Consider the following 54,412-nt stretch of genomic DNA (forward strand, 5'->3'; position numbering starts at 1 on the left):
TCAGCCCCCAGCCCAGGCCCTGCCGGATGGCATCCGCGAATTCCTGCGCAGCGGGGATGTAGTGCCGCGGCGGCCGGGATCCGGAGGACTGCATCGAGGCCAGCCACCGGTCCTGCAGGTCGTCCTTGCGGTCGAAGGCCAGCATCGGTGCCTGGTCCAGGGCGTCAGCGGAGACTCCGTCCGGGAACCAGCGGCGGGCAAAGTCCGGGGTGCAGGCCGCCAGGTACCGCATGGTCCCGAGTCGCCGGGAGGTGCAGCCGGGCACCGGCTCAGCGGTGGCGGTCACGGCCGCGGCGGCCGCCCCGGACCGGAGCAGGTCCAGTGAATGTTCCTGGTCCTCGCGCAGGATCTCCAGCCGGGCGGCGGCACCGGCCGCCACCACTCCGGGCAGTGCCCACGTATGCAGGGAATCGCTGTTGATCACCAGTGTCAGCCGCGGGGCGGTATGGGGCCCGGCCGGCTGGAGTTCCTCGGCCAGGTCCGCGGTGAGCAGTTCCAGCCGCCGGGCGTAGCGCACCACCACGTGGCCGGCGTCGGTCAGCGCCGGCGGACGGCCCCGGGTCAGCACGGGCCGTCCGACGGCGGTCTCCAGGGCGCGGATCCGCTGGCTTACGGCGGAGGCTGTGACGGATAACTCGTCGGCGGCCGCCTCGAAGCTCCCCTCGGCCACGATGGCCGCCAGCGTGCGGGCCTGCTCCGGCGTGATATCAATCATTAGCCCAGCTTATGTTGCCGCAGAATCATTAACTGGTTTCAATCTTCCGCGCGGCCTACGGTGGCAGGGTGATCCTCCCTCTGCTTACCGGCCTATCCGCCGGGCTCTCCCTCATTGTCGCCATCGGCGCGCAGAACGTCTTCGTGCTCCGGCAGGGCATCCAGCGCTCGCATGTGGTCCTGGTGGTGGCCGTGTGCGCCCTCTCGGACCTGGTGCTGATCCTGGCCGGAGTCGCCGGGATCGGGGTCCTGCTGGACCGGGCGCCCGCCGCCATCACCGTGATCCGGTGGGCCGGGGCCGCGTTCCTTCTGGCCTACGGGCTGATGGCGGCACGGCGCGCATTCCGGGGCCAGCGGATGGAGATTTCCGGCGGCGGCCAGCCCCGGCCGCGGCTGGCGATCCTGGGCGCCTGCCTCGCCTTCACCTGGCTCAACCCGCACGTCTACTTGGATACCGTGCTGCTGCTTGGCTCGCTCGCCGCGGCCCAGGGCGATCCCGGCCGGTGGTGGTTCGGCGCCGGCGCCGGCCTGGGAAGCATCCTCTGGTTCACTGCCCTGGGCGTCGGCGCGCGGTACCTCGCGCCGCTCTTCCGGCGCCGCGGGGCCTGGCGGGTGCTGGACGCGGGCGTCGCCGTCGTCATGGTGGCCCTGGCGGTGGCCCTCCTGGCCTGAGGTGCGGGGCGGCGGTGCGCTACCGCCCCCGCCCGGCCCACTCCAGGAGTCGCTCCACCGGCCAGGTGGTGATGATCCGGTCCGCGGGGACCCCGTTGCTCACCGCCCGTTCCGCGCCGTACTGGAGGAAGTCCAGTTGGCCCGGGGCGTGCGCATCGCTGTCGATGCTGAACAGGCAGCCGGCCTCGAGGGCCAGCTGGACCAGCTCATCCGGCGGGTCCTGGCGTTCGGGGCGGGAGTTGATCTCCACGGCCACGCCGTGTTCGGCGCAGGCGGCGAAGACTGCCTTTGCGTCGAAGTCCGACGGCGGCCGCGTCCCCCGTGATCCGGAGAGCAGCCGGCCGGTGCAGTGGCCCAGGATCCGGGTGTGCGGGTCTTGGATACCCCCGAGCATCCGGGCGGTCATGGTCCGGGAGTCCGCGCGGAGCTTCGAGTGGACGCTGGCCACCACCATGTCCAGCCGGCCCAGCAGTTCCGGGCTCTGGTCAAGGGTCCCGTCCTCCAGGATGTCCACCTCGATGCCGGCCAGCAGGCGGGTCCGCACCCGGCCGTCGTCGTCCTGGTCCGCCTCGATCCCCGGCAACAGGTCCAGCTGCTCGCCGAGCCGCTCCGGGCTCAGGCCGTTGGCCACCTTGAGGTTCGGCGAATGATCCGTCAGGGCGAGGTACTCCCGGCCCAGGGTGCGGGCCGCGTCCAGCATCGCCTCGATCGGGGATCCGCCGTCGGACCAGTTGCTGTGGCTGTGCAGGTCCCCGCGCAGCCGGGCCGCCAACTCGTGGCCGCCCTCCGCCAGCGGAGCCGCGCCGCGTTCCCTCAAGCCGGCGAGGTAGTCGGGCACCCGGCCGTCCACCGCCTGGGCGATCACCTCGAACGTCCGGTCGCCGATGCCCTTCATCCGCTTCAGCCGGCCGTCCGCCCGCCGGGCCGCGAGCTCCTCAGGGGAGAGGCCTGCGACGGCGCCGGCCGCCTTCCGGAAAGCCTGCACCTTGTACGTCCCGGCGAGCTCGCGCTCCAGCCAGAAAGCGATCTCGTTGAGGGCTGCGATGGCGTCCATCCGACCATCATCCACACACCCCGGCGGGCCCTGTCCAGAGCTTATTCCCGGATTGGGCAACCGATTTTGGAGTTTCCGGAACTTGGCCCTATAGTTTTAGAGGTCCAGTTCGGAGGAACCCGGCGGGCGCAGGAATCACGGCTTCGGCGTGTGGCTTTTGTCCCGGCATCAATGGTTTGCCGGACGGCGTCCTGGCCCCCATCGTCTAGCGGCCTAGGACACCGCCCTTTCACGGCGGCGGCACGGGTTCGAATCCCGTTGGGGGTACGCAGGGGGCTGGTCAAACCGGGTGAAAAAGTCTGGTAAGCTAGAGTCCTTGAAAAAGTGCGGTAGCGATACGGCACGGGCAAGAAAACGTAGTAACAAGCAGTACACGCAAGGCCCTGTAGCGCAGTTGGTTAGCGCGCCGCCCTGTCACGGCGGAGGTCGCGGGTTCAAGTCCCGTCAGGGTCGCTTTGGTTGCCAGAAGAAATTCCGGCGGTCATGGTGACATGTCACCTAGGCTCTGTAGCTCAGTTGGTAGAGCGTTCGACTGAAAATCGAAAGGTCACCGGATCGACGCCGGTCGGAGCCACCACTGGGAAGCATCAGTCCGTTTCGGACTGGTGCTTTTCTTCTTTTAAGCCCATTTCAGGGCCGGGTCGCCCGTTTTGGGGACACGCCGGGACCCCGGGCTAGACTCGCACGCTGGGGAAGAACGCCAAGGCCACGGCCGGTCCTGCGGACCCCGTGGCGCAATCTCGACCAGAAGAGTAACCGTGAAGAACATCCTGCCCGCCGTTGCCCGCCCGCTGACCCTCGCCGCTGCCGTCTCAGCCTTGGCGTTGACCGGTTGCTCGGCGCCCGAAACCGCCGCCCCGGCGTCGTCCGGTCCCGCGCCGGCTTCTGCCACCGCAACGCCCAGCGCCTCCGCCTCCTCCGGCCCGTGGGGCGACTTCCCGTCGGCCGCCGAGGCCTGCAAGACCATCTCCGAGCAGGCCACCGGCGCCTGGCTGCTGCCGATGTCCGCCGCGCAGGGCAAGACGGCCGAGCTGGAGCAGTACAAGGCGGAGCTGAGCCGGACCGCGGAGCGCGTGCCGGACAGCCTCAAGGCCGCCTTCGGCAAGCTGAACCAGGTGGCCGTGGCCGGCCTGAGCGACCAGACCGTGTACAGCAGCGGCAAATTCCAGGCCGCCATGGCCCCCGTCACCGGCTGGATCGCCGCCAACTGCAAGTAGCCCGGCGGCCGGTTCCTCCCGCCTCATCCCCATCGTCGGCCCCACGGGCTAGGGTGGTGGAAAAGAGAAGGGAGTGCCCCATGGACTACCAGGATTCCCACCCGGCCGCTGCCGACGGCGCGCTGGTTCCGGCCGCGGCGTCCGCCGCCTCCGGCCGCACCGTTATTTCCGAGACCGCCGTCGCCAAGGTCGCCGGGATCGCCGCCCGCTCCGTGCCCGGCGTCTACTCGTTGGGCAGCGGCCCGTCCCGTGCCCTGGGTGCCATCCGCGACGCGGTAGGCAGCGTGGACCACGCCGCGGGCGTCCGCGCCGAGGTGGGCGAGACCCAGGTGGCCGTGGACATCGACCTGGTGGCCCTCTACGGCACGCCCCTGCACCCGCTGGCAGACCAAATCCGCGCCGCGGTGTACGCCGCCGTGGAAGAGCTCGTCGGCCTGCAGGTCATCGAGGTCAATGTCGAAATCCACGACGTGTTCGTTCCCGGCCCGCCCAAGCCGGCGGCCGCCGACGCCCGTCCCACCCGGGAGGTCCTGCAATGAGCCCCACCATCGCCGGCATTGCCGCCGGAGCGTTCCTGGCCTTCATGTCCTTCGCCTTCGGCGCCTGGGGCTTCCTCGGCTCCCTGCTCTTCATGGCCATCGGCGGGCTGCTTGGCCGCGCGGCGGAAGGGAAACTGGACCTTCGCGGAGTCCTCGACGCCATCACCGGCCGGCGCTCCTCCTCATGAGCGTGGCCACCGGGCGGCAGCTGGCCGGACACAACCGGATCAACACCCAGGCGCTGACGTCGGTGGCGCGCGCCGCGGCGGCCGAGGCGCTGGGCGTACCGGCGCAGGACGTGCGCGCTGACTGGACCGACGACGACGGCCTGCTGGCCCTCTCGCTCGTCACCCCCATCGCCGTCCCGTCGCTGACCAGCGTGCTACGCGACCCGTCCCGGGTGGCGTCCTTCGGCGGACCCATCCAGGACCGTGCCGTCGCGGCCAAGGCGCAGATCCTGCGCCGGGTCACGGAGCTCAGCGGCGCGCAGCTGAGCCGCGTTGACATCCGCATCAGCGGCGCCACCATCACCGACGGAGGGCGGGTTAGGTGACACACGCAGCGCAGCGGAACGACGTCCCGCCCGGTCCCCTGCCCGAGCGGCCCGGAAACCCCGCAACCTTTACCAATCCCGATTCCCCCGGCGAGGCCGGCAGGCAGCGGATCCTGGCTCGCGAGACCACCTCCTCCCGCGCCGGTGCCGCCGTGGTGGCGGCCATCCTGGTGATCGCCGTCTGCGGATACGCGCTGCTGGAAACGGCGGTGCGCGCCGTGGGCCAGCCGCCCTGGCTGATCGACCCGCAGACCGCGGCGGACCAGGTCACCGCCCTGCCCGCCGGGGTCCCGCCGGTCCTGCTGGGCACCGTGGGGGCCATCCTGCTGGCCTCGGGCGCGTGCTTCGTCATGGCCGCCGTCCTCCCCGGCCGCCGCGCCCGGCACGTCCTCGCCGACCCGCGCGCCGCCGTCGTCGTGGACGACGAGGTGATCGCCTCCGCCCTTGCCCGGCGCGCCCGTCTGGCTGCCAACGTGACCCAGGAACAGGTGATGGTGGTGGTCTCCCGCCGCGAGGTCCAGGTCAACGTCCGGCCCACCTCCGGTGTCCCGCTGAGTGCCGGGGACGTCCAAGCCGCGGTCGAGGCCGAACTGCGGGACATGGCGCCCGAACCGATGCCCGCCGTCCGGGTCAACGTCGCATCCTCGGGGGTGATCGGCGCATGAACGGCACCCCCCGCGTCCTGAACCGGATCCTGGCAGGCATCTTCGGCCTGGTGCTGCTGGCCGTCGGGCTGCTGCTGGTCCTGCTGGCCGCTGTGCCCGCCGTCGCCGCCTGGTGGCAGGGCTGGTCATCCGGCGCCTGGGCGAACATCCGGACCCTGTCCGAGAGCACGCGGATCCCGGGCCAGTCCGAGAGCTGGCTCTGGATCGTGATGGTCCTCCTGCTGATCGCCGTGATCGTGGCGATGGTGGCCTGGCTGGCGCAGCAGGGCAAGGGCCGCTCCAACATCCTCGTGACCGAGGACGACGCCGGCGAGGTCCCCGGCTACGTCCGGATCGGCGGCGGCGTGGCCGAGCAGGCGCTCCGAGCCGCCCTCGCCGGCCGCCCCGACCTGGCCGGCGCCACCGTGGCGACCTACGACTTCCGGGGCCGGCCCGGCCTTCGGATCCGGGTCCAGCCCCGCCAGGGGGTCGCCCCCCACCTCCTCGCGGCCGAGGTTTCGGCGCTGGTGGAAGCGCTGGACGCGGTGATCGGGCGGCGGACTCCGGTGCTCGTCCACATCGGTTCCGGGGCCCGCTCCAGGTTCGCCCGCGCCGAACGGGTGCGCTGACCCCTGCTTCGTGTCGCGTTTGTGAAACTCTTCCGCAACTCGCGATGTAAACGCTTGCATTTTATTGGTAAGGCTGATTAGTGTGATCGTTACCACATGAATGCATCACCGGTTCCACCGGTACTCAGCGAGGAGCACCTGTATGAAAACCCGAAAGTATCTACTTCCCGTGGCCGCGGCCGGTGTGCTGGCCCTCTCCCTGTCCGCCTGCGGTGGCGGCGGCAGCTCCAGCGGCGGCGGAGGCGGCAACTCGGGTGGCGGTGACGCGGCCGCAAACATGGACGGCCGGGGTCCCATCACGTACGTCCAGGGCAAGGACAACAGCAACGTCGTCCGCCCGCTGATCGAAAAGTGGAACGCGGCGCACCCGAACGAGAAGGTCACGTTCAAGGAGCAGACCGACCAGGCAGACCAGCAGCATGATGACCTGGTCCAGAACTTCCAGGCCAAGAACGCCAACTACGACGTGGTCAGCGTCGACGTCGTCTGGACCGCGGAATTCGCCGCCAAGGGCTGGCTGCAGCCGCTCAAGGACAAGATGGCGCTGGACACCTCAGGCATGCTGAAGCCGACCCTCGACGCCGCCTCCTATAAGGGCACCCTCTACGCGGCCCCCGAATCCTCCGACGGCGGCATCCTGTACTACCGCAAAGACCTGGTGCCCACCCCGCCGAAGACCTGGGACGAGATGATGAGCATGTGCTCGATCGCCAAGTCCAACAACATGGGCTGCTACGCCGGCCAGTTCTCCAAGTACGAGGGCCTGACGGTGAACGCCTCCGAGGCGATCAACTCCGCCGGCGGCTCCGTCCTGGACAAGGACGGCAAGCCGAGCCTGACCACGGATGATGCCAAGGCCGGCCTCAGCAACCTGGCCAAGGCCTACGCAGACGGCAACATCCCGAAGGAAGCCATCACGTACAAGGAAGAGGAATCCCGCCAGGCATTCCAGGACGGCAAGCTGCTCTTCCTGCGCAACTGGCCCTACGTTTACAACCTGGCCACCACCGAAGGTTCCTCCAAGGTCAAGGACGTCCTGGGCATGACCGCCCTTCCGGGTAAGTCCGGCCCCGGCGCCTCCTCCCTCGGCGGCCACAGCGCCGGCATGAGCGTCTACTCCAAGAACAAGGCCACTGCGCTGGACTTCATGAAGTTCCTCACCACCGAAGAAACCCAGAAGTTCTTCGCCACCCAGGGTTCGCTGGCCCCGGTCCTGACCAAGCTGTACGACGACAAGGACCTAGTCGCCAAGCTGCCGTACCTGCCGGTGCTGAAGACCTCCATCGAGAACGCCGTCCCGCGCCCCGTGACCCCGTTCTACCCGGCCGTCAGCAAGGCCATCCAGGACAACGCATACTCGGCCATCAAGGGCGAGAAGGCTGTTGACGCAGCACTGTCCGACATGCAGAAGTCCATCGAAACCCAGTCAAAGTAGTCCATCATGGCAACCGAACTAGGCCCGACGCCGGTTAAGAAACCGGCGTCGGGCGGGGCCGCCCCGCAGCGGGCCCCGAAGAAGGGCGTGGGGGAGGACAACGTCATCGCGAGCCAGGGCAAGTGGGCTTCGTGGTTGCTCGCCCCCACCATCCTGGCGCTCTCCGTCGTGATCGTTTATCCGATCATCAGCGCCATCGTGATGTCCTTCCAGGCCGACGCCGGCCTGGACCCGGCCACCGGCCTCTTCACCGAGGGCGGCCCGGCCGGTTTCAGCAACTACGTCAACTGGATCGCTCAGCAGTGCTCCGCGCCCAACGGCGGAACCGTGGCCTGCCCGCCCGGTACCCTGGGCTCGCAATTCTGGTCCGCGACCGCCACCACCTTCTTCTTCACGGTGGTGACGGTGGCCCTGGAAACCGTCCTCGGTTTCTGGATGGCCATGATCATGGCCCGCACCTTCAAGGGCCGCAGCCTGGTCCGCGCCGCCGTCCTGGTCCCGTGGGCCATCCCGACGGCCGTGACCGCCAAGCTCTGGCTGTTCATCTTCGCGTTCGAGGGCATTGCCAACAAGCTGTTCAACACCACCATCCTCTGGACCGGCAGCGAGTGGCCGGCCAAGTGGGCGGTTATCATCGCCGACGTCTGGAAGACGACGCCGTTCATGGCACTGCTGATCCTGGCGGGCCTGCAGATGATCCCCGCCGAGGTGTACGAGGCGGCGAAGGTGGACGGTGCCACTGCCTGGCAGCGGTTTAGGATGATCACCCTGCCGCTGGTCCGCCCGGCGCTGATGGTGGCGATCCTGTTCCGCACGCTCGACGCGCTGCGCATGTTCGACCTGCCCTACATCCTCACCGGCGGCGCGAACAACACCACCACGCTGTCCATCCTGGTGATCAACCAGATCAGGCAGGGCTTCAACGTGGCGGCCGCGCTCTCCACCATCACCTTCATCATCATTTTCCTGGTCGCGTTCATCTTCGTCCGGTTCCTCGGAGCCAACGTGGTTGAGCAGCAGACCGGTGCCACGAGGGGGAAGAAATGACCGCCGCCGCCACCGAGCTGCGCGCGCAGCAGGACCGTGGGCGGCAGGCCGCCCAGAACCGGGAGAAGTGGGCACAGGGCCGCACCTACATCAGCGCGCTGGTGATCCTCATCTGGTGCCTGGCTCCGGCCTACTGGATGGTGGTGACGGCCTTCCGCGAGGTCGGGTTCACCTACGACACCTCGATCCTGCCCTCGCACGTGACGCTGGATAACTTCAATACCGCGTTCGACACCTCGTTCGGCAACCACTTCGGCCAGGCCCTGCTGAACAGCGTGTTCATCGGCGTCGTCGTCACCGTGGTGTCCCTGTTGATCGGCGTGTTCGCGGCCTACGCCCTGGCCCGGCTGAATTTCCGGTTCAAATTCCTGGTCCTAGGCTTCATCCTGGGCGCCTCGATGTTCCCCGGCGTGGCCCTCATTACCCCGCTGTTCCAGCTGTTCACCAACATCGGCTGGATGGGTACCTACCAGGCGCTGATCATCCCGAACATCTCGTTCGTGCTGCCGCTGACCGTCTACACCATGACCTCGTTCTTCCGCGAAATGCCGTGGGAGCTCGAGGAATCGGCCCGGGTGGACGGCTGCACGCAGGGACAGGCGTTCCGGAAGGTGATCATGCCGCTCGCGGCACCGGCCATCTTCACCACGGCGATCCTGGCGTTCATCTCCTCCTGGAATGAATTCCTGATCGCCAGCCAGCTCTCGTCCGACGCGACCCAGCCGGTCACCGTCGCGATCGCGAGCTTCGCCGGGGCCCAGCCGAACCAGATCCCGTACACGGCCATCATGGCCGCCGGCACCATCGTCACGATTCCGCTCGTGATCCTGGTGCTGGTGTTCCAGCGCAAGATCGTCGCCGGCCTCACCGCCGGCGCGGTCAAGTGATCCCGGGAACGGGGTCCTGATGGCAGCGCCCGGAAACCAGGGTCAGGTTCGCGGCGCCAACCGCCGCGTCCGCTCCGGCGAGGACTTCGACATCATCATCGGGTTCCTTGGTTTCTGGGCCGTGGTCCTGCTGGCGGTCACCGTCTGGATGGAGGTGACCGCCCAGCCGGCCCTCGGCTGGGCGCTGGGCCTGCTGGTGACGCTGCTGGCGCTGTACGGAATGGTACGGCTGCGCCGGCGGCTGCCGGAGCGCACCGGCTCCCGCCGGCGTTGACCCCGGCGCTGACACGCAGCCGGACCCGGACCCGGTCCGGGAGCCGCTTCAGGAGCCTGCCCGGCAGCGCGCAGGATCAAGAATTGAAACGGGCAGCCGCGAGGCTGCCCCGCCGGACGCCCGCGCGGCCGGACGACAAGGGGAAATGGTGGGACGGACAACAGACAGGGCGCAGCGCGGCGGCCATACCGGCGTCAGCATTGAGGACGTCGCGGCCGCAGCCGGCGTCTCCACCGCCACCGTCTCCCGCGCCGTCCGCGGCCTGCCCCGCGTCTCGCCCGCCACCCGGGAGAAGATCCTGGATATCGCCGAGACCCTCGGCTACGTGGCGTCGTCCTCGGCGTCGGGCCTGGCCACGGGCCGTACCCGCACCATCGGTGTCCTCGCCCCCTTCGTCAGCCGTTGGTTCTTCTCCAAGGCCATCGAGGGCGCGGACCGCGAACTCCACGGCCGACAGTACAACCTCTCGCTGTTCAACCTTGGCGGCCACGGCAGCCGGCGCGAGCGGCTCTTCAGCAAAACCATGGTCTACAAGCAGATCGACGCGCTGCTGGTGCTCTGTATGGCGCTCAGCGAGGACGAACTGGACCATCTCCAGAAGATCGACATCCCGCTGGTGGTGGTGGGCGGCCACGTGGAGGGCTGCCCTTACATCGGGATCGACGACTACGCCGCAGCCTCCACCGCGGTGCGGCACCTGATCGACATCGGCCACCGGGACATCGCCCTGCTGCACGGCGACGACGAGACCGACCTCAACTTCGATGTCCCCCGGGTCCGTATCCGGGCCTTCCACGACGTCATGGCCGAGGCCGGCCTGCCGGTCCGGTCCGAATGGGACGAATGGGGTGACTTCACCGTCCGCAGCGGCCAGGAAGCCTTCCAGCGGCTGTGGCACCGCCCCGGCCCCAAGCCCACCGCCGTCTTCTGCGCCAGCGACGAGATGGCCATGGGCCTGATGTTTGCCGCGAACCAGGCCGGCGTCCGGATCCCCGAGGACCTCTCCGTGGTGGGCATCGATGATCACGAATTCTCCGCCAGCGTCGGGCTCACCACCGTCGCCCAGCACCCGGACGACCAGGCCGAGCTCGCCACCCGCATGCTGCTGGACGAGCTCGACGGCGTCGCCGGCGCGGTGCGCTCCACCGTGGCGCCGCACACGCTGATCGTCCGGAGTTCGACGGCGCCGCCCCGCGCGAAGGCGTAGGGCACGGGAACAGGGTCCGGACGTGTTGCCCTGCCGCTAGGAGGCGCGGGCCAGCTGCCGGATCGGGATCCAGCGGGAGGCCAGCCGCCGGTAGGCCGCGGCGGCGCCGGTCATGTCCCCCTCGGCCAGGCACTCGATGCCCAGCCGCACATCCAAGGGCGATTCGTCCGGGTAGACCTTGTCCGCCACGGCGCCGTAGTCCAGCTCCACAACCGAGTCCGGGTGGAACAGCTCCAGCCATTCGGTCAGCTGGGTCAGGTCCTCGAGCATGTCCAGTTCCGGGGCGGCCAGCGCCAGGTGCGCGACGGCAGTCCGTGCCCGGTCCGTGGCCGCGGCCAGGGACGCCCGGATCCGCACGGTGACGATCCGCCCGTCGGCTTCGACGACGTCGGTGGGATCGGATTCCTGAAACAGACAGAACCAGCTGAACGGGATACCCCAGGTGGAGGCCCGGGTGTGCACTCGGGCCGAGCCCTCGCGGGCCTTGACCTGGTCGATCCTTTCCTGGTGCCGGTCGCGGACGTCCTCCGGGATCAGCAGCTGGGCCAGCGGGCCGTGGATGCCTTCCATCAGGGCGTTCGCGGCGAGGCCGGCCCGCAGCACCAGCTGGCTGGGGCAGTACAGCAGCCGCGCCGGCGCCGTCGCGGAGTGTGGAGCCGAGGCGGCGGAGGCGGCCGCGGCGCCGCCGTCGAGGCTCCCGGCGCCGCGGGGCGCGGCACCGGAGGCGGTGACCGCCAGCACGCGTACCAGGTCCGTCTGCCCGGTGGGGAAGGGATCCCCGTCGGCCCGGGTGATCCGCCCCAGGGAGGCCTGCAGTTCGGCGTTTTCCACCGCCGCACGGGTCTCGCCCCGCTCGCCGGCCTGCTGCAGGGCTTCGCGCTGCGCGGCGGGGAAGGCCTCCAAGGGCTCGTAGACGCGTAGCGCCGAGGAGAACGGCAACCCGGCCTGGCCGCGGTAGAGGTTGCCCGTCATCGCTGTCCCGCGGTTCCCCGGCGCCCGGTCATCAGTCGGCCAGGTCCACGAGCACGGGCGCATGGTCGGAGGCGCCCTTGCCCTTGCGTTCCTCGCGGTCGATCGCCGCGCCGGTGACGCGGGCGGCCAGCGCGGGGGAGGCCAGGACGAAGTCGATCCGCATGCCTTCCTTCTTCGGGAAGCGCAGCTGCGTGTAGTCCCAGTAGGTGTAGACGCCCGGGCCGGGGGTGTGCGGGCGGACGACGTCGGTGTACCCGGCGTCCTCGAAAGCGCGGAACGCGGCGCGCTCGGGCTCGCTGACGTGCGTGAGACCCGCGGAGTGGAAGTAGTCGATGTCCCAGACGTCCTCATCGCGCGGGGCGATGTTCCAGTCACCCATCAGGGCGATCTGTGCGGCCGGGTCCGCCTTGACCCAGCCCTCGGCGTGGGACCGGAGCGTGTCCAGCCAGCTGAGCTTGTAGGGCATGTGTTCATCGTCGAGGGCGCGGCCGTTGGGGACGTAGAGGCTCCAGACCCGCACGCCGCCGCAGGTGGCGCCGATCGCGCGGGCCTCCTGCGTCTCATCCTTGCCGCCCTTGCCGAAGGCGGGCTGGTCCATGAAGGTGCGTTCGACGTCGTCCAGGCCCACCCGGGAGGCGATGGCCACGCCGTTCCACTGGCTAAGGCCGAAGTGGGCCACCTCGTAGCCCATGCGCTCAAAGAGCTCCCAGGGGAAATTCTCGTCCTTGCACTTGGTTTCCTGGATGGCCAGCACGTCGCAGTCGCTGCGCTGCAGCCAGGCCTCCACACGGTCGGCGCGGGCACGGAGGGAGTTCACATTCCAGGTAGCAATCTTCACAGACCCTAACTTACCCAATGCGGCCGACGGCGGGGGCGGGGCGGGCCGCCCGAGGACGCCGCAGCGCGGCCCGCGGAGGCTCTGGAGATTACTAGGAAGTCCGAGTATATTCGGGTTCGAGATGATCTAGGTCACATGCAAAGGAGCATTCCCTCATGGTTCGTGAGCTTTCCCATTACGTCGGCGGCCAGCACGTCGACGGCACGTCCGGCCGTTTCAGCGACGTCTACGATCCCTGCACCGGCGAGGTGCAGGCCCGGCTGCCGCTGGCCAGCGCGGAGGAGGTCCGCAACGTCGTGGCCAACGCCGAGAAGGGCCAACTGGAGTGGGCGGCCATGAACCCGCAGCGCCGGGCCCGGATCCTGTTGAAGTTCGTGGACCTGGTCAACGAGAACATGGACGAACTGGCCACCCTGCTCTCCTCCGAACACGGCAAGACTTTCCTGGACGCCAAGGGTGACATCCAGCGCGGCATCGAGGTGGTGGAGTTCTCCGCCGGCGCCCCGCACCTGCTCAAGGGCGAGTTCTCCGACAGCGCCGGCACCGGCATCGACGTCCACTCGCTCCGCCAGCCGCTCGGCGTCGTCGCCGGGATCACCCCGTTCAACTTCCCGGCCATGATCCCGCTCTGGAAGTCCGGGCCAGCCCTGGCCGCCGGCAACTCCTTCGTGCTCAAGCCCTCCGAACGGGACCCCTCGGTCCCGCTGCGGCTGGCCGAACTCTTCACCGAGGCCGGGCTGCCCGACGGCGTGTTCAACGTGGTCAACGGGGACAAGGAAGCGGTGGACGCGCTGCTGGAGGACCCGCGCGTGCAGGCCATCGGCTTCGTCGGCTCCACCCCGATCGCGCAGTACATCTACGCCACCGCCGCGGCGCACGGCAAGCGCGCCCAGTGCTTCGGCGGCGCGAAGAACCACATGGTGATCATGCCGGACGCGGACCTGGACATGGCGGCGGACGCCCTGATCGGCGCCGGGTTCGGTTCCGCGGGCGAGCGCTGCATGGCCATCTCCGTCGCCGTGCCCGTCGGCAAGGAAACCGGCGATGCGCTGGTAGCCAAGCTGCAGGAGCGGATCGCCGACCTGAAGGTGGGCCACAGCCTGGCCAAGGACTCCGACTTCGGGCCGGTCGTTGCCGCCTCCGCCAAGGAGCGGATCGAGGGCTACATCGCCGCCGGCGTCGAATCCGGCGCCACCCTGCTGGCCGACGGCCGCGGCCTCACGGTTGAGGGCTACGAGGGAGGCTTCTGGGTGGGCCCCACCCTGTTCGACAACGTCACGAAGGACATGTCGATCTACAAGGAAGAAATCTTCGGACCGGTCCTCAGCGTGCTCCGCGCGGAAAGCTACGACGAGGCGCTGCGCCTGTGCAGCGAGCACGAGTTTGGCAACGGGGTGGCCATCTTCACCCGCGACGGCGACGCCGCCCGCGACTTCGCCAGCCGCGTCCAGGTGGGCATGGTGGGCGTCAATGTCCCCATCCCGGTCCCGATCGCGTACTACACCTTCGGCGGCTGGAAGGCCTCCGGTTTCGGCGACCTCAACCAGCACGGTGCCGACGCCTTCCGCTTCTACACCAAGACCAAGACCGTCACCACGCGCTGGCCCTCCGGCATCCGCCAGGGCGCCAGCTTCGTGATGCCGGAAGGCAGCTGATGGCTGAGCAGGCGGCCGGTTCCGTGGCAACCACGGAACCGGCCGCAGAGGTCCTGTTCGAGCGCCGCGGCCGGCTCGGCGTCGTCACCCTGAACCGGCCTAAGGCCGTCAACGCGCTCACCGCCGGCATGGCCGCCGCCATGCTGGAGGCGCTCACGGACTGGGCGACGGACGACGACGTCGCCGCCGTCCTGGTGCGGGGCGCCGGTGACCGCGGACTCTGCGCCGGCGGGGACATCGTGGCCATCTACCGGGACATGGCCGAGGCCGGCCGCGCCACCGCGGATTTCTGGGCCGTCGAGTACCGGCTCAACCTGCTGATCGCGGAGTACCCCAAGCCCTACATCGCCTTCATGGACGGACTGGTCCTGGGCGGGGGCGTCGGCATCTCCGCCCACGGCTCGGTCCGGATCGTCACCGAACGGACCCGCACCGGCATGCCGGAGACCACCATCGGGTTCGTGCCCGACGTCGGCGGGACGTTCCTGCTCTCCCGCTCGCCGGGGGAGACCGGTACTCACGCGGCCCTGACCGGGGCCCACCTGAACGGGGCTGACGCGATCTTCCTGGGCCTTGCGGACACCTTCGTCCCGTCGGACCGGCTGGAGGAACTCGCCGCCGCGCTGGAAACCGAGCCCGTGGCCGACGCGGTCGCCCGCGTCGCCGAACCCGCACCGGCCTCGGTGCTGGCCGCGCAGCGCGAGTGGATCGATGCGTGTTACGCCGGGAACGACGCCGGGGAGATCGTGCGCCGGCTGCGCACCGTCGGCGGGGAGGCCGTCGACGCCGCGGACACCATCGAGACGAAATCCCCGATGGCCGTCAAGGTCACGCTCGCGTCGCTGCGCCGCGCCGCCGGACTGGACCTGGCGGGCGCGCTGGAACAGGAATACCGGGTGGGCCTCCGTTTCCTGGACGGACCTGACTTCCGCGAGGGCATCCGGGCCCAGGTCATCGACAAGGACCGGACCCCGCACTGGCAGCCGGCCAGCTTGGACGAGGTGAGCGACGCCGACGTCGACGCCTGCTTCGCCCCGCTGGGCGACCGCGAACTGGAACTGACGAAGGAGCGCGACAATGTCTGAAACACCGACCGGCGGGGTGCAGCCCGGCGCGCCCATCGGCCCCATTGCCTTCCTGGGCCTGGGGCACATGGGCGGCCCGATGGCGGTGAACCTGGTTAAGGCCGGGTACACGGTGACAGGCTACGACGTCGTCCCGGCCGCCCTGGAAACGGCGCGGGCGCACGGCATCGCCACGGCGGACACCGCGGCGGACGCCGTCGCCGGGGCCGCCGTCGTGCTGACCATGCTGCCCAGCGGCAAGCACCTCCTGGACGCCTACCGGGGCACCCCTGACGGACCGGGACAGCCGGGGAAGGACGGTCTCCTGGCCGCGGCGGCGCCGGGGACCATGTTCCTGGACTGCTCCACCATCAACGTGGACGAGGCGCGCGAGGCCTCCGCCCTGGCTGTCGAGGCCGGTCACCGGGCCGTCGACGCCCCCGTCTCCGGCGGCGTCGTGGGCGCCGAAGCCGGGACGCTGACCTTCATGGTCGGCGCCGATCCGGCTGACTTTGAGGCCGTGCGGCCGATGCTCGAGGTGATGGGCAAGCGGGTGGTGCACTGCGGTGCCCACGGCGCCGGCCAGGCCGCCAAGATCTGCAACAACATGATCCTGGGCATCTCCATGATCGCCGTCAGCGAGGCCTTCGTCCTCGGCGAGAAGCTCGGGCTGACACACCAGGCCCTCTTCGACGTGGCGTCAGCGGCCTCCGGGCAGTGCTGGGCGCTCACCACCAACTGCCCGGTGCCAGGCCCGGTACCCACGAGCCCCGCCAACCGGGACTACCAGCCCGGATTCGCCGGAGCGCTGATGGCCAAGGACCTGAAACTGGCACTGAACGCCCTCGAGAGCACCGGCGTGGCCGCCCGGCTGGGACCGATGGCCTCCGAAATCTACGATACTTTTGCCGCGGAGGGCGGTGCCGGGCGGGACTTCTCCGGCATCATCACCGACATCCGGGACAAATCAGTACAGCCGAGGGGACAGGCATGACCGACTACGAAAACATTCTGGTGGAGCGCCGCGGCCGCGTGGGCCTCGTGACGCTCAACCGGCCACAGGCGCTCAATGCCCTGAACAAGGCCACCCTGGACGAGGTCGTCGCGGCGGTTTCCGCGATGGATACCGACCCGGAGGTCGGGGCCGTCGTGCTCACCGGTTCCGCCAAGGCCTTCGCCGCCGGCGCCGACATCAAGGAGATGCAGTCCAAGGACTACATGGACATGTACGCCTCCGACTGGTTCCGCGGCTGGGAGGACCTGACCCGGCTGCGGATCCCGCTGATCGCCGCCGTCTCCGGCTTCGCGCTTGGCGGCGGCTGCGAATTGGCCATGATGTGCGACATCATCATCGCCGGGGACAACGCCAAGTTCGGCCAGCCGGAGATCAACCTGGGTGTGATCCCGGGGATGGGCGGCTCGCAGCGGCTCACCCGTGCGGTCGGCAAGGCCAAGGCGATGGATATGGTCCTCACCGGCCGCATGATGGATGCCGCCGAGGCCGAACGCTCCGGGCTGGTCTCCAGGGTGGTACCCGCCGACGACGTCGTTGCGGAGGCCCTGAAGGCCGCCGAGGTCATCGCGGCGAAATCCAAGCCGGTGGCGATGGTGGCCAAGGAGGCGGTCAATGCGGCTTTCGAGACCGGCCTGGCCCAGGGCGTCCTGTTCGAACGCCGCATCTTCCATTCCCTCTTCGCCACGGCAGACCAGAAGGAGGGCATGGCGGCGTTCAGCGAGAAGCGCCAGCCGGACTTTACCCACCGCTGATGCGCTGGGCCGCTGGCCCTCCACACCTGACTCTCCACACCGCGGTCGAAGCCGCCCCGCAGGCCACGCGGGGCGGCTTTCGCGTTCCCGGACACGCGAGGGGGCCGGCACGGTCTGGAACCCGGGGCCGATCTCGGCTACCATCTATTCCTTAGACTGTCGTACATCTAGGCGATCAAGGAATTTCGCGATGAAACCTCTAGGTACCGGAGAAGGTTACTGGTACCCGCCCGACGAGAGCCGACGAGCCACCGCCGTGCGGGTCTTGAATGCGCTCAGGGAATACCGGGCCTCCGAGACGGCCATGCGCCGCCGGACCCGCTCCTCCATGGCCATGGGGGAGACGGACCTGCTGGCGCTGCGCTACCTGCTCGACGCCGAAAAGGCCGGGCACGGCATCCGCCCCAAGGAACTTGCCGCACGCCTGGGCATGACGTCGGCCTCCATGACGGCCCTGGTGGACCGGATGGTCAGCGGCGGGTTCGTCACCCGTGAGCCGCATCCGGTGGACCGCCGGGCCATCATTCTGCGGCCCACTCCCGGGGCCGACGAAGAGGTGCGGCACACGCTCAGCCAAATGCACCAGCGCATGATCGAGGTGGCCGAATCGCTGACGCCGGAACAGGCCGAGGCGGTCACCTTCTTCCTGCAGCGGATGCGCGAGGCAGTTGATACGGTGGATGCCGAACACCCCGATCTCGTCTCCGCTGGACAAAGCTAGGAAACTAGATAGTCTAGCTAGGTAATTAGCTAGCTATCTAGAGGCGATGGATCGAATGACTGCTGTAATCGAACGCAAGACCTCCGAAGAACCGGACTCCGGCCGCGGCGCAGCGGCAGACGGAACGACGTCGGCCCCGAAGGCCGCCCAGGCTCCGGTGGCTGACTTTAGCGTGAACATGGATGAGCCTTTCGCCGGGCAGGGCACCCCGAAGGCCAAGGAGCGCACCGCCTCGTCCGAGGCGCCGTCGCACTGCGGCGCTGAGATGTCCATGTCGCCGGACCCCGATGCGTCCCTGCCATGGGCGCAGTTCCACACCGGCCTGGGCGAGTGGGTCTGCACGTGCGGCTTCCGCCAGGACGTTGCACCCGTCGTCGACCCGTTGGCCGCCGTCCGCGCCGCCTCCGGCCGGCTGGAGAGCCTGCAGTGGGAGATGGACGCCGCGCAGGCGGCGCTCGCCACCGCGGTCCGCGCAGCGGACCAGGCCGGCGCCGACCGCTCCGGGCTGGGCCTCGCCGCCGGAATCAGCTCCGCCGAACTCGAGGACATGCTGGCCTAGACGCCCCCACCGCACCGTATCCGGCCTGACGGCCCGTCGCAATCGACGGGGTCAGGCCGGACCGCGTTGGTGAACGTTTTCCGAACCCTGCCGCGCCGCTCCGGAAATCTTGCTTATCTATGACAGGATTGCCGCAACTTTGGGTTGAGGGGGACGACATAGCTAAAGTCAGGCAGCCCTACCAGGCGCGCCACCAATCGCTTCTGCGGAATGGTCGCGGGCTGCCGCCCGGTGCGTGGCTGGGCCTCATCGTGGCCGTCGACCTGGTCCTGGCCCTGGTGGTCCGCATCCCCTCCCTGCTGGGCATCGAGCCGCTGGAGGACGCGGCGCGCTGGCAGTGGGTCCTGGACGCGGTGCTGCTCTCCTTCGTTCCGATCGTGGTGTACTCGGCCGTGCGCATCACCCGGCAGCGCCGCGCCGAGCGGCTCCAGGCCAGCCGCTCCTCCCGGCAGGTCCGCACCATGTTCCGGGTCAGCCGCGAGTGGCTCTGGGCCGTGGACAGCGCGGGCTCCATCACCTTCTCCAGCCCGATGTGCGAACAGCTCACCGGCTACGCCCCCGAGGAGCTCGTGGGCAGTCCGATCGGCCTGGTCCTGGACCCCTCCGATCTGGCGACGGCGCTGCGGGCCCAGCCGGCCGCCGGTGACGACCGGACCTTCACCGGGCTGGTGCTGGTCTGCCGGCACCGCAACGGCACCGGCGTCCTGATGGAGGTGACCGGGGAGGCCGTCCTCGACGACGCCGGGAACCCCGCCGGCTTCGAGGGCATGGCCCGCGCCGTCGAGGACCTGCCGTCCACCGCGTATGAGTCCGAACAGGTCCGCCGCCGGGTCTCCGAGCAGCTCGCCGCGGCCCGCCTCGTCACCGCCTTCCAGCCCATCCGCTGCCTCGCCTCCGGCCGGGTGGTGGGCGTCGAGGCGCTGAGCCGTTTCCCCGCCTCGGAGGGCACCTCGCCCGAGGCGTGGTTCGTCCAGGCATCCTCCGTGGGGCTCGGGGTGGAACTGGAGCTGCTGGCGCTGCGCACTGCGCTGCAGGCGGCCCGGGGACTCCCTGCGGAGCTGTACGTGGCGGTGAACCTGTCCCCGGAGGCCTGCCTCGATCCCGCCGTGCACGAGGTCCTCTGGCAGGCACCGATCGCCCCCGCCAGGGTTGTGATCGAGGTGACCGAGCGCCAGGAGGTCAACGACTACGCCGCGCTCTCCAACGCGCTGGCCCCGGTGCGGGCGGCGGGCCTGCGGGTAGCGATCGACGACGCCGGCTCGGGCTTCGCCTCGATGCGGCACATCATCAAGCTCACCCCGGACCTGATCAAGCTGGACCGCGCCATTGTGCGGGACATCGACTCCGAGACCGCCCACCGTGCCCTGGGTGCCGCCATGGTGGGGTTTGCGGCCGAGATCGGCGCCTCCCTGCTGGCCGAGGGTGTGGAGACGGACGCCGAGCTGAGGGCCGTCACCGCCCTCGGGATGGCCGCGGCGCAGGGGTACCATCTGGGCCGGCCGTCCGTGAACCCGGGGGACTGGGCGCAATGGGGCGGCTCCTCCGGCCGGGGCTCCGGGGATCTTGGCTCCGGTGACCGGGGCTCGGGTGACCTCGGATCGGGCGACGCGCTCTCCCGCTGACGCCGCGCGGGCGGACAAAGAAGGGGCCGGAAGCGGCTCAGGGCCTCCGGCGCGCGCGCAGCACCGCATCGTGCACCGTTACCGGCGTGCCCTCGGCGTCGGAGGCCGCCCGGGCCCGTGCCGCGCAGGTGACGACCTCCCAGTCCTCCCCGTCCAGTTCCGCGGCGATCTGCTCGGCGGTGAACAGCAGGCCGGGCAGGGACGGCCGGCGGACGGTGGTCTCCAGGTCGGAGGGGTGGTGGCCGACGATCAGCAGGGTCCCGCGGGGCGCCACCGACGCCGCGAGGCGCTGGTACACGTCCGGGCGCTGCTCCGGCGGCAGGTGAAGGTACTGGGCGGTGACCAGATCAAACGTCCCGGCCGGCGGCGGGGCCACGGTCAGGTCCGCGTGCTGCCAAGTGATGCGGGACGCCGCGGCCGGATCGTCCCGCACGGCGTCGGCGGCGCGGGAGAGTGCCACGGAGGAGATGTCGACGGCGGTGACCCGCCAGCCGCGCCGGGCCAACCAGGCGGCGTCGGCCCCCTCACCCGCCCCGACGTCGAGCGCCGACCCCGGTTCCAGCCCCGCCACCTCGGCGACGAGCTGGGGATTGGGCTGCCCGCTCCAGACCGAACCGTGGAGGCCGTGCTGCCGGTACCGTTCGTCCCAGAACGATTCGTCGTAGTCCATGCGGCTCTCCTTGGGCTGCTCGTCGCGGGGGCGGAATCCGGTGGTCAATCCAGTGTAGGGGTCCGCGGCACTACCTCTTTTAGGAGGTAGTTTGCGGTCCGCAAATCTTCTTACAGTGAGCCAGGTCACAACAGCGTGCCTCGAGGCTGACATCAAAGGAGATTGCCATGACCTCAGCAACACCCATTTCCCCGGCGGGACGGCAGGCGGCGCCAAGCCGCAAGACACTGCGCCGGGTGGCGTTCGCGAGCTTCGCCGGAACCACTATCGAGTTTTACGACTTCTTCATCTACGGCACCGCCGCGGCGCTGGTCTTTCCGGTCGTCTTCTTCCCCGCGCTCGGGGCCGCGGCCGGCACCGTCGCCTCCTTCGGCACCTTCGCCGTAGCCTTCTTCGCCCGCCCTCTCGGCGCCATCGTGTTCGGCCACTTCGGCGACCGGATCGGCCGGAAGAAGACCCTCATCACCACCCTGCTGATGATGGGCACCGCCACCGTGTTGATCGGCTTCATCCCGGACGCGAGCACCATCGGCGTGGCCGCCCCGATCCTGCTGGTGGTGCTCCGCTTCGTGCAAGGCCTCGCCGTCGGCGGGGAGTGGGCCGGCGCCACCCTCCTGGTGGCCGAGTACGCCCCGCAGGGCAAACGGGGACTCTTCGGGTCCTTCCCGCAGATCGGCCCCTCGGTGGCCTTCTTCCTGGCCAGCGGCACCTTCCTGCTGACCAACCTCACCCTGGGCGACAAGTCCGAGGCCTTCATCTCCATCGGCTGGCGGGTCCCGTTCGTCCTCAGCGCCGTCCTGGTCCTGGTGGGCCTCTGGGTCCGGCTGAGCATCGAGGAGACCCCCGTCTTCAAGAACGCGGCCCGCGCCAGTGCAACCACCACACGCCTGCCCGTCCTCGAGTCCCTGCGCCGCCAGCCGCGGGAGATCCTCCTGGCCGGCGGCGCCCTGACGCTGCTCTTCGCCTTCTTCTACATGGGCACCGCCTACCTCACCAGCTTCGCCACCAGCCCCACCGGCATGAAGCTGGGCCGGGTGGAGGTCCTCAGTGCCGGCATGGTCGCCTCCGTGTTCGTCGCCGCCGCCACCCTCGCCTCGGGCATCCTCTCGGACCGCTTCGGCCGTAAGAAGGTCATCGCCGCGTCCTGCCTGCTCGCCGTGCCGTGGTCGCTGGTGCTCTTCCCGATTCTCAGCGCCAACACCGTGCTGGCCTTCGGCGTCGGACTGACCGTCACCCTGGTGATCTTCGCCGTCGCGTACGGTCCGGCGGGGGCGCTGCTGCCCGAGCTCTTCGAGACCCGCTACCGCTACACCGGCGCCGGCATGGGCTACAACCTGGCCGGCGTGGTGGGCGGCGGCATCGTGCCGCTGGTCGCGGCCCAGCTCGCAGGCACCTCCGGGGCCTGGTCCGTGGGCGTGCTGCTCGCCGGGATCGGCGTGTTCAGCGTCCTCTGCAGCCTCGCCCTGCCCAACCGGGAGAACCGTGGACTGGAGGGCGCCGCGGTACACGCCGCGGCGGACCCCGCGACGGCGGCGAACGCGGCCCCGGCGGCTCGCCGTTAGGAACCAGAACCCAGGGGGGCTGCCGGCGGACGCCGGCAGCCCCCTTTCTCACGGGATGAGGCCGAGCCGGCGGGCCGCGGACACGGCCTCGAGCCGGTTGTGCACGGAGAGCTTGGCCATCGCGTTCTGCAGGTAGCTCTTCACCGTGGCGGGCTTGAGCCCCAGCCGGTCGGCGGTCTCCTGGTACGAACAGCCCAGTGCGAGCAGGGACAGTACGTCCAGCTCGCGGCGGGCCAGCCTGGCGCCCACCGGGAGGGCCCGGGCCGCGGCAGGGGGTGAGAGGTAGTCGCCGATGATCTCCAGCTGCCGGGCCAGGTGCGGGTCCGCGACGGTTCCGGCCAGCGAGCGGAGCTCGGCGTGCGCCTCGCGGACGTGCTCCAGCCAGCTGGGGTCCTGCGTCGGGGCGGTGCCGGTGCCGGCGCTCGCGATGATCGAGACTCTGCGGTCCACCTCATCCCGGACCCGGAGTTCCTCGGCCATCCCGGCGGAGGCCTCCATCGCCTCCCGGACGGCGCGTTCGCCCAGCGGGGAGCTGTCCCGGCTGGCCAGGTACAGGACGGCCCGCGACGTTCCCCTGACCACCACGGGCACGGCCGCCACCGAGGACAGGCGTTCCCGGCTGACGGCGACGTCGTACTCGTGGGTGATGCCGTCCGAGGCAAGGTAGTCAGCGACCAGGAACGGCCGCTGCTGGGCGAAGACCCGGCCGCCGAGGCCCGCGCCGGGAACCACCACCACCTGGTGCAGGCTGGAGGTCGCCGTACCGAGGAAGTCGGTCAGCTGCAGCCGCTCACCGCTGGCCAGTCCGGCGAAGAGCACGGCCGGCCGGAACCTGCCCGAGAGCGCACGAAGGGAGGCGCGGAGCAGCTCCCGGTCGTCCGGCCGGGAGTAGGGGTTCGGCTGCATGAGTCGTCTCCTGGTGCCGCGCCGGCTGCCGCCGCGCTCTCATGGGGTTGTGTGGTAGTTGGTGTGTGGCTGGTTGCCGCCGGGGCGGCGGTGCGGCCTAGTCCGCCTCGTCCGCGAAGTCTCCGGCCCCGCGCCGGAAGTCGCCCAGGATCCGGATCAGCGCGTCCACGTCCTCCGCGCCGAAGCCTGACTGCGCGAAGACCTCGCCGTTCAGTGCCGCCGTCGCCCGCTTCGCCAGCGTCCGCCCGCCCGAGGTGAGCTCGATCAGGGTGGTGCGCCCGTCGGTGGGGTGCGGCGAGCGGAGTACCAGGCCGGCTTCCTGCAGCCGGTCCACGGCGTTGGTCACCGAGGTGGGGTGGACCTGCAGCAGGGCGCTGGCCTTGTTCATGGGCAGGGCCCCGCTGCGGGCGAAACTGAGCAGCGCCAGCAGTTCGTACCGGGCAAAGGTCAGCCCGAACGGCTTGAGCACTGCCTCGATCCGGGCCAGCAGGATCTGCTGGGTGCGCATGATCGCGGTGATCGCCGCCATGGGAGCGGCGACGTCGGACCAACCGTGCCGCTCCCAGTTCCGCCGGGCGTCGGCAATCGGATCGCGCGGCAGCGGGGCGCCCACCACGGCTAGCCCTTCAGCCCCGGGAAGTCCGCCTCGGAGTACTCCGTGCCCAGTCCCTCCGGCGGCGTCCCGTTTCCGTGCCGCAGTTCTTCGCTGTGCCGCAGCTCCACCCGGCGGATCTTGCCGGAGATGGTCTTGGGCAGTTCGGCGAACTCCAGCCGACGGATCCGCTTGAAGGGGGCCAGGTGGTCGCGGCAGTAGCGCAGGATGTCCTCAGCCAGCTCCGGCCCCGGCTGGTGGCCGGAGGCCAGCACTACGAACGCCTTGGGGACGGAGAGCTTGAGCGCGTCGGGGGAGGGGACGACGGCGGCCTCGGCCACCGCGGGGTGTTCGATCAGGACACTCTCCAGCTCGAACGGGGAGAGCCGGTAGTCCGAGGATTTGAACACGTCGTCGCCGCGGCCGACGTAGGTGATGATCCCGCGCTCGTCCCGGCTGGCCATGTCGCCCGTGTGGTAGTAGCCGTCGCGGAAGGCCTCGGCGGTCTTCTCGGGGTCGCCGTAGTAGGCCTTCATCAGGCCCACCGGGCGGGGATCCAGGCGCAGGCAGAGCTCGCCGTCGTCGCCCTCCTCGCCGGTGGCCGGGTCGACCAGGACGACGTCGTAGCCCGGCAGCGGCTTGCCCATGGCGCCGATCTTGATCGGCTGGCCGGGGGTGTTGGCGATCTGCACGGTGGTCTCGGTCTGGCCGAAGCCGTCCCGGATGGTCTGGCCCCAGGCCCGGTTGACCTGGTCGATGACCTCGGCGTTGAGCGGTTCGCCGGCGGAGACCACCTTGGTGGGCGGGTTCTGCAGCAGGGTCAGGTCCGCCTGGATCAGCATCCGCCAGACCGTGGGCGGCGCGCAGAAGCTGGTGACCTTCTCGCGGTCCATCTGTTCCATCAGGGCCTTGGCGTCGAAGCGGTCGTAGTTGTAGATGAAGACGCAGGCCTCGGCGATCCAGGGAGTGAAGACGTTGGACCAGGCGTGCTTGGCCCAGCCGGGGGAGGCGACGTTCAGGTGCACGTCCCCCGGTTCCATGCCGATCCAGAACATGGTGGACAGGTGCCCCACCGGGTAGGAGGTGTGGGTGTGCTCCACCAGCTTGGCCTTGGAGGTGGTGCCGGAGGTGAAGTAGAGCAGCAGCGTCTCGTCGGCCCGGGTGGGGGCGTCCGGGGTGAACTCCAGCGGGGCGCCGTCGGCGTCGGCGTACCGCAGGGCGGCCTTCTTCCCGTCGTCGGTGGTCCCGTCGCCGGTGCCCGTGCCTGCCGTGCCCGCGCCGATCTCGATGAGCCGGTAGTCCCCGGGGACGCCGTCGAACTTGCCGATGTTGGCGCTGCCGACGGCGGCCCAGCCGGCCCCGCCGCGCTCCACGCGGTCGCGCAGGTCCGCCGGGCCCATGAGCGTGGTGGTGGGGATCATGACGATCCCGAGCTTTATGCCGGCGAGCATCAGCTCCCAGAGCTCCACCTGGTTGCCCAGCATGATGATCATCCGGTCCCCGCGGCGGATGCCCTGCGCCCGGAGCCAGTTGGCCACCTGGGCGGAGCGGGCCGAGAGGTCGGCGAAGCTGCGGCGGGTGGCGGAGCCGTCCTGTTCCACGATCACCAGCGCCGGCTTCGCGCCGCGCTCCGGGTCCGCGGCGATCTGGTCGAACCAGTCCAGGGCGAAGTTGAATTCCTCGAACCGTGGCCATTCGAACTCGTCCCGGGCGGCCTCGTAATCCCCGCGCAGGGCGAGCAGCCTGTCCCTCGCGGCCCGGAATTCGTCAGTCACGGTCATGGGTGCACCTTTCACAGCCGATTGCGGCCCGGCGGTCCAGTGGCGGCCGCCGTTGGCCGGGCATATCCACCGCCACCGGGAGGTCCGTGATTGCAGGCGCCCCCTAGTGACGAATATCACTGTGCAATATACTAGGACATCCAAGGGTTTGGAAGAGCCTGCGCCGCCGCCGGCGGCACCCGACGAAGGGATACCTGCCCGTGCAGCCACAACGAAGTGTCGACGGACCAGCCATCGGAGCTCCCCCGTTTCCGGACGCGGACCTGATGTACATCGCTGACCTCCTGCCCCCGGCGGAACGGAGCCGCTACGAGGAGATCCGGGAGTTCCTGCAGACCCGGATCCGGCCCGCGTCGATCGACTTCTGGAACCGGGAGGAGTTCCCCTTCGGCTTGCTCTCCGAACTGGGCAAGCACGGCCTCGGCGGGATCCAGACGGACGGGACCTCGAAGCTGTTCAAGGGCCTGATGTACGTGGAGGTGGCCCGGGCGGACGTCTCGCTCTCGGCGCTGGTGGGCATCCACAACGAACTAATCGTGGGGATGATCGACGAGCTCGGCTCTGAGGAGCAGAAGGCCCGCTGGCTGCCCGGGCTGACCGCCTTCACCCAGCTGGGCGCGTTCGCCCTGACCGAGCCGGACCACGGCTCGGATATCGCCGGGGGACTGGCGACGACGGCGCGGCGGGACGGGTCCGAATGGGTGATCACCGGCGCCAAGCGCTGGATCGGCGCCGGCACAATCGCCGACTTCGCGCTGGTCTGGGCCCGGGACGAAGCGGACCAGCAGATCAAGGGCTTCATCGTCGAGACGGACCGGCCCGGGTACACGGCCACCAAGATCGCCAACAAGATCGGCCTGCGGATCATGCAGAACGCGGACATCGTCCTCGACGAGGTCCGTATCCCGGCCGAAAACCTGCTGCCCGGGGCCACCAGCTTCTCCCGCGCCAACGACCTGCTGCGCGACTCACGGGCCTGGGTGGGCTGGCAGGGCGCCGGCATCCAGCTCGCGGCTTTCGACATCGCGCGTGCCTACGCGCTGGAGCGGTTCCAGTTCGGCCGCGAACTGGCCCGGTTCCAGCTGGTTCAGCAGCAGCTGGCCGAAATCCTGGGAAACGCCAGCGTCTCGCTGGCCCTGATGGCGCAGCTGGCGCGGATCCAGCAGGACGGGAAGCTGGAAATGGTACAGGCCGCCATGGCCAAATCCACCACCACCCGCCTGGCCCGCGCCTCCGTGGCGATGGGGCGCTCGCTGCTGGGCGGCAACGGCATCACCACCGATTTCGAGATGGCCAAGCTCTTCGGCGACGCCGAGATCCTCTACACCTACGAGGGCAGCTACGAGATCAATTCGATGATCGTGGCCCGGGCCGTCACCGGGAAATCCGCGTTCGTCTAACGCCTGCTGACGACGGCGGGGCGCCGGTCAGCCGGCCGCGCCGTAGCGTTCGCTGCGGTCGCGGCCGGCGTGCTTGGCCGCGTACAGTGCCCGGTCCGCGCAGGCCAGCAGGCCCCGGCTGCCGGCGTCGGACAGTTCGCAGACGCCCGCCGAGACGGTGATGTGCCCGACATCGCCGAACGGTTCGGAGCCGATCGCCACCCGGGCCCGTTCCGCCGCCAGCAACGCCTCCACCCCGTCGGTTTCCGGAAGCAGCCAGACGAATTCCTCGCCGCCGAAGCGGGCCACGATTTCATCCTTTCGCGCCACCGCCCGGAGCCGGGCGGCGACGTCGGCCAGCACCACGTCGCCCATCAGGTGCCCGAAGGTGTCGTTGACCTTCTTGAAGTGGTCGATGTCCAGCACGATGGCGCTGAGGTGGGTGCCGCGGGCGGCGGCCCGCTCGATCTCGTGGGCCAGGTGCTGCTCCAGGGAGCGGCGGTTGGGCAGCCCGCTGAGCTCGTCCGTGGTGGCCTGGCGCTCCAGTTGGGCCCGGGCCTCGGTGTTGCCGATGGCGATTTCCACCAGTTCCGCGAATTGCGCCAGCCGCTCCAACATGGCCGCGGTGACGCCGGTGCTGGACTTGGAGGTCAGGCTCACTACGCCCCAGAGGCTGCCGTGCACCCGGATCGGGGCGGCCGCGGCGGATCGGAAGCCGCCGGCGAGCATCTGCCCCTCCGCGACGCCACCGCTCTTGGTGCCGTACACAACCAGGGCGGGCTTCCCCGTCACCGCCACCCGAACGGTGGCGGAATTGTCGGTGAGAGCGAAGACATGCTCCCGGCTCAGCGTCGAGGGCATAGCCGGGGCCATGGCCACGATCTCGGCCGACAGGGGCCCGGTGTAGCGGACGACGGCGGCGGAGTCGACGGCGAAGAGGTCCCTGAGGATAAACGCGAGCTGCACCGAGATGTCCTCCGGCGCCGCGTTGCGGGCCACGGCCGTGGCGATCTCGTGCAGCGCCGCCCAGGTCTGCTCCTGCTGCAGCCGCTCGGTGACGTCCACGGCCACCACCATTCCGGCGGTGGCACCGTCGGAGTTGACCGGCCCGGCCTTGAGCCGGTAGGTGCGGGGGCCGATCCGCCGGGTCCAGGCGACCTCCTCGCCGGCCAGGGCCGCCCGGTAGCGTGGTTCCAGTTCCTCGGCCAGCCAGCCCTCCAGCACATCGTGGATGCGGCGGCCCTCCAGCTCCTCCGGGCGGTAACCGAAGGCGTGCAACTCCTGGCCTTCGGCGATCAGATAGCGGAGATCCGCATCGAAGAGCAGGACGAAGACGCCGGGGATGCTGCCGGCCAGGGCGCGGTAGCGGTCCGTGTCTCGGCGCTGCCGGTGCTCCGCGAGGACCCGATCCGTGACATCGGTGATCATGACGAAGAAGCCCAGAACAGCGCCGTCGCGCTCATCGGGCATGTAGGAGACCTCGGCGTGGCGGGTGCCGCCGCCGGCGTCGGTGAGCGTGCGCTTGAACAGTTGCGGCTCGCCGCCAAGAACCTTGTCGATGTACCCGCGGTTCGCCGCGTAGACGTCCTCGTGCAGCAGCTCGCGGATGTGCATCCCGTACAGCTGCTGAGCCTCGACGCCGAACCAGGACAGGTAGGCATCATTGGCCAGCCGGTTCCTCAGCTCCGCGTCCCAGTACGCCACCATCGCCGGAATTCCATTGAGCACCGCGCGCATCTGGGCGGGGACCTCCGGCATCGCCGGCGGATGGTTCGCGTTCTCATGATCGAGAGCGCTGTGAATATTCATTGCCCAAGTATCTATGGCGGCGGGGCCCCGCGAAAAACCGGCACAACGAAAACGGGGACAGTAAAGTTCCGGGACGACCATCCCGGCATGGTCGTTGGCCTCGCCGCGCAGCCCGGGCCGGGATGGGCCTCCCGACCCCCGCCGGTGCAGCCACAGGGTTTGGCCGGGTAGCGGCTATCCCCGCAGGGGAGGAGCGACGGCGTCGGCGGCTTCGCGCATCCGCGTCAGGAACCGCTTGACCGTCTCGGCTTCCTGCTGGGTCAGCTCCGCCGCGGCACGGATCAGGAGCGGGTGGATGTTTCCCAAGGCTTCGCGGACGGCAACCCTGGCGGAAGGCATCGGCAGGAGGTTGACCGCCCGGCGATCGGCCGGATCCGGTTCGCGGGTGATGTGCCCGGACCTGACGAGGCGGTCCACCAGCGAGGTAGCGGCGGCGGAACTCATTCCCAAGCGAACGGCGAGGTCCTTCTGCCGCACCTGGGCGCCGTCCGCCTCGGCGTCCAGAAGATGCCGGAGGGCAAGGAGATCCGATTCGTTCATGTCCCTGGTCGGGCGGGTCCGGCGCTGCATGGCGGCCTCGGCAACCCGGTACTCCCTCAGTGCCTCGAGAACGCTGAGTGCGCGGGGACCCGTGTCACCAGCGGGTACGGGAACGGAACTGGGGCCTGCGTCGTGCGTATCCATCGGAATCCCTTGGTAGCGCACTGGCAAGCATGCGTAGGCCCTAAACGTATCACCCGGTCCGGCGCCTACGGCACGAACCGGTAGCCGATCCCCGCCTCCGTAAGCAGGTGCCGCGGGGCGGCAGGGTCCGCCTCGAGCTTGCGCCGCAGCTGCGCCATATAGACCCGCAGGTAATTGGTCTCCTTCGCGTACGCCGGGCCCCAGACCTCGGAGAGCAGCTGCTGCTGCGGGATCAGCTTCTCCGGGTTCCGGACCAGCACCTCCAGCATCTTCCACTCGGTGGGGGTCAGGCGGATGTCCTCCCCGCCGCGGGTTACCCGGTGCTTGCCGAGGTCCACGGTGAACGCCTCGGTGGCGACCACCGGCTGGACGTCGACGTCGGCGGTGCGGCGCAGCAGGGCGCGGAGCCGGGCCAGCAGCTCGTCCAGTCCGAACGGCTTGGTGATGTAGTCGTCCGCGCCGGCGTCGAGCGCCGCCACCTTGTCCTCGGAGCCGTGCCGGGCCGAGAGTACCAGCACCGGCGCCTGGCTCCAGGTGCGGAGCTCGCGGAGGACCTCGGTACCGTCCAGGTCCGGCAGGCCCAGGTCCAGGATCACCAGCGCCAGCGGGTGCTGGGTGGCGGCCAGCAGGGCGGAATGCCCGTCCGCGGCGGTGGTGACGTCGTAGCCGTGGGCCTGCAGCGTGATGCGCAGGGCCCGGAGCAGGTGCGGGTCGTCGTCGACGACGAGGACGGCGGTCATCCGGCCTCCGTCCGGTTCGGGGCGGCGGGCAGGCGGTGTGCCCGGTGGTCCAGGGTGGACTGCGGTTCCAGCGGGGCCTGCCGGTGGCCGGGCTCGAAGGGGGCGCCGGTAGAGAGCGGCAGCCGGATCACCATGGTCAGGCCGCCGCCGGGGGTCGGTTCGGCGGTAAGGCTGCCGCCCATCGCGTCGGTGAAGCCCTTCGCCACGGCCAGGCCCAGGCCGATTCCGGTGGCCTGCGGGGCGTCGTCGAGCCGTTGGAAGGGCCGGAACATCTCCAGCACGCGTTCGGCCGGGACGCCGTGGCCGTGGTCGATGATCCGCAGCTCCCCGGCGGGCCGGCCGCCCAGGGCCACCGGGCTCAGTCCGCCGCCGGCGCCGACCAGGACGATGTCCGCCTCCGGCGCATATTTCACGGCGTTCTCGACGACATTGGCCACGACCCGCTCCAGCATGCCGGGGTCGGCGTCGACCTCGGGCATGTTCGGCGGCAGTTCCACCCGGACCCGGCCCGCCGGCACGGCGCGCAGCGCCCCGGGGATGACGTCGAACCAGCGGACCGGGCGGAGCAGGGGGTGGGCGGCGTCGGCGCTGATCCGGGACATGTCCAGCAGGTTCCCCACCAGGGCGTCCAGGCGGTCCGAGCATTCCTCGATGGTGGCCAGCAGTTCTTCCCTTTCCTCGGGGCTGTAGCGGTCCGCGTCGTGGCGGAGGCCGCCGACGGCCAGCTTGATGCCGGCCAGGGGCGTGCGCAGGTCGTGGGAGACGGCGCGCAGGATGGAGGTGCGGATGGTGTTGCTTTCGGCCAGGCGCAGCATCTGCCGCCGGCTGGCCACCAGCTGCTGGCGTTCCAGTTGCGCCTCGAGGTGGACGCCGAACGCGGCCAGCAGCCGCCGGTCGCTCGCCGGGAGCACCCTGCCGTAGAGCACCAGCCGGGCGCCGGAGCCGACCTCCTCGACATTGTCCCCGGCCGCACCGCCGTCGGCCGTCTCGGCGCTTCCCGGCGACCCGGCCGTGGCGATCAGCTCCCACTCGCCGGAGTTTCCGCCGCCCTCCGCGGGCGCGGGCCGGACGAAGAGTGCCGCGGCGCGGACCTGGAAGACACTGAGCGCCTGCTCCAGCAGGGCGGCGAGCGTGTCCTCCGAGCCGGCGGCGTTGCGGGCCAGGTCGCCCAGGGTGGTGGCCTCGGCGCGGGCCCGGGCTGCCTCCTTGGAGCGGCGGGCGGAGACGTCGACGACGACGGCGACCGCGGCGGAGACCCCGACGAACACCAGCAGCGCCAGCAGGTTCTGCGAGTCGCTGATGGTCAGCGTGCCCACCGGCGGGGTGGAGAAGTAGTTCACCAGCAGGCTGCTGAACACGGCGGCGAGGATCGCCGGCCACAGGCCGCCCACCAGCGCCACGGCCACCGAGCCGCTGAGCTGGACCAGCATGACGGTGGCGACGTTCCGCTCCGGGTCGAGCACCAGCAACGCCTGCACCGCCGGCGGCAGCAGCAGCGCCAGGGCGAAACCCACCAGCACCCGGATCCGGCCCAGGTCCCGGGGCCGGACCGGGCGGGCGCCGCGGCCCACCAGCGGGTGGGAGACCATGTGCACGTCAATGTCGCCGGAGTCGCGGACCACCCGGGTGCCGACGCCGCCGCCCAGCAGCCAGCCGGCGAGGGAGTCGATCTTCCGGCGCCGGGAGATCCCGACGACGATCTGGGTGGCGTTGACGCTGCGGGCGAAGTCCAGCAGCGCCGCGGCCGGGTCCTCCCCGGCGACCGTGTGGTAGCTGCCGCCCAGGTCCTGGATCAGGTGCCGCTGCGCCTCGAGGGCCTGCGGGGATTCGTTGGCGACGCCGTCGGCCACCCGGACGTGCACGGCCAGCAGGTCCCCGCCGTTGACCCGGTTGAGGATCCGGGCGCCGCGGCGGATCAGTACCTCGCCCTCCGGCCCGCCGGTCAGTCCCACGACGATCCGTTCACGGGCGGGCCAGCTCTCCTCGATGCCCTGTTCGGCCCGGTATTTGGCCAGGCCCTCGTCCACCCGGTCCGCGAGCCAGAGCAGCGCCAGTTCCCGCAGCGCGGTCAGGTTGCCCACCCGGAAGTAGTTCGAGAGCGCCGCGTCGATCTTCTCCGGGGCGTAGATCTTGCCGTCGCCCAGCCGCTGCCGCAGCAGCTCCGGAGAGATGTCCACGAGGTGGATCTGGTCCGCGCGGCGGACGACGTCGTCGGGTACCGTCTCGGCCTGGCGGACGTCGGTGATGGCGCTGACGACGTCCCCGAGCGAGGCCAGGTGCTGAATGTTAACGGTGGAGAGGACGTCGATGCCGGCCTCCAGCAGGGCGTCGACATCCTGCCAGCGCTTCGGGTTGCGGCTGCCGGGGATGTTGGAGTGCGCGTACTCGTCCACGATCGCCGTTTCCGGGGCTCGGGCCAGGACCGCGTCCAGGTCCATTTCTTCGAACTCGGTGCCGCGGTAGGGGAGGCGGCGCGGCGGCACGATTTCCAGGCCGTCCAGCAGGGCGCGGGTCTCGCTGCGGCCGTGGTCCATGGCGAAGGCTACGACGACGTCGGTGCCGCGCTGCGCCAGGCGGTGGGCCTCTTCGAGCATCTCGTAGGTTTTCCCGACGCCGGGCGCGGCCCCCAGGAAGATCCGCAGCGTTCCTCGTGCCATGCCGTCATTCTCTCACTTGGTCCGGCCCGGCTGCGCCGCCGCGGCAGCGTCCGCGACGGCCAGGTTGAGGGCGGTGACATTGACCGAGGGCTGGCCGAGGAACGCCGTGACCCCGCCGCGGGTGTTCCCGCGGACCAGGTCCTCAACGGCGGCCGGGTCCAGCCCCTGCGCGGCGGCAACCCGGGCCACCTGGAGCTTCGCGTAGGCCGGGGAAATGTCCGGGTCCAGGCCCGAGGCCGAGGCGGTGACGGCGTCGGCCGGGACCTGGTCCACGGAGACATGCTCCGCCGCCGCCACCGCGGCTCGGCCCTGCTGCACGGAGTCCAGCAGTTTCGCGTCGTTCGGGCCGAGGTTGCTGGCCGAGGATGACGTCGGGTCCCACGCCACCGCCGAGGGCCGGGCATGGAACCAGCGCGGGTCCTGGGCCCCGCCGTCGCCGGCGGAGGCCTGCGCGATCAGGGCCGAGGCCGCCGGGCGCCCGGCGCTGTCCCGGAGGATGGAGCCGTTGGCCTGGGCGGGGGCGATCAGCTGCCCGGCGCCGAACACGGCCAGGGGGTAGGCGAAGCCGAGCATCAGGGTGGCGGCGACGAGGAAGCGCAGGGCGGTGCCGGCCTGCCGGAGGTATCCGAAGATGGTGGTCATGGGGTGTTCCTAGCCGATTCCGGGGATGAGGGAGATCACGAGGTCGATGATCTTGATGCCGATGAAGGGTGCCACCAGGCCGCCGAGGCCGTAGATCAGCAGGTTCCGGGACAGTGCCCGGTTGGCGGTGACGGCGCGGTACTTCACGCCGCGCAGCGCCAGCGGGACCAGGGCGATGATGATCAGGGCGTTGAAGATCACCGCCGAGAGGATCGCGGACGCCGGCGTCGCCAGGCCCATGATGTTCAGCAGGCCCAGGCCCGGGAATGTGGCCGCAAACAGTGCCGGGACGATCGCAAAGTACTTGGCGACGTCGTTGGCCACCGAGAAGGTGGTCAGTGCGCCCCGGGTGATCAGCAGCTGCTTGCCGATGCCCACGATGTTGATCAGCTTGGTGGGGTCCGAGTCCAGGTCCACCATGTTGGCGGCGTCCTTGGCCGCCGGGGTCCCGGAGTTCATCGCGACGCCGACGTCGGCGGCGGCCAGGGCCGGGGCGTCGTTGGTGCCGTCCCCGGTCATGGCCACCAGCCGGCCGGCGGATTGTTCCTTTTTGATGACGGCCAGCTTGTCCTCCGGGGTGGCCTCGGCCAGGAAGTCGTCCACGCCGGCTTCGGCGGCGATCGCCTTGGCCGTGATGGGGTTGTCGCCGGTGATCATGACCGTGCGGATGCCCATCTGGCGCAGCTCGGCGAATCGCGCGTGCATGCCGGGCTTCACGACGTCGGCCAGGTGGACGCAGCCGAGCACCTCGGGGCGTCCGTCGGCGGCCACCTCGGCCACCAGCAGCGGGGTGCCGCCCTGCGCGGCGATCTCCCGCACCCGGGCATCCACCCCCGCGCCGGTGCGGCCGCCGTGTTCCTCGACGAAGGCGCCCACGGTGGAGGCGGCGCCCTTGCGGATCATCCGCCCGTCCAGGTCCAGCCCGGACATCCGGGTCGCGGCGCTGAACGGGACGACGGCGACGTCCCGGCTCCCGGCTTCCAGGGCGGCCAGGTCCGCCCCGGCGACGCCGCGTTCGGCGGCCAGGTCGACGACGGACCGGCCCTCCGGGGTCTCGTCGGCCAGGCTGCAGAGCCGGGCCGCCTCGATCAGCCGGTCCATGCCCACCCCGTCCGCGGGGTGGAATTCCACCGCGCGGCGGTTGCCGTAGGTGATGGTGCCGGTCTTATCCAGCAGCAGGGTGGTGATGTCCCCGGCCGTTTCCACGGCCCGGCCGGAGGTGGCCAGGACGTTGTGCTGGACCAGCCGGTCCATGCCGGCGATGCCGATGGCGGGCACCAGTGCCCCAATGGTGGTGGGGATGAGGCAGACCAGCAGCGCCACGAGGACGATCGGGGACGGGGTGGCGCCGGCGAGGGCGGCGAACGGGGCCAGCGCCATGGTGACGATCAGGAAGACGATGGTCAGGGACACCAGCAGCACGTGCAGGGCGATCTCGTTGGGGGTCTTCTGCCGGACGGCGCCCTCCACGAGTTTGATCATCCGGTCCACGAAGGTTTGGCCGGCCTCTGCGGTGATCCGGATGACGATCCGGTCCGAGAGCACCCGGGTGCCGCCGGTCACCGAGGACCGGTCGCCGCCGGATTCGCGGATGACGGGGGCAGATTCGCCGGTGATGGTCGATTCGTCGACGCTGGCGACGCCCTCGATGATCTCGCCGTCGGAGGCGATCACGTCCCCGGCCTCGCAGATGATCACGTCGTTGAGCTTCAGATCCGTGCCCGGGACGCGGCGGGTGCCGCCGTCGGGCAGCCGCAGCGTGGCCTCCACGCCCTGCCGGCTGGCGCGCAGGCTGTCCGCCTGGGCTTTGCCGCGGCCCTCGGCGATCGACTCGGACAGGGTGCCGAACAGGACGGTCAGCCATAGCCACGCGGTGACCGCGATGCCGAAGACGGAGGGTTTCAGCACGCAGATGACGGTGCACAGTGCGGCGCCCACCAGCACGGTGAACATCACCGGGGAGTGGACCATCTGGCGGGGCGCGAGCTTGCGCACCGCCAGCGGCAGCGCGGCGGCCACGGTGGCCAGGGTGAGCCTGGCCGGGGTCTTGGTGTGGTGCTTGTGTTCGCCGGGGGTGCCGAGGGGGTTGCCGTCGGCGTAGGTCCGGCTGGAGGTGTCCGCGGGGGACGGGGTCATCGGATCAATCCTTCTGCGAGGGGGCCCAGGGCGAGGGCGGGGAAGTAGCTGAGGGCGGTGAGGATGACCGTCACGCCCAGCAGCAGCGCGCCGAACAGGGGGCCGTGGGTGGGGAGGGTGCCGGCGGAGACCGGGATCTTGCCCTGCCGGGCCAGGGATCCGGCCAGGGCCAGGACCAGGACGATCGGCAGGAACCGGCCCAGGAGCATGGCCAGGCCCAGGAGGGTGGAGAGCAGGGGCCCGGAGCTGGTGATGCCGCCGAACGCGGAGCCGTTGTTGTTCGCCCCGGAGGTGAAGGCGTACAGGACCTCGCTGAACTGGTGCGGTCCGGTGGCCGGGGCGTTGGCGACGGCGTCGGGCAGCAGCACGGTCACCCCGGCGAGGGCCAGGACCAGGGTGGGGGTGACCAGGATGTACAGGGCCGCGAGCTTCATCTCGGTGGGGCCGATCTTCTTGCCCAGGTATTCGGGGGTTCGGCCCACCATCAGGCCGGCGATGAACACGGCGATGATCGAGAGGATCAGCAGCCCGTACAGCCCCGAACCGGTGCCGCCGGGGGCCACCTCGCCCAGCATCATGTTGATCATCGTCATCCCGCCGGCCAGGGGCGGCAGCGAGTCGTGGGCGGCGTTGACCGCGCCGGTGGAGGTCAGGGTGGTGGAGGCCGCGTACAGCGCTGCCGGTACCGGGCCGAAGCGCTGTTCGAAGCCCTCCCCGAGCCCGCCGGCCGCCGCCGTCGCCGTGCCCTGCGCGGAGGACACCGCCAAGCCGGTCAGCAGGGTGGAGGCCAGCCAGAGCGTGCCCATGACCGCGGCAACGGTGAAGCCCTGCCGCCGGTCGCCCACCAGCCGGCCGAAGGTGTACGGCAGCGCGGAGGGGATGAGCAGCAGCAGGAAGACCTGGAACAGGCTGACCGCGGCGTTGGGGTTCTCGAAGGGGTGGGCGGAGTTGGCGTTGAAGTAGCCGCCGCCGTTGGTGCCAAGGACCTTGATGGCCTCCTGCGAGGCGACCGGGCCGCCGGGGATGGTCTGGTTCACGCCCATGGCCTGGTTGGCGACGTCGGTGGACCAGAAATTCTGCACCACCCCGCCCAGCACCAGGAGGACGGCGGAAACGAACGCCAGGGGCAGCAGCACCCGGTACGTCACGCGGGTCAGGTCGACCCAGAAGTTGCCCAGCCGGTCGGTGCGCACCCGCACCAGGCCGCGGATCAGGGCGACGGCGACCACGATGCCGACGGCGGCGGAGAGGAAGTTCTGCACCGCCAGCAGGCCCATCTGCACGAAGATGCCCACCGTGGCCTCCGGGGCGTACGCCTGCCAGTTGGTGTTGGTCACGAAGGAGATGGCCGTGTTCATGGCCACCCAGGGGTCCACGCCGGTCAGCGGTCCGGTGCCCGGGATGACGCCCTGGAGCCGCTGCAGCGCGAAGACCAGCAGGATCGAGACGGCGGAGAAGGCCAGCACGCCGCGCAGGTACACCGGCCAGGTCTGCTCCGTGCCGGCGTCGACGCCGGTCAGCCGGTAGAGGAGGCGCTCGGCGCGGGCGGCACGGGTGCCTTCGACCACCCGGGCCAGGTAGAGCCCCAGCGGCTTGTGTACCGCGGCCAGCGCCACCAGCAGGGCGCCGGCCTGGAGCAGGAAGGAGAGAGTGTTGAAGGTCATCGGGCGGTCACCACTTCTCGGGGTTGATCAGGACGGCCAGGAGGTAGCCCGTCAGGCCCAGTCCGGCCAGGAACAGGACCACCCACATCACGGCCTCGGCGTTCACCGTCCACCCTCCGTCCGCCCGGCGTCGTCGCCGAGTATCCGGGCCAGGCGTTGCCCGACCCACATCACGAATCCCATGGAGACCACGAGGATTCCGATCACAGCCGCGTCGGCCATTACAGGTTCCTTTCATCTGCGCCCCGTCTGCGGGGCCTGAGACCAGTGAAGACCCTGGTTTGGGCTCCGCAGCAGGTGCTAACGGTTCCTTGATGCGGGCGGCCCGGATCTTGACGGATCCTTGACGCAGGGGCGTTCGGCGGCACGGAGGGTGCGTCAAGGATTCGTCAAGATCCGCGGATTTGGCCGGATCCGGGCTCCGCCCGGTGCTACGTTTGCGGGTGATCGCAATGCGGTGCGCCGCGGCGTGCCGCGAGGAAAGGCACCCCATGACCACCCTGAGCAGGCCCCCGGCAGACCCCTCGGCACCCCGGCCGGCCCGCAGCACAGCACTCCGGAAGTGGCTCCTGGTGGGGCTGCAGGACAGCAAGGGCGCCCACCAGGGTCCGCACGGCGTGCGGGCCGCGGAGGAAAAGAAGCACACCTGGTGGCAGGTGATGTGCCTGACCGGCGTCGACTACTTCTCCACCCTGGGCTACCAGCCGGCCATCGCCGCGCTCGCCGCCGGCGTCATCTCGCCGCTGGCCACCCTGGTCCTGGTGGCCATCACCCTGTTCGGCGCGCTCCCGGTCTACCGCCGGGTGGCCGGCGAGAGCCACCGCGGCGAGGGCTCGATCGCCATGCTGGAGCGGCTGATGCCGCGCTGGGGCGGCAAGCTCTTCGTGCTGGTGCTGCTCGGCTTCGCCGCGACGGACTTCATGATCACCATGACCCTCTCCGCCGCGGACGCCACCGCCCACCTGGTCGAGAACCCCATCAGCCCGGGCTGGATGCAGGGCCAGAACGTCGCCATCACCCTGTTTCTCCTGGCCCTGCTGGCCGCCGTCTTCCTCCGCGGCTTCAAGGAGGCGATCGGCGTCGCCGTCGCGATTGTCGGGGTCTACCTGGCCCTGAACGTCGTCGTCGTCGGCGTCTCACTCTGGGAGGTGCTGACGCACCCGCTGGCCGTCGGCAACTGGTGGGCGGCGATCGCCACATCGCATGGGAATCCGCTGCTGGCCGTCGGTTTCGCGCTGCTGGTCTTCCCCAAGCTGGCCCTCGGCCTCTCCGGCTTCGAGACCGGCGTCGCGGTGATGCCGCAGATCCAGGGCCACCCGGACGACACCGAGGAGAACCCGGCCGGCCGGATCCAGGGCGCCCGGAAGCTGCTGACCACGGCGGCCCTGATCATGAGCACGTTCCTGATTATCAGCAGCTTCACCACCGTGGTGCTGATCCCGGAAAACGAGTTCCAGCCCGGCGGACAGGCCAACGGCCGCGCCCTGGCGTTCCTCGCCCACGAACAGCTCGGCATCGGCTTCGGCACCGTCTACGACATCTCCACCATTGCCATCCTCTGGTTCGCCGGGGCGTCCGCTATGGCCGGGCTGCTGAACCTGGTGCCCCGCTACCTGCCCCGCTACGGCATGGCCCCCGGTTGGGCCCGTGCGGTGCGTCCGCTGGTGCTCGTCTTCACCCTGGTGGGCTTCCTGATCACCTGGATTTTCGACGCCGACGTCGATGCGCAGGGCGGCGCGTACGCCACCGGCGTGCTGGTGCTGATGACCTCCGCGGCGATCGCCGTCACCCTGTCCGCCCGCCGGAAGCGGCAGCGCAAGCGCACGGTGGGCTTCGGCGTGATCGCCGTGGTCTTCGTGTACACCACGGTGGCGAACGTCGTCGAACGCCCCGAGGGCATCCGGATCGCGTCGATCTTCATCCTCGGGATCATCGTCATCTCGCTGCTGTCCCGGGCCCGGCGGTCGTTCGAACTGCACGCCACCCACGTCCACCTGGACCGGCAGGCGCTGGAATTCCTGTCCGCCGAACTGGACGGCCCGCTGAGCATCGTGGCGCACGAACCGCTGCGGCTCAGCCCCGAGGCGTACCGCGAGAAGCTTGAATCCGCGATCGAGGTCAGCCACCTGCCGCTGGATTACCAGGCCGTGTTCCTCGAGGTGGTGGTGGATGACTCCTCGGACTTCGAAACCGAACTCGAGGTCAAGGGCATCACCCGCCACGGGTACCGGATCCTGGAGGTGCACGGGCCGGTGGTGCCGAACACGATCGCCTCGGTGCTGCTGCACATCCGCGACGTGACCGGGCTGATGCCGCACATCTACTTCCGCTGGACCGAGGGCAACCCGGTCACCAACCTGCTCCGCTTCCTGGCGTTCGGCGAGGGCGAGATCGCCCCGGTGACCCGTGAGGTGCTGCGGGAGGCCGAGCCGGACGTGACCCGGCGGCCCTGGGTGCACGTGGGGTAGTTCGCCGGGTTTGCGGGGCCGGTTGGGTGGCGCCTCCCGGCCGGGGTGTTAGCGCTGCACGTCGGTGGCGCCGGCGACGATGTCCTTGGCGAGCACGGCAACCTTTCGGTTCGTCTCCGAGCTCAACTTGCTCATCAGTTCGAACGCGTCCTCGGCGCTGACGCCGGTCCGGCCCATCAGGATGCCCTTGGCCTGTTCGATGACGGCCCGGGTGCGTGACGCTGCGGCGACCGATTCGTTGGCGAGCCGGTGCCGGTCCGTGTGGATCGACTTGGTTAGATCCACCACCACACCCCAGACACCGACGGGGACGTTCCCGTCCATAATGTAATCCGCGGAGTACAGCAGCTTGTGCTGCCGGTTCTTCTTGTCCCGGATCGAGAGGTAGAGGGAGGACGGACCGCCGCGCGAGGCCACCCGTTCCCAGTACGCCAGCACACGGGGCCGATCTTCGGGCTCGATGTGGGGCATGACCATCTCCATCGAGGGGACCACCTCGCCCCGTTCGTAGCCGTAGATCCGGTAGAGCCCGTCGGACCAGCGGAAGATCCCGTCGGCGAAGTAATGCTCCACCAATCCGGTGGGGCAGTCCAGGAATCCATCCTGGGCGTTCCCGCCCGAAAGGGGTCCGCGATGGTTGTGGTTCACAGACATGGGCGGGGCCGATCGACGTGCTGCGCCCGGCGTCACCGCGCCAGGGCCTGAAAAGACAAGAATATCCGTCCCGTATGCTCAGTGGAAAGCTTGGTGTGCCTAAGGCGGCTGGTCGGATCTGTTACCCGGCGCTTGAGTCCCGGGGGAGTTCCAGCAGGAGGGTGTCCGAGCCGCCGTTGCGGCCGACCTTGCGGAACCCCAGCCGCTCGTAGAGCCCGAGCTTAGGCGGGTGCGGCACCGTCCGTCCGATCCAAACGGCCGGACGGCAAAACAAAGCCCCTCCGGGAGACCCGAAGGGGCTTGTGTTTTCTAGGAGAAGCAGTCCGGCTGGCCGGGCTTTCCCGAAAGCTTAGAGCGGGCGAATGTTCTCGGCCTGCGGGCCCTTGGGGCCCTGGGTGACGTCGAACTCGACCTTCTGGTTCTCGTCCAGCGAGCGGTAGCCGCTGGTGGCGATTGCCGAGTAGTGGGCGAAAACGTCAGCGGACCCGTCATCCGGGGCAATGAAGCCAAAACCCTTTTCGGCGTTGAACCATTTAACTGTGCCAGTAGCCATGCTTTATCCTTCTGAAATGCTGATCTCCGGCGGCCACGCAAGGCCAACGGCTGCGGAGACATTCGTCCGCTGTCCCCAACGTACGGGGCGCGGGGCTAGGGTGCAAGAGCCACGCGGGGCAGTTCTGCCCGGCCGGAGGCGATAGTCTGCCCATCATGGCTACCATCTCGGTGGTGATCCCCACCCGCAACGACGCCGGGCCGCTGGCCGTGTGCCTCGCCGCCCTCTCCCGCCAGAGCCGCCGTCCGGACGCAGTAATCGTGGTGGACAACGGCAGCACTGACGGGACCGACGCCGTCTGCGCCGCCGCCGGGGTGCACCGGATCCCCGCCGATGTCGCGGGTATCGCGGCCGCCACGGCCCTCGGTTTTGACGCCGCGGACACGGACATCATCGCCCGCCTGGATACCGACTCAATCCCGCCGGCTAACTGGCTGGAGCGGGTCGAAACCCTCCTCGCCGGGGCCGCCCCGCCCGCCGCCGTCAGCGGCCCGGGCGACTTCTACGGCGGCACGGCGCTGGCCCGGTGGGCGGGCCGGAGCATCTGGATCGCCGGGTACCACCGCGTGGTGGGGCTGCTGTTGGGACACCCGCCGCTCTTCGGCTCCAACTTCGCGATGCATTCGGCGGCGTGGGCGCTGATCCGGGACACGGTGCACCGCGGCCTGCCGGCGGTGCATGACGATCTCGACATCTCCTACCAGCTCCCGCCCCAGGTGGAGGTGATCTGGGAACCGACCCTGCGGGTGGGGGTTTCCGCCCGGCCGTTCGAGAGCGCCGGGGCGGTGGGGCGGCGTCTGGCGATGGCGTGGACGACGTTCGCCGTCGAATTCGCGGCGGACCCGCCGCTGGCCCGACGACGGCGGCGGCGCGACTACCGGCGGGGGCTCACCCGGCCGAACTGAAGAGAGCGAGCAGGTCCCGGCTCATCTGGTGCGGGGAGGTCTCGCTGGGGCTGTGACCGCCGCGATAGACGGCGATCTTCGCGCCGATCGCCTGGGCGAACCGGCGGTGCAGGGCCAGCGGCCAGAGATCGTGCTCCCCGACGGCCACCAGCTTGGGCAGCGTGGCCGCCGCCAGGACCGGCCGTAGGTCCGGGGCGTGCTGCATCAGGCCGAAGATATCCCGGACCGACTGCCGCCGGGTGAGCCGGAACCGGGAGCGGACAAAGCGGATCCGGTTTGGGGCCACCTTGACCACGTTGCTGCGGATGCCCCAGATCATCAGTGCCGCCCCCACCCGGGGGCTGGCCAGCCCGCTGAACCGGCCGATCCGCTGCACCCCGCGGAAGCTGTTCCCCGGATCCGGCGGGCAACTGAGCAGCGTCAGCGTGCGGAACAGCTCCGGCCGCCGCTCGAAGGCCAGCTGCGCGACAATCGCGGCAAAGGAATACCCGACGACGTGGGCCGGCCCCCCGCCGGACTCCAGCAGGGCGAGCAGGTCGTCGGTGAAGAGGGCGTAGTCGTAGTGTTTGCGCGGCGGTACGAGGTGTTCCGGGCCGGCCCCGGCGGACTCGTACTGGCCGGCGATGTCACAGCTGAGCGCGTAATAGCCGGCCTCGGCGAGCTGGGGAAGCATCAGGGCAAAGTCTTCCTTGGACCCGGTGGCGCCCGGGATCAGCAGTACCCGTGGAGCATCCGGGTTGCCCATGGCCAGGGTGGCCAGGGTTCCACTTGGCGCCTCGAAGACCCCGCGGACCGCGCCGGGCGGCGGGACGGACCAGTCGACGTCGGGTTGCGCGGCGTCCAGGCGGGCGGCCTCGTCAACCAGCCCGGAGCCAAACGCCCCCGGGTCCGGTTCGGGAACGCCGGGGATCCGGCGGCCGGTTCTCGCCATGGGTCAACGATAGCCCCCAGCCCGGCCCGGCCGGCTGAACCGCTGCTAGGTTCCGGCAGCCCGGGAGTAGGCTCCCACCATGGGGAACAGTGACGAGAATTCAGCAACGCCACTTTCGACAATATTTTTCAAGACGGTCCTGGTAGGCGCTGTCTTAGGGATTGTCATTTCCGCGAGCCAGTACCTCGTGCCGTTGACACTCGGAAGGGCACCGGATGTCGCGGCATCGCTGTTGGTTTTCGTGTCAGGAGCAGGCCTTGGCGGCGCACTCGGCGCCGGGTCTGCCGCGTTGACCCTGGGATTCCATGGCCTGGCCAGGAACGCGCCGCATATTTTTCAGGCCGTTGCCGCTGGGTTAGGCGGTGGGGTGGGCGTGGCAATGCTGCCGTTTCTCGTCCTGGGGCCGCCGATCCTGGTGGGTAACTCGTTCTGGCCGCTTTCCTTGTTCGTGCTGGCCGGTGCGGCGTGGGCCGTGGTGGTCACGAGGCCCCTGAGGGTCTCCGGGCGGACGAGCAGGACTAAGTCCGTCCGTTGATCGACTCCGGATGAGGTTGGGCGTCGGCGCAGTTTGGCCGGTTTCGACCGGCTGAACCGCTGCTAGGTTCCGGCAGCCCGCGCCACGAAGGCGTGCAGCCGGCGGTAGACCTCCTGGGACTCGGGGAGGCGGGCGTCCTGCTGCCAGGTGTGCTCGGCGTTGGCGGCCTCCCAGCCGTAGACCAGCGCATCCGCCGGGACCCGGTGCTGCCGAAGCCGGTCGAGGAAGTTCAGGTTGGCGGTGTAGAAAAAGTCGCGCTCCGAGGTGGTCAGGAACACGGGCGGGTGCCGCGAATCCAGCCATTCGATGGGGGACAGGTGGCGGGCCGCCCGCCGCAGCGACTCTGCGCCCGGGCCCGCGCTGCGGGGGAGCAGCATCCTCACGAACGCAAGGCTGAGGACGAAGCCGCGCTCGAAGAACACGGAGAAGTCCACCACGCTGCAGTGCTGCACGAGCCCCCGCAGGCTCGCGGCGGGCGCCGCGGGTTCCAGGCCGTAGTGCTCCGCCAGGTCGGTGTGGAACGTCGACGCCGTCAGCAGCGCGGCGATCTGGCCGCCGGCGGAGTCGCCGCCCAACACAGTCCGGTCCGGGTCCCCGCCGTATCCGGAAATGGTGGCCCGCACCCATGCCAGCGCGGCGTTGGCATCCTGCAGGACGTGGCCCATGTGGAAGCGCGGGGCGTGGCGGTAGTTCACGTTGACCACCACCATGCCGGCGGCGGCCTGGCTGGCGCAGTATTTCGTCAGCGCCGCCTTGTCCCCGGAGGTCCAGCCGCCGCCGTGGAAGTAGACGTAGACGGGGAGCCCGGAGTCTGTGGATCCGGTGGTTTCGGCCGTTCCGGCGGGGGTGATCACGTCCAGCCGGTGCGCGCGGATGCCGTCGCCGGCGAAGTCGATGTCGTGGAAGTAGTCGACGCCGGTCACCGGGTCCGCATTGAACCGGGCCTTCTCGCCGGGGCCGACGATCCCCATCAGGGCGCGCCACGCCCAGACCGGGACACGGCGCAGGACACGCCGCGCGCGCCGGGCGAGGCCGAACGCTCCGTGGCCCGACCGGGGCCGGGAGGCAGCCGCCGAAGTCATGCCTCCATTCTACTGGCACGCCCGTGCTAGAACCGCTGGGTGCCCGGCCCCGTCGTCCCGAAGACGGCCGCCCCGAACGTCGCGGCCCGGGGCCTCAGTCCGGCACTAACCGGACGGTGCCCGCGGCGCCGTCGACCGTCACCAGCTGCCCGGTCCGCAGCCGGGTGGTGGCGTCCGGGACGCCCACTACCGCGGGAATGCCGTATTCGCGGGCCACCACCGCCCCGTGGGAGATGACCCCGCCCATCTCCATCACCAGCGCCCCGGCGGTGAGGAACAGCGGCGTCCAGCCCGGGTCCGTCGACGGCGCCACCAGGATTTCCCCGGGTTCCAGTCGGGCGCCCACCGGGTCCAGGACCACCCGGACCGTTCCCGTGGCGGAGCCGGCGGACGCGGGGGTGCCGGCCAGGGCGCCCGACGGCGGCGCCGCGGCCAGGGCGGCCGCCTCCACGTCCGTGCCGTCGGAGAGCAGCAGGCGGGGGATGTGGCGGCGCCGGAGTTCGACGTCGTACAGGCGGCGGCGGGCGGCCACTGTCTCCTGCAGCCGGGCCCCGCGCAGGCCCGTCCGCAGCTCGCCGAAGTCCAGGAAGAACACGTCCGCCGCGGCGGCCACGGCGCCGCGGTGCACCAGGTCCTCGCCCACCAGCAGCAGCTGGCGGTGCACCTCGGCCAGGATCCGGACGATGTGGAACTTGGGCAGTTCGCGCAGGCCGGCGAGTTCCCGGACCTCCCGCAGGGCCAGCCCCAGCAGCCGGGCCCGCCAGCGCCCGTGGGCGGCGGCGCGGTCCACCAGGCTCCGGATCCGTTCCTCCGCGTGAGCGGCCGCCAGGCCGAACTGCCGATCCGGCGCCTGGTCCGGATCGTCCAGGCGCAGGTAGTTCGAGATCACGCCGAGGATGTGGTCGGGCTCCTCGGCCCAGCGCGGCATGCCGAGGTCGATCTCGGCCACGGCGCGGTGCCCGTAGCGGGCCAGGAAATCCCGGACGGCGGACTGGGCCGTGTCCGGCAGCGTGCCGGCGCGGTACCTGGCGGCGAGGGTGGCCGGCCCGGTGGCCAGGAAGGCGTCCCGGGACTCGGGATCGTCCCGGAGTGTTACGGCCAGCCGCCAGAGTTCCAGGTCCATCTCGGTGGTCACGTTGTGCGGCAACCCGCGCAGCACCGCCTCGAGCTCCCGCGGCGGTGCGATTCCGCGCAGCAGCCGGCGGGCTACGGCCAGCATCAGGTAGCCGGCGGAGAACCCGGGCAGGGTGGCCTTGAGCAGCCCACCAGTGGTGCGCAGTCCCAGGTTTTCCGCGAAGTGCAGGCGCTCCTCTGCCGTGGCCGGGCCCGGCAGCAGCAGCACGGCGTCGAGCCGGCGGGCGTAGGCGTCGGTGCGGCGCAGCTCGCCCCGGGGATCCAGGATGGCACGGGCCAGCCGGGGGAGTTGGTCCGCCAGCATGCCCAGGCTGGTGCCGACCCGGGCGGGGCGTTCTGCCGGAGTTGGTCCCTCTCCCGGGGCCGGGATCTCTGCCGGGGCGCCCCGGTCCATACGGGGATGGTCGGCGCGGCCGCGTCCGGGCAGGAGGCGCCGGGCAACGCGGCCCAGGTCAGTACCCGCGGAAGGGCCCTCCCCGGGGGCGAATCGCGGGTCGGCGAGCAGGCCGGGGACGAGCGCTGCGGACCGGCTGTCGGCCAGCGGCAGCACCCTGGTTAGGTAGCGGCGCCCCCACCGGCTCCGGGTCAGGGGCGTCAGGTCCACGAACATCCGCAGGCCGGGATTCACGTAGCGCCAGAGTCCCTGCTGGTTCCGGAGCAGTTCCAGCGCGGTCAGGCCCATCGGGGTGATGGGCCGGGTCAGGCCCTGGAGCAGCGTCCCGCAGAGGTAGACCCGGGTTTGTCCCTCCGGCGGAACCGGCAGCGGCTCGCCGGTCATCGGGTCCTCCAGCGGGTACAGCGTGGTGATCGGCCGGGATTGCGTCAGCCAGGTCCTGCCGGCGGCGTCGACCACCCATTCCACGTCCTGGGGCGAACCGAAGAGCCTCTGGACGGACGCGCCCAGCCGGGTCAGCTCGGCGAGCCCGGCGTCGTCCAGGCTCCAGCCCCGGTCCGGGTCGTCGTCGCCTGCCACCCGGTGCAGCACCTCCGCCGTCGCCGTCTGCACGGTGAACTGGTCCGGGTTCACGGCGCCGGAAACCACCGCCTGGCCGGCGCCCGGGCTGGCGTTGACGAGCATTTCGGTGCGGGTCCCGGTGACCGGGTTCGCTGTGAACATGACCCCCGCCGTGGACGCCTCCACCATGGCCTGGACGACGACGGCGAGCCCCACCCCGGTATGGCTGATGCCGTTCGCGGTGCGGTAGGCGACGGCGCGGTCGGTCCAGAGGGAGGCCCAGCAGCGGCGGACCGCGTCCAGCACCGCGTCCGCGCCGACGATTCCGGTGAAGGAGTCCTGCTGGCCGGCGAAGCTGGCGAAGGGCAGGTCCTCGGCGGTGGCGGAGGAGCGCACCGCCACGGGCGTGTCCGGCCCGAGGTCAAGGTAGGCGGCGCGGACCGCGGACTCGACGGCGGGCGGGATCGGGGCGGCGCCGACCAGGTCCCGGGCCCGAGCCGCCTGCGCCGCCGCCTCCATCCCGGTGTCGGGCCCGGCCCCGGTGTCAGGAGCGGACTGGGAGAGTCCGGCCCGTGGGATTCCGGCGTCGAGCGCGGCCGCCAGGTCGGCCAGCTCCGGCGGGGCGGCCAGGCGGTAGGCGTCCGTGGTGAGGCAGAAACCGCGGGGCACCGGCAGGCCCGCGGCCACCATCCGCCCCAGGTTCAGGGCCTTGCCGCCCACCCGTGACAGCGGTGCGGTGGCCGCCTCCGCCAGGTCCAGGACGTATCCCCCGGGTGCGTGCGGCTCCGGGGCAGGTCCGGGCGCGGACGGTGAGGCCATGACGGCTCCTGGATACGGGAGGGCGATGCGGGCGGGTGCGGGCGGGCTGCCCGTGGGCACACGCTAGCCCCGGCCGTTCCGGTGCGGCAAGGGCCGGTCGGCCCCCGCCGCGGATCGGGATGTTACGGGGTGAGGAGCACCTTAATGGCGCGGCGTTCGTCCATGGCGCGGTAGGCCTCCGGTGCCTCCTCCAGCGGCATGACGGCGTCGAACACCCGGCCCGGATTGATGCTGCCGTTGAGCACGTCCTCCAGCAGTTCCGGGATGTAGGTGCGGGCGGGGGCCATGCCGCCGCCGATGGTGATATTGGTGTCGAACAGGTAGCGGACCGGGATTTCGGCGCCGCCGGTGGGGACGCCGACGAAGCCCATGGCGCCGCCGGGCCGGACGCTGCGCAGCGCCTGGTCCATCGATTCCTTGGTGCCGACGCATTCGAGCACGGAGTCCGCGAGGACGCCGCCCAGGAGTTCGCGCACCTTGGCGATGCCCTCGTCCCCGCGCTCGGCCACGATGTCCGTGGCGCCGAATTCGCGGGCGATCGCCTGCCGGTCAGCGTGCCGGGACATTGCGATGATGCGCTCGGCACCCAGCCGTTTGGCGGCCAGCACGCCGCAGAGGCCGACGGCGCCGTCGCCCACCACCACGACGGTCCGGCCGGGGCCGGCCTGGGCCGCGAGGGCGGCGTGGTGGCCGGTGGCCATGACGTCGGAGAGGGTGAGCAGGCTGGCGCGGAGGGCGTCGTCGGGTTCGGTGATGCCGGGGACCTTGACCAGCGTGGAGGAGGCCAGCGGGACGCGGACGGCCTGACCCTGGCCGCCGTCGACCGGGTGCCCGGCGTCGTCGGTGCCGCCCCAGCCGGCCAGCCGGTCGCAGGCGACCGTGACGCCGTTGCGGCACTGCGGGCACTCGCCGCAGCTGATCACGAACGGCGCAATGACCAGGTCGCCCACGGCGAGGCCGGTGACCTCGTCGCCCAGGCTCTCGATGGTGCCGATGAACTCGTGGCCGATCGCGGAGGGCTTGTGGGTGGGCTTCACGCCACGGTAGGGCCAGAGGTCGGAGCCGCAGACGCAGGCTGCCGTGACCTTGACGACGGCGTCGGTGGGCTGCTGGACGGTGGGGTAGTCGCGGTCTTCGACCCGGATATCGCCCGGACCGTGGATGATGGTGGCGCGCATGGGATTCCTTGCTCTGGGTGTGATGGGGATGGACCGATTTTAGTCCCGGCCGGCGGTCCGTGGCCCGTCGAGGAGACGCCCGATCCGGGTCCGGACGTCCAGCTCCGCGGCGGATTCGTGGTTGAACAGGATCCGGTAGATCACCGGGGCGACGACGGCGTCAACGATCTCGCGAGCGCCCGGCGCCGTCTCCCCGCGCGCCCGGGCCAGCCTGCGCAGCTCCTCGACGTGGCCCTGCATCAGGGCGAAGTAGTCCCGGGTCACCGCACCGTCGGCCAGCATGTCCAACAGCACCTGCCGGCCCAGCTCGGAGGAGAACTCCTCCACGTACGGGATGAACCAGGCCTCCATGTCGCCGCGGAGCGAACCGGTGTCCTCCACCTGCTCGGGGAGCATCTGGTTGGAGGCGACGGCGGCGAGCAGCCGGGGGAGGTCCCCCCAGCGGCGGTAGATGGTGGAGGAGTTCACGCCCGCCCGGTCCGCCACCAGCGGGACCGACAGCGCGGTCCGGTCGCCCTCGTTCTCCGCCAGCAGGGAGCGCACGGCCTGGTGCACGGCCTGCTGGACGCGGGCGCTCCGGCCGCCGGGGCGGGGGGTCGCTGTCGTCATCATCACACCAGCCTAAGGCAAATTATCTGCTTTAGCGGGTATAGCCTCTTAATGCACAGATTGTGCGTTTGGTTGTTTCGAGTAGGCAGGATCAGTTGTGAAGAACACCGGTACCGCGTTCTGGCTTCACGCGGCGCTCTTGACGGTTTTCATCGGCGCCTCGTCGGCGCCGTCGCCGTTGTACGAGTTTTACGCCCGCGAGTGGGGCCTCGGCTCCGCGGCGGTCACGGTGATCTTCGCCGTCTACGCCGTGGCCGTGCTGCTGACCCTGCTGGTGGTCGGCTCGCTGGCCAACCACCTCGGCACCCGGCCGGTGCTCCTGGGGGCGGTGGCGCTGCAGATCGGTGCGATGATGACCTTCGCCTTCGCTCCGGGGCCGGAGGTGCTGCTGGCCGCCCGGGCACTCCAGGGCGTGGCGACCGGTGCCGCGATGGGTGCCGCGGGCGCCGCGCTGCTGGCGTTCGAAGGCCCGAAGCGCCGCGGCCGCGGGTCCCTGGTCAACAGCGCCGCCTCGCCGATCGGGCTCTCCATTGGCGCGCTCGGGTCCGCCTCCGTGGTCAGGTTCCTCCCCGAGCCCACCAAGACCGTCTACTTCTTCCTTGCCGCGCTCCTGTTGGTCCTTGGTGTGGCGCTGCTCCGGCTGCCGAGCGCCGGGCAGGTGGCCCCGGGCTGGCTGCGGTCCCTGATGCCCGAGGCCCGGATCCCCGGCTCCGCCCGGAAAACCATGGCCGCCACCATGCCGGTGGCCGCGGCCACCTGGGCCCTGGCCGGGTTCTACCTCTCGCTGGGCCCGGCCTTGGCGCACGCCATTACCCGGGACAACTCGGTGCTGGTGGGCGGCCTGGCCCTGTTTGCCCTCTTCGTTCCCGGCGCCCTGGCCATCCTGGTGGTCCGCCGCCGCTCGGACCGGACCACGCTGCTGACCGGCGTCGTCTCCCTGATCACCGGCATCTCCCTGACCGTGCTGGCCGTCCAGCTCGGATCCGCGCCGCTGTACTTCGCGGGCACCGTCGTGGCCGGCGTCGGCTTCGGCAGCGGGTACTTCGGCGCGATGCGGATGACCCTGCCGCTCTGCGGTCCGCACGAGCGGGTGGGCATGCTCTCCAGCATCTACCTGATCTGCTATCTCGGCTTCAGCGTCCCCGCCGTGGCCGCCGGGCTGCTGGTGGCCGTGGCCGGCATGAAGGGGACCACACTGATCTACGGCGCGGCCCTGGTGCTCGCCGCCATTCCTGCCCTGCTCCGCACCCTCCGGAGAAACCCCGCCCACCGTCCCACCCTCGCTGCCGGTTCCCCGGCAGCGTCCTGAAAGGAAACGCCATGACCTTTTCCCTCCCCGCCGACACCGCCGTCCGGCCCATCACCGTCATCGGCGGCGGCACCCTGGGCCGCCGCGTGGCCCTGATGCTGTCGCTGCGCGGCGCCGACGTGCGCATCTTCGACCTCAACCCGGCCGTGGGCCGGGCCGCCGTCGACTTCATCGAGGCCGAGCGCCCCGCCGTCGCGGCCGAGCACGGGGCCGCGCCGGCCGGCCGGATCACCTCCGGCGACGATCTCGCCGCAGCCCTGGACAACGCCTGGCTGGTGGTCGAGGCGGTGCCCGAAAAGCTCGAGCTCAAGCGCGGGATCTTCGCCGACCTGGACCGGCTGGCCCCGGCGGATGCCCTGCTGGCCAGCAACTCGTCGTCGTTCGCGTCCTCGGAGTTCATCGGCGGCGTGGCCAGCCCGGAGCGGGTCCTGAACATGCACTTCTACATGCCGCCGGCCGTCCGCTCGGTGGAACTGATGTCCTGCGGCCGGACCGACGCGGCCGTCCTGGACCTGCTGATGACCGAACTGCCCGCTTACGCGCTGGCGCCGCACCTGGTCCGGAAGGAAAGCACCGGCTTCATCTTCAACCGGGTCTGGGCCGCGATCAAGCGCGAGGCGCTGCTGGTGGTGGCCGAGGGTGTGGCCGAGCCGGAGGACGTCGATGCCCTGTTCGTGGACGTCTTCAAGGCGGACACGGCACCGTTCCGCTTCATGGACCAGGTGGGCCTGGATGTGGTGCTCGACATCGAGAACCACTACTGCGAGCTGGCCGGCATGGAGAACAAGTCCGCCCCGCTGCTGCAGGAATACATCGGCAAGGGCTGGCTCGGAATCAAGTCCGGCCGCGGCTTCTACAACGACTACGCCTGAGCCGCCTGTTCGATTGTGAACGGACAGGTCTGTCTGGTACCTTCGATGTCGTAACAGACAGACCTGTCTACCGAGAGAAGCACCCACCCTCCATGAGCACGCACCGCACCCTCGTCGTCGTCGCCCACCCCGACCTGGCCACATCCGGAATCAACGCGCAGCTGGCCGCGGCGATCAGGGACATCGACGGCGTGACCGTCCGGGAGATCGCCTCCGTTTATCCGGACCGGCGCGTCGACGCCGCCGCGGAGCAGGAACTCCTGCGCCGGCACGACACCATCGTCCTGCAGTTCCCCTGGCACTGGTACTCCGTCCCCGGAGTCCTGAAGGAGTGGATGGACCAGGTCCTCACCTACGGCTTCGCCTACGGTGCCGGCGGGGACGCCCTGCACAGCAAGCGCCTGCAGCTGGTCATCTCCACCGGCGGCCCCGAGGCTGCGTACACGCCGACGGGGCACAACCGCTTCACCATGGCGGAGTTGCTTCGTCCGCTGGAGGCCACCGCACATCTTTGCGGGCTGGAGATGGCCGAACCGCTGGTCCTGCACGGGGCGCCGCGGGCGACCCGGGAGGACGTGGCGGACCATGCCGCCCGCTACCGGGAGCTCCTCTCCGCCGTCCCCGCCGCCGCCAACTGACCTAAGGGGCTGGCGGGGGGACTGCACGGGGATGGCCGTCACGGCTCCGGCCGGAGACTTATAAATGGGGTGGGGTACCGCAACGTTGCGCTAGGTTGACGATCCGGGTGATCGTCCGGTGCCCCACCACCAGCCTGTGGGGTTCCCGCCTCAATGGTTGGCGGGGGCATCGGGGTTCGCGCACCAGATCTGGGTGCCGTCGGACTTGAACAGCATGGTGCGCTCGCCCGTGGACTGGTAGCGGACCCAGAGGATCTTCCCGTCCGGGGTGGCGAGCTCCACGGTGGCGGGGACCGGCACACCGCCGGGCCGGAGCACCATCACGGGTGCCCCGGCCGGCAGGCCCAGCCAATTGGTGGCCCAGACCAGTTCGGCGGGCGCCGGCTTAGACGGCTTCAAGCACGCTGACATAGTTCGCAATGCCGACGCCGCCCATGTTCTGTACCGCTGCCCGACGCGGCGCCGCCAGCTGCATGTCCCCGGCCGTGCCGGTGAGCTGCATCGCGGCGATGACGTGCTGGGAGACGCCGGTGGCGCCGACCGGGTGGCCCTTGGCCTTGAGGCCGCCGGAGACGTTGACCGGGAACTTGCCGTCCTTGAAGACCCAGCCTTCCTCGATCGCGCGGGCCCCCTGGCCGGGCTCGGTCAGGCCCATCACTTCGTACATCAGCAGCTCGGCGATGGTGAAGCAGTCGTGCACCTCGGCGAAGTCCAGGTCCTCCAACCCGACGCCGGCCATGCCGAGGGCCCGCTGCCAGGAGGCGCGGGTCGCGGCGAAGGCCGTAGGGTCCCGGCGCTCGGCGGGGAAGAAGTCGTTCGCTTGCCCGAAGCCGGCCAGCCGGACCGGGGCGGTGGCCCCGCCGGTGGGGGCGACGGAGAGTACGACGGCGGCGGCGCCGTCGGAGACGGGGGAGCAGTCGGTGCGGCGCAGCGGATCGGCAACCATCGGGTTCTTGTCCGACACCGTCCGGCAGAACTCCTCGCCGAGGTCCTTGCGGAGCTGGGCGTAGGGGTTGTCCACGCCGTTGCGGTGGTTCTTCGCCGCGATGGTGCCCAGGGCGTCGGAAACGGCGCCATAGCGCTTCTCGTAGTGCTTGGCGACCTCGGCGAAGAGGCCGGTGAAGCCGGTGGTGGAGGGCTTGCCGGCCATGTCGTAGTCGGCGCCCAGCAGGGCGGCGCCCACGACGTCGGCCCCGGCCTGGGTCATCTTCTCCGCGCCGATCACCAGGACGGTCTTGGCGGTGCCGGCCAGCAGCGACTTGGTGCCCTGCTGGAAGGCGGCCGAACCGGAGGCGCAGGCGTTTTCCACCCGGGTGGAGGGCACATTGGCGAGCTGCTCGGAGACCTGCAGGGCCAGCGAGGACGGAAACGCCAGCGGCATCATGCCGGAGTTGAACTGGCCCAGGTAGACCTCGTCGATCTGGCCCGGCTCGATCCCGGCGTTGCCGATCGCCTCGGTGGCGACCTGCACGATCAGGGATTCCAGGGTCTCCTCGGTCAGCTTGCCGAAGCGGCTGTGGCCCCACCCGGTGAGCAGGACGTCCTTGCCGAACTGGTCCTTCAGGCTCATGCCCGGGCCTCCTCGAGCGCGTCAGTGGTCTCTTCCAGGGCGGGATCGACGTCGAACTCCGCCTCGGTCTTCCCGCGGATCTCCTCGACCGTGACGCCGGGGGCGAGGCGCGTGAGCGTCAGCCGGCGGCTCCCGGTGCCTTCGTTCTTTACCAGGTCGAAGACGGCCAGGTCGCTGATGATGCGGTCCACGCAGCTCAGGCCGGTCAGCGGCAGGGTGCACTCCTTGACGATTTTGGCGGTGCCGTCCTTGGCGTTGTGTTCGGTAAGGACGACGACGCGCGGTGTGCCGGCCACCAGGTCCATGGCGCCGCCCATGCCCTTGACCATCTTGCCGGGGATGGTCCAGTTGGCGAGGTCGCCGGCGCCGGAGACCTGCATGGCGCCGAGGATGGCGACCTTGACGTGACCGCCGCGGATCATGCCGAATGAGGTGGCGGAGTCGAAGATGCTGCCGCCGGGCAGGACCGTGACGGTCTGCTTGCCGGCATTGATCAGGTCCGCGTCCTCGTCACCTTCGTAGGGGAACGGGCCCATGCCGAGCAGGCCGTTCTCGCTCTGCAGCACGACCCGCACGCCCTCGCGCAGGTTGTTGGCCACGAGCGTGGGGATGCCGATGCCGAGGTTGACGTAATCGCCGTCGTTGAGTTCTTCGGCCGCGATGGCGGCCATGTCGTTGCGGGTCCAAGCCATGGTGAGTCTCCTGGAAAAGTGTCGGTGGGGCGGATCAGACCGCGGCGGGGGCGGCTTCGGCGCGGGGCCGGACGGTGCGCTGTTCGATGTCCTTGACCCGGTCGGTGGCCTGGACCAGCCGCTGGACGAAGACGCCGGGGGTGACGATGTGGTTCGGGTCCAGCTGGCCGGGTTCGACGATCACCTCGGCCTCGGCGATGGTCACGGCGCCGGCGG

General features: G+C 70.4%; 54 protein-coding genes and 3 tRNA genes (2 of these 57 running past the window's edge). 30 read left to right on the forward strand and 27 right to left on the reverse strand.

The genetic code is table 11. The features are described from left to right. A protein-coding gene (locus ACFVY3_RS13620; RefSeq protein ID WP_400160113.1) for a LysR family transcriptional regulator ArgP crosses the window boundary here: on the reverse strand, positions 1-715 show its 5' portion. Its footprint begins 167 nt before the window's first position; only the first 715 of its 882 coding nucleotides appear in the window; the start codon lies at positions 713-715; its stop codon lies off the left edge, out of view. Positions 716-783: 68 nt separating this feature from the next. On the opposite strand from ACFVY3_RS13620, the gene ACFVY3_RS13625 reads away from it, so the two are divergent. Next, on the forward strand, positions 784-1,386 hold the full coding sequence (locus tag ACFVY3_RS13625; RefSeq protein WP_400160114.1) for a LysE/ArgO family amino acid transporter: 603 nt from the start codon (positions 784-786) through the stop codon (positions 1,384-1,386). Positions 1,387-1,405: 19 nt separating this feature from the next. Here the strand turns inward: ACFVY3_RS13625 and ACFVY3_RS13630 are convergent, their stop codons facing one another. Continuing rightward, on the reverse strand, positions 1,406-2,440 hold the full coding sequence (locus tag ACFVY3_RS13630) for a PHP domain-containing protein (protein WP_400160115.1): 1,035 nt from the start codon (positions 2,438-2,440) through the stop codon (positions 1,406-1,408). Positions 2,441-2,634: 194 nt separating this feature from the next. Here ACFVY3_RS13630 and ACFVY3_RS13635 point away from each other — a divergent pair. The 14 genes from ACFVY3_RS13635 to ACFVY3_RS13700 all read left to right on the forward strand — a co-directional run bounded on the left by ACFVY3_RS13635 (position 2,635) and on the right by ACFVY3_RS13700 (position 10,872). Beyond that, a tRNA-Glu gene (locus ACFVY3_RS13635) sits at positions 2,635-2,707 on the forward strand. 112 nt (positions 2,708-2,819) lie between these two features. After that, positions 2,820-2,893: transfer RNA gene (locus ACFVY3_RS13640), tRNA-Asp, on the forward strand. A gap of 48 nt (positions 2,894-2,941) precedes the next feature. Beyond that, positions 2,942-3,017, forward strand: a tRNA-Phe gene (locus ACFVY3_RS13645). 181 nt (positions 3,018-3,198) lie between these two features. Further along, entirely contained in the window at positions 3,199-3,657 is a 459-nt protein-coding gene (locus tag ACFVY3_RS13650) for a hypothetical protein (RefSeq protein ID WP_400160116.1), read from the forward strand. Between the two features lie 80 nt (positions 3,658-3,737). Continuing rightward, on the forward strand, positions 3,738-4,196 hold the full coding sequence (locus tag ACFVY3_RS13655) for an Asp23/Gls24 family envelope stress response protein (protein WP_290256849.1): 459 nt from the start codon (positions 3,738-3,740) through the stop codon (positions 4,194-4,196). After that, positions 4,193-4,384: a hypothetical protein gene (locus ACFVY3_RS13660; RefSeq protein ID WP_290256848.1), complete on the forward strand. Its 192-nt coding sequence runs from the start codon at positions 4,193-4,195 to the stop codon at positions 4,382-4,384. Before ACFVY3_RS13655 ends, ACFVY3_RS13660 begins: the two co-directional genes overlap by 4 nt. After that, complete coding sequence (locus ACFVY3_RS13665) at positions 4,381-4,749, forward strand: hypothetical protein (protein WP_290256847.1); 369 nt, start codon at positions 4,381-4,383, stop codon at positions 4,747-4,749. The genes ACFVY3_RS13660 and ACFVY3_RS13665 overlap by 4 nt, the downstream gene beginning before the upstream one ends. Positions 4,750-4,787: 38 nt before the next feature. Next, complete coding sequence (locus ACFVY3_RS13670; protein ID WP_400160151.1) at positions 4,788-5,414, forward strand: DUF6286 domain-containing protein; 627 nt, start codon at positions 4,788-4,790, stop codon at positions 5,412-5,414. Then, positions 5,411-6,022 carry a hypothetical protein gene (locus ACFVY3_RS13675; RefSeq protein WP_400160117.1) on the forward strand — a complete coding sequence of 204 codons (612 nt, stop codon included), beginning with the start codon at positions 5,411-5,413 and terminating at the stop codon, positions 6,020-6,022. The genes ACFVY3_RS13670 and ACFVY3_RS13675 overlap by 4 nt, the downstream gene beginning before the upstream one ends. A gap of 142 nt (positions 6,023-6,164) precedes the next feature. Further along, on the forward strand, positions 6,165-7,457 hold the full coding sequence (locus tag ACFVY3_RS13680) for an ABC transporter substrate-binding protein (RefSeq protein ID WP_377972591.1): 1,293 nt from the start codon (positions 6,165-6,167) through the stop codon (positions 7,455-7,457). A 6-nt stretch (positions 7,458-7,463) separates the two neighbouring features. Beyond that, positions 7,464-8,504 carry a sugar ABC transporter permease gene (locus ACFVY3_RS13685; protein ID WP_364136248.1) on the forward strand — a complete coding sequence of 347 codons (1,041 nt, stop codon included), beginning with the start codon at positions 7,464-7,466 and terminating at the stop codon, positions 8,502-8,504. Beyond that, positions 8,501-9,391, forward strand: coding sequence for a carbohydrate ABC transporter permease (locus tag ACFVY3_RS13690; RefSeq protein WP_364136250.1), 891 nt, complete (start codon positions 8,501-8,503; stop codon positions 9,389-9,391). The genes ACFVY3_RS13685 and ACFVY3_RS13690 overlap by 4 nt, the downstream gene beginning before the upstream one ends. Before the next feature lie 19 nt (positions 9,392-9,410). Next, positions 9,411-9,665 (forward strand): hypothetical protein, encoded by a 255-nt coding sequence (locus ACFVY3_RS13695; protein ID WP_400160118.1) that lies wholly within the window; start codon positions 9,411-9,413, stop codon positions 9,663-9,665. Positions 9,666-9,813: 148 nt separating this feature from the next. After that, a complete protein-coding gene (locus ACFVY3_RS13700) occupies positions 9,814-10,872 on the forward strand; it encodes a LacI family DNA-binding transcriptional regulator (protein WP_290256840.1) in 1,059 nt (352 codons plus the stop codon). A 36-nt stretch (positions 10,873-10,908) separates the two neighbouring features. On the opposite strand, the gene ACFVY3_RS13705 is transcribed toward ACFVY3_RS13700, so the two are convergent. Both ACFVY3_RS13705 and ACFVY3_RS13710 read right to left on the reverse strand, forming a co-directional pair. Next, a complete protein-coding gene (locus tag ACFVY3_RS13705; protein ID WP_377972595.1) occupies positions 10,909-11,844 on the reverse strand; it encodes a hypothetical protein in 936 nt (311 codons plus the stop codon). Between the two features lie 31 nt (positions 11,845-11,875). Next, positions 11,876-12,682: an exodeoxyribonuclease III gene (locus ACFVY3_RS13710; protein WP_400160119.1), complete on the reverse strand. Its 807-nt coding sequence runs from the start codon at positions 12,680-12,682 to the stop codon at positions 11,876-11,878. A 155-nt stretch (positions 12,683-12,837) separates the two neighbouring features. Between ACFVY3_RS13710 and ACFVY3_RS13715 the strand changes: the two genes are divergently transcribed. The 7 genes from ACFVY3_RS13715 (at position 12,838) to ACFVY3_RS13745 (ending at position 20,070) form a co-directional block, all read left to right on the forward strand. Further along, on the forward strand, positions 12,838-14,337 hold the full coding sequence (locus tag ACFVY3_RS13715; protein WP_400160120.1) for a CoA-acylating methylmalonate-semialdehyde dehydrogenase: 1,500 nt from the start codon (positions 12,838-12,840) through the stop codon (positions 14,335-14,337). Further along, positions 14,337-15,422 (forward strand): enoyl-CoA hydratase/isomerase family protein, encoded by a 1,086-nt coding sequence (locus tag ACFVY3_RS13720; RefSeq protein WP_400160121.1) that lies wholly within the window; start codon positions 14,337-14,339, stop codon positions 15,420-15,422. Before ACFVY3_RS13715 ends, ACFVY3_RS13720 begins: the two co-directional genes overlap by 1 nt. Further along, positions 15,415-16,395, forward strand: a complete 981-nt coding sequence (gene mmsB, locus ACFVY3_RS13725; RefSeq protein ID WP_400160122.1) for a 3-hydroxyisobutyrate dehydrogenase — start codon at positions 15,415-15,417, stop codon at positions 16,393-16,395. Before ACFVY3_RS13720 ends, mmsB begins: the two co-directional genes overlap by 8 nt. Continuing rightward, positions 16,392-17,168 (forward strand): enoyl-CoA hydratase, encoded by a 777-nt coding sequence (locus tag ACFVY3_RS13730; RefSeq protein ID WP_400160123.1) that lies wholly within the window; start codon positions 16,392-16,394, stop codon positions 17,166-17,168. Before mmsB ends, ACFVY3_RS13730 begins: the two co-directional genes overlap by 4 nt. A gap of 190 nt (positions 17,169-17,358) precedes the next feature. Then, entirely contained in the window at positions 17,359-17,889 is a 531-nt protein-coding gene (locus ACFVY3_RS13735; protein WP_290256831.1) for a MarR family winged helix-turn-helix transcriptional regulator, read from the forward strand. Positions 17,890-17,944: 55 nt separating this feature from the next. Further along, entirely contained in the window at positions 17,945-18,448 is a 504-nt protein-coding gene (locus ACFVY3_RS13740; RefSeq protein ID WP_400160124.1) for a hypothetical protein, read from the forward strand. A 251-nt stretch (positions 18,449-18,699) separates the two neighbouring features. Further along, positions 18,700-20,070: an EAL domain-containing protein gene (locus tag ACFVY3_RS13745; protein ID WP_400160125.1), complete on the forward strand. Its 1,371-nt coding sequence runs from the start codon at positions 18,700-18,702 to the stop codon at positions 20,068-20,070. Positions 20,071-20,107: 37 nt separating this feature from the next. Here ACFVY3_RS13745 and ACFVY3_RS13750 read toward each other — a convergent pair whose 3' ends face one another. Then, the gene (locus ACFVY3_RS13750; protein ID WP_366171954.1) at positions 20,108-20,740 is read right to left on the reverse strand and encodes a class I SAM-dependent methyltransferase; all 633 of its coding nucleotides are present in this window, start codon (positions 20,738-20,740) and stop codon (positions 20,108-20,110) included. 167 nt (positions 20,741-20,907) lie between these two features. On the opposite strand from ACFVY3_RS13750, the gene ACFVY3_RS13755 reads away from it, so the two are divergent. After that, positions 20,908-22,302: an MFS transporter gene (locus ACFVY3_RS13755; RefSeq protein WP_400160126.1), complete on the forward strand. Its 1,395-nt coding sequence runs from the start codon at positions 20,908-20,910 to the stop codon at positions 22,300-22,302. Between the two features lie 48 nt (positions 22,303-22,350). Here the strand turns inward: ACFVY3_RS13755 and ACFVY3_RS13760 are convergent, their stop codons facing one another. From ACFVY3_RS13760 to ACFVY3_RS13770, 3 genes are all read right to left on the reverse strand, one after another. Continuing rightward, positions 22,351-23,208 carry a response regulator transcription factor gene (locus tag ACFVY3_RS13760; RefSeq protein ID WP_377972607.1) on the reverse strand — a complete coding sequence of 286 codons (858 nt, stop codon included), beginning with the start codon at positions 23,206-23,208 and terminating at the stop codon, positions 22,351-22,353. Positions 23,209-23,305: 97 nt separating this feature from the next. After that, a complete protein-coding gene (locus tag ACFVY3_RS13765; protein ID WP_377972874.1) occupies positions 23,306-23,821 on the reverse strand; it encodes a MarR family winged helix-turn-helix transcriptional regulator in 516 nt (171 codons plus the stop codon). Positions 23,822-23,826: 5 nt separating this feature from the next. Then, the gene (locus ACFVY3_RS13770; RefSeq protein ID WP_400160127.1) at positions 23,827-25,581 is read right to left on the reverse strand and encodes an AMP-binding protein; all 1,755 of its coding nucleotides are present in this window, start codon (positions 25,579-25,581) and stop codon (positions 23,827-23,829) included. A 266-nt stretch (positions 25,582-25,847) separates the two neighbouring features. Here ACFVY3_RS13770 and ACFVY3_RS13775 point away from each other — a divergent pair, with 266 nt between their 5' ends. Continuing rightward, positions 25,848-26,981 carry an acyl-CoA dehydrogenase family protein gene (locus ACFVY3_RS13775; protein WP_290256824.1) on the forward strand — a complete coding sequence of 378 codons (1,134 nt, stop codon included), beginning with the start codon at positions 25,848-25,850 and terminating at the stop codon, positions 26,979-26,981. 27 nt (positions 26,982-27,008) lie between these two features. On the opposite strand, the gene ACFVY3_RS13780 is transcribed toward ACFVY3_RS13775, so the two are convergent. The 8 genes from ACFVY3_RS13780 to ACFVY3_RS13815 form a co-directional block, all read right to left on the reverse strand. Beyond that, the gene (locus ACFVY3_RS13780) at positions 27,009-28,769 is read right to left on the reverse strand and encodes a diguanylate cyclase (protein WP_400160128.1); all 1,761 of its coding nucleotides are present in this window, start codon (positions 28,767-28,769) and stop codon (positions 27,009-27,011) included. Positions 28,770-28,943: 174 nt separating this feature from the next. Then, positions 28,944-29,453 carry a MarR family winged helix-turn-helix transcriptional regulator gene (locus tag ACFVY3_RS13785; protein WP_290256822.1) on the reverse strand — a complete coding sequence of 170 codons (510 nt, stop codon included), beginning with the start codon at positions 29,451-29,453 and terminating at the stop codon, positions 28,944-28,946. Positions 29,454-29,518: 65 nt separating this feature from the next. Further along, complete coding sequence (locus ACFVY3_RS13790; protein WP_400160129.1) at positions 29,519-30,193, reverse strand: response regulator; 675 nt, start codon at positions 30,191-30,193, stop codon at positions 29,519-29,521. Then, positions 30,190-32,850 (reverse strand): DUF4118 domain-containing protein, encoded by a 2,661-nt coding sequence (locus ACFVY3_RS13795; RefSeq protein ID WP_400160130.1) that lies wholly within the window; start codon positions 32,848-32,850, stop codon positions 30,190-30,192. The genes ACFVY3_RS13790 and ACFVY3_RS13795 overlap by 4 nt, the downstream gene beginning before the upstream one ends. Positions 32,851-32,862: 12 nt before the next feature. After that, positions 32,863-33,492 carry a potassium-transporting ATPase subunit C gene (locus ACFVY3_RS13800; RefSeq protein WP_400160131.1) on the reverse strand — a complete coding sequence of 210 codons (630 nt, stop codon included), beginning with the start codon at positions 33,490-33,492 and terminating at the stop codon, positions 32,863-32,865. Between the two features lie 9 nt (positions 33,493-33,501). Then, complete coding sequence (kdpB, locus tag ACFVY3_RS13805; protein ID WP_400160132.1) at positions 33,502-35,628, reverse strand: potassium-transporting ATPase subunit KdpB; 2,127 nt, start codon at positions 35,626-35,628, stop codon at positions 33,502-33,504. Beyond that, complete coding sequence (kdpA, locus tag ACFVY3_RS13810; protein WP_400160133.1) at positions 35,625-37,292, reverse strand: potassium-transporting ATPase subunit KdpA; 1,668 nt, start codon at positions 37,290-37,292, stop codon at positions 35,625-35,627. The genes kdpB and kdpA overlap by 4 nt, the downstream gene beginning before the upstream one ends. A gap of 7 nt (positions 37,293-37,299) precedes the next feature. Continuing rightward, positions 37,300-37,398 carry a potassium-transporting ATPase subunit F gene (locus ACFVY3_RS13815; RefSeq protein WP_290256816.1) on the reverse strand — a complete coding sequence of 33 codons (99 nt, stop codon included), beginning with the start codon at positions 37,396-37,398 and terminating at the stop codon, positions 37,300-37,302. A 385-nt stretch (positions 37,399-37,783) separates the two neighbouring features. Here ACFVY3_RS13815 and ACFVY3_RS13820 point away from each other — a divergent pair, with 385 nt between their 5' ends. After that, a complete protein-coding gene (locus tag ACFVY3_RS13820) occupies positions 37,784-39,760 on the forward strand; it encodes an amino acid transporter (protein WP_290256815.1) in 1,977 nt (658 codons plus the stop codon). Positions 39,761-39,808: 48 nt separating this feature from the next. Here the strand turns inward: ACFVY3_RS13820 and ACFVY3_RS13825 are convergent, their stop codons facing one another. Further along, on the reverse strand, positions 39,809-40,414 hold the full coding sequence (locus ACFVY3_RS13825) for a PAS and ANTAR domain-containing protein (RefSeq protein WP_400160134.1): 606 nt from the start codon (positions 40,412-40,414) through the stop codon (positions 39,809-39,811). A 349-nt stretch (positions 40,415-40,763) separates the two neighbouring features. Next, entirely contained in the window at positions 40,764-40,967 is a 204-nt protein-coding gene (locus ACFVY3_RS13830; protein WP_009357211.1) for a cold-shock protein, read from the reverse strand. 155 nt (positions 40,968-41,122) lie between these two features. On the opposite strand from ACFVY3_RS13830, the gene ACFVY3_RS13835 reads away from it, so the two are divergent. Beyond that, positions 41,123-41,872 carry a glycosyltransferase family 2 protein gene (locus tag ACFVY3_RS13835; RefSeq protein WP_400160135.1) on the forward strand — a complete coding sequence of 250 codons (750 nt, stop codon included), beginning with the start codon at positions 41,123-41,125 and terminating at the stop codon, positions 41,870-41,872. Here the strand turns inward: ACFVY3_RS13835 and ACFVY3_RS13840 are convergent. After that, on the reverse strand, positions 41,856-42,803 hold the full coding sequence (locus tag ACFVY3_RS13840) for an alpha/beta fold hydrolase (RefSeq protein ID WP_377972616.1): 948 nt from the start codon (positions 42,801-42,803) through the stop codon (positions 41,856-41,858). The genes ACFVY3_RS13835 and ACFVY3_RS13840 overlap by 17 nt on opposite strands. A 79-nt stretch (positions 42,804-42,882) precedes the next feature. Here ACFVY3_RS13840 and ACFVY3_RS13845 point away from each other — a divergent pair, with 79 nt between their 5' ends. Next, a complete protein-coding gene (locus tag ACFVY3_RS13845) occupies positions 42,883-43,338 on the forward strand; it encodes a hypothetical protein (protein ID WP_400160136.1) in 456 nt (151 codons plus the stop codon). A gap of 62 nt (positions 43,339-43,400) precedes the next feature. Here the strand turns inward: ACFVY3_RS13845 and ACFVY3_RS13850 are convergent, their stop codons facing one another. The 4 genes from ACFVY3_RS13850 to ACFVY3_RS13865 all read right to left on the reverse strand — a co-directional run bounded on the left by ACFVY3_RS13850 (position 43,401) and on the right by ACFVY3_RS13865 (position 49,118). After that, positions 43,401-44,420, reverse strand: a complete 1,020-nt coding sequence (locus ACFVY3_RS13850) for an alpha/beta hydrolase (protein WP_400160137.1) — start codon at positions 44,418-44,420, stop codon at positions 43,401-43,403. A gap of 94 nt (positions 44,421-44,514) precedes the next feature. Beyond that, positions 44,515-47,328 (reverse strand): PEP/pyruvate-binding domain-containing protein, encoded by a 2,814-nt coding sequence (locus ACFVY3_RS13855; protein ID WP_400160138.1) that lies wholly within the window; start codon positions 47,326-47,328, stop codon positions 44,515-44,517. Between the two features lie 122 nt (positions 47,329-47,450). Then, a complete protein-coding gene (locus tag ACFVY3_RS13860; protein WP_400160139.1) occupies positions 47,451-48,506 on the reverse strand; it encodes a zinc-dependent alcohol dehydrogenase family protein in 1,056 nt (351 codons plus the stop codon). A 39-nt stretch (positions 48,507-48,545) separates the two neighbouring features. Next, on the reverse strand, positions 48,546-49,118 hold the full coding sequence (locus ACFVY3_RS13865) for a TetR-like C-terminal domain-containing protein (RefSeq protein ID WP_400160140.1): 573 nt from the start codon (positions 49,116-49,118) through the stop codon (positions 48,546-48,548). A gap of 94 nt (positions 49,119-49,212) precedes the next feature. Here ACFVY3_RS13865 and ACFVY3_RS13870 point away from each other — a divergent pair, with 94 nt between their 5' ends. From ACFVY3_RS13870 to ACFVY3_RS13880, 3 genes are all read left to right on the forward strand, one after another. Next, positions 49,213-50,424, forward strand: coding sequence for an MFS transporter (locus ACFVY3_RS13870; protein ID WP_290256805.1), 1,212 nt, complete (start codon positions 49,213-49,215; stop codon positions 50,422-50,424). Positions 50,425-50,435: 11 nt separating this feature from the next. Beyond that, the gene (locus tag ACFVY3_RS13875) at positions 50,436-51,296 is read left to right on the forward strand and encodes a 3-hydroxyacyl-CoA dehydrogenase family protein (protein WP_400160141.1); all 861 of its coding nucleotides are present in this window, start codon (positions 50,436-50,438) and stop codon (positions 51,294-51,296) included. Positions 51,297-51,388: 92 nt separating this feature from the next. Further along, complete coding sequence (locus ACFVY3_RS13880; protein WP_400160142.1) at positions 51,389-51,934, forward strand: NAD(P)H-dependent oxidoreductase; 546 nt, start codon at positions 51,389-51,391, stop codon at positions 51,932-51,934. 150 nt (positions 51,935-52,084) lie between these two features. Here the strand turns inward: ACFVY3_RS13880 and ACFVY3_RS13885 are convergent, their stop codons facing one another. The 4 genes in view from ACFVY3_RS13885 to ACFVY3_RS13900 are tightly spaced (at most 34 nt apart) and all read right to left on the reverse strand, a layout consistent with a single transcriptional unit that may run on beyond the window. Then, entirely contained in the window at positions 52,085-52,333 is a 249-nt protein-coding gene (locus ACFVY3_RS13885; RefSeq protein ID WP_364136312.1) for a hypothetical protein, read from the reverse strand. Beyond that, entirely contained in the window at positions 52,320-53,504 is a 1,185-nt protein-coding gene (locus ACFVY3_RS13890) for an acetyl-CoA acetyltransferase (RefSeq protein ID WP_290256801.1), read from the reverse strand. Before ACFVY3_RS13890 ends, ACFVY3_RS13885 begins: the two co-directional genes overlap by 14 nt. After that, on the reverse strand, positions 53,501-54,196 hold the full coding sequence (locus ACFVY3_RS13895) for a CoA transferase subunit B (RefSeq protein WP_400160143.1): 696 nt from the start codon (positions 54,194-54,196) through the stop codon (positions 53,501-53,503). Before ACFVY3_RS13895 ends, ACFVY3_RS13890 begins: the two co-directional genes overlap by 4 nt. Positions 54,197-54,230: 34 nt before the next feature. Next, positions 54,231-54,412: the 3' portion of a CoA transferase subunit A gene (locus ACFVY3_RS13900; protein WP_400160144.1), read on the reverse strand. The gene runs 541 nt beyond the window's last position; the window shows 182 of its 723 coding nt (coding positions 542-723); the start codon falls outside the window, past its right edge; it ends in the stop codon at positions 54,231-54,233.

This window comes from Arthrobacter sp. BPSS-3, assembly GCF_044628475.1.
Lineage (GTDB): Bacteria > Actinomycetota > Actinomycetes > Actinomycetales > Micrococcaceae > Arthrobacter.

Bases quoted from the DNA above. Each gene is read 5' to 3' on its own strand.
- ACFVY3_RS13835 (WP_400160135.1), top strand. From the start codon at position 41,123: ATGGCTACCATCTCGGTGGTGATCCCCACCCGCAACGACGCCGGGCCG.
- ACFVY3_RS13665 (WP_290256847.1), top strand. From the start codon at position 4,381: ATGAGCGTGGCCACCGGGCGGCAGCTGGCCGGACACAACCGGATCAAC.
- ACFVY3_RS13730 (WP_400160123.1), top strand. From the start codon at position 16,392: ATGACCGACTACGAAAACATTCTGGTGGAGCGCCGCGGCCGCGTGGGC.
- ACFVY3_RS13890 (WP_290256801.1), bottom strand. From the start codon at position 53,504: ATGAGCCTGAAGGACCAGTTCGGCAAGGACGTCCTGCTCACCGGGTGG.
- kdpA (WP_400160133.1), bottom strand. From the start codon at position 37,292: ATGACCTTCAACACTCTCTCCTTCCTGCTCCAGGCCGGCGCCCTGCTG.
- ACFVY3_RS13860 (WP_400160139.1), bottom strand. From the start codon at position 48,506: ATGCGCGCCACCATCATCCACGGTCCGGGCGATATCCGGGTCGAAGAC.
- ACFVY3_RS13655 (WP_290256849.1), top strand. From the start codon at position 3,738: ATGGACTACCAGGATTCCCACCCGGCCGCTGCCGACGGCGCGCTGGTT.
- ACFVY3_RS13770 (WP_400160127.1), bottom strand. From the start codon at position 25,581: ATGACCGTGACTGACGAATTCCGGGCCGCGAGGGACAGGCTGCTCGCC.
- ACFVY3_RS13775 (WP_290256824.1), top strand. From the start codon at position 25,848: ATGTACATCGCTGACCTCCTGCCCCCGGCGGAACGGAGCCGCTACGAG.
- ACFVY3_RS13785 (WP_290256822.1), bottom strand. From the start codon at position 29,453: ATGGATACGCACGACGCAGGCCCCAGTTCCGTTCCCGTACCCGCTGGT.
- ACFVY3_RS13760 (WP_377972607.1), bottom strand. From the start codon at position 23,208: ATGCAGCCGAACCCCTACTCCCGGCCGGACGACCGGGAGCTGCTCCGC.
- ACFVY3_RS13850 (WP_400160137.1), bottom strand. From the start codon at position 44,420: ATGACTTCGGCGGCTGCCTCCCGGCCCCGGTCGGGCCACGGAGCGTTC.
- kdpB (WP_400160132.1), bottom strand. From the start codon at position 35,628: ATGACCCCGTCCCCCGCGGACACCTCCAGCCGGACCTACGCCGACGGC.
- ACFVY3_RS13675 (WP_400160117.1), top strand. From the start codon at position 5,411: ATGAACGGCACCCCCCGCGTCCTGAACCGGATCCTGGCAGGCATCTTC.
- ACFVY3_RS13690 (WP_364136250.1), top strand. From the start codon at position 8,501: ATGACCGCCGCCGCCACCGAGCTGCGCGCGCAGCAGGACCGTGGGCGG.
- mmsB (WP_400160122.1), top strand. From the start codon at position 15,415: ATGTCTGAAACACCGACCGGCGGGGTGCAGCCCGGCGCGCCCATCGGC.
- ACFVY3_RS13660 (WP_290256848.1), top strand. From the start codon at position 4,193: ATGAGCCCCACCATCGCCGGCATTGCCGCCGGAGCGTTCCTGGCCTTC.
- ACFVY3_RS13875 (WP_400160141.1), top strand. From the start codon at position 50,436: ATGACCTTTTCCCTCCCCGCCGACACCGCCGTCCGGCCCATCACCGTC.
- ACFVY3_RS13750 (WP_366171954.1), bottom strand. From the start codon at position 20,740: ATGGACTACGACGAATCGTTCTGGGACGAACGGTACCGGCAGCACGGC.
- ACFVY3_RS13705 (WP_377972595.1), bottom strand. From the start codon at position 11,844: ATGACGGGCAACCTCTACCGCGGCCAGGCCGGGTTGCCGTTCTCCTCG.
- ACFVY3_RS13865 (WP_400160140.1), bottom strand. From the start codon at position 49,118: ATGATGACGACAGCGACCCCCCGCCCCGGCGGCCGGAGCGCCCGCGTC.
- ACFVY3_RS13740 (WP_400160124.1), top strand. From the start codon at position 17,945: ATGACTGCTGTAATCGAACGCAAGACCTCCGAAGAACCGGACTCCGGC.
- ACFVY3_RS13715 (WP_400160120.1), top strand. From the start codon at position 12,838: ATGGTTCGTGAGCTTTCCCATTACGTCGGCGGCCAGCACGTCGACGGC.
- ACFVY3_RS13630 (WP_400160115.1), bottom strand. From the start codon at position 2,440: ATGGACGCCATCGCAGCCCTCAACGAGATCGCTTTCTGGCTGGAGCGC.
- ACFVY3_RS13720 (WP_400160121.1), top strand. From the start codon at position 14,337: ATGGCTGAGCAGGCGGCCGGTTCCGTGGCAACCACGGAACCGGCCGCA.
- ACFVY3_RS13845 (WP_400160136.1), top strand. From the start codon at position 42,883: ATGGGGAACAGTGACGAGAATTCAGCAACGCCACTTTCGACAATATTT.
- ACFVY3_RS13820 (WP_290256815.1), top strand. From the start codon at position 37,784: ATGACCACCCTGAGCAGGCCCCCGGCAGACCCCTCGGCACCCCGGCCG.
- ACFVY3_RS13790 (WP_400160129.1), bottom strand. From the start codon at position 30,193: ATGACCGCCGTCCTCGTCGTCGACGACGACCCGCACCTGCTCCGGGCC.
- ACFVY3_RS13800 (WP_400160131.1), bottom strand. From the start codon at position 33,492: ATGACCACCATCTTCGGATACCTCCGGCAGGCCGGCACCGCCCTGCGC.
- ACFVY3_RS13855 (WP_400160138.1), bottom strand. From the start codon at position 47,328: ATGGCCTCACCGTCCGCGCCCGGACCTGCCCCGGAGCCGCACGCACCC.
- ACFVY3_RS13795 (WP_400160130.1), bottom strand. From the start codon at position 32,850: ATGGCACGAGGAACGCTGCGGATCTTCCTGGGGGCCGCGCCCGGCGTC.
- ACFVY3_RS13680 (WP_377972591.1), top strand. From the start codon at position 6,165: ATGAAAACCCGAAAGTATCTACTTCCCGTGGCCGCGGCCGGTGTGCTG.
- ACFVY3_RS13825 (WP_400160134.1), bottom strand. From the start codon at position 40,414: ATGTCTGTGAACCACAACCATCGCGGACCCCTTTCGGGCGGGAACGCC.
- ACFVY3_RS13755 (WP_400160126.1), top strand. From the start codon at position 20,908: ATGACCTCAGCAACACCCATTTCCCCGGCGGGACGGCAGGCGGCGCCA.
- ACFVY3_RS13840 (WP_377972616.1), bottom strand. From the start codon at position 42,803: ATGGCGAGAACCGGCCGCCGGATCCCCGGCGTTCCCGAACCGGACCCG.
- ACFVY3_RS13895 (WP_400160143.1), bottom strand. From the start codon at position 54,196: ATGGCTTGGACCCGCAACGACATGGCCGCCATCGCGGCCGAAGAACTC.
- ACFVY3_RS13685 (WP_364136248.1), top strand. From the start codon at position 7,464: ATGGCAACCGAACTAGGCCCGACGCCGGTTAAGAAACCGGCGTCGGGC.
- ACFVY3_RS13695 (WP_400160118.1), top strand. From the start codon at position 9,411: ATGGCAGCGCCCGGAAACCAGGGTCAGGTTCGCGGCGCCAACCGCCGC.
- ACFVY3_RS13780 (WP_400160128.1), bottom strand. From the start codon at position 28,769: ATGAATATTCACAGCGCTCTCGATCATGAGAACGCGAACCATCCGCCG.
- ACFVY3_RS13830 (WP_009357211.1), bottom strand. From the start codon at position 40,967: ATGGCTACTGGCACAGTTAAATGGTTCAACGCCGAAAAGGGTTTTGGC.
- ACFVY3_RS13880 (WP_400160142.1), top strand. From the start codon at position 51,389: ATGAGCACGCACCGCACCCTCGTCGTCGTCGCCCACCCCGACCTGGCC.
- ACFVY3_RS13735 (WP_290256831.1), top strand. From the start codon at position 17,359: ATGAAACCTCTAGGTACCGGAGAAGGTTACTGGTACCCGCCCGACGAG.